The sequence below is a fragment of the Streptomyces sp. PH10-H1 genome, from assembly GCF_030063355.1.
Classification (GTDB): domain Bacteria; phylum Actinomycetota; class Actinomycetes; order Streptomycetales; family Streptomycetaceae; genus Actinacidiphila.
Genome location: NZ_JASISZ010000061.1, coordinates 1 through 50,508 on the forward strand (window position 1 = coordinate 1; position 50,508 = coordinate 50,508).

A 50,508-nucleotide genomic window follows, 5' to 3' on the forward strand; every position below is an offset into this window, starting at 1 on the left:
GCGCCGGCGCGGCGGACCTGCCGCCCGCCGAGGAGGGCGGCCTGATCCAGCTGGACGACGACCGGCTGCGGTTCCGCCATCCCCTGGTCCGTGCCGCCGTCTACCAACGCGCGCCGCTGGCCGACCGGCTGATTGTCCATCAGGCGCTGGCCGCCATTCTGGATTCCCCGCAGGACGCGGACCGCAGGGCCTGGCATCTGGCGTCCGCGGCGACCGGCCCCGACGAGGCGGCGGCTGCCGCCCTGGAGGACACCGCCGGGCGGGCCCGGGACCGCAGCGGCTATACGGCGGCCTCCCTCGCCTTCGAACGGGCCGCCCGGCTCAGCACCGACCCCGGGGCCAGGACCCGGCGGCTCGCCCTGGCGGCCGAGGCCGCCTCCGAGGCCGGCGAACTCGACTGCGCCCGGGACTTCGCCGAGCAGGCCGCGCGCCAGACCCATGACCCCGCGCTCCAGGCCCGGCTCAGCCACGTCCGGGCACTCGCCGAATTCCTGCGGGGCTCCTTCCCCACCGCGCACCGGCTGCTGATCGACGGCGCCGGGCACGCGGCCGCCACCGATCCCGAGCGCGCCGCGCGCATGCTCATGCAGGCCGCCCACACCGCCTGGTACCTGGGCGAGCAGGAGGTCGCGGACACGATGGAGCGGCTGGGCGCGCTTGAGCTGCCCGCGACGAGTTCCGTAGGCCCGGTGGCGCGGTTCATCACCGCCGCCCTCGGCCGTACCGGTGCCGCCGAGGGGCCGCCGGAACTGGCCGCGTCGGTCGCCGCCGCCCGCGCCGCCGGGGCCTGCGACCCGCGCGACCTGATGCTGCTGTGCGGCGCGGGCCTGGCGGTCGGCCAGGACGACGAGGCCCATGAGCTGGCCGCCGCGCTCGCCGCCGAGAGCCGTGACCGGGGCGGCATCGGCCGGCTGCCGACGTTGCTCTTCTTCATCGCCGAGGCCGAGGTGTTCGCGGGCCGGCACCGTGACGCGCTGGCCACCGCGGAGGAGGCGCTGCGCATCGCCGGGGACACCGGACAGCAGCAGTGGATCAGCCAGTTCAGCAGCGTGCTGGCGTATCTGGCGGCTGTCGAGGGGGACGAGGAGCACTGCCGGCGGTACACCGCCGACGCCCTCGCCGGGGCGGAGGGATCCGCGATGCCTCCCGGCGCCCCCTGGTCGTACTGGGCGCAGGGCATGCTCGACCTGGGCCTCGGCCGGGCGCAGTCGGCGCTGGACGGGCTGGAGCGGCTCACCCGTGAACCGCTGCGGCACCATTTCTGCGCCACCCGCAGCACACCCGATCTCGTCGAGGCGGCCGTACGGCTGGGTCTCGGCCCGCGCGCCGCCGAGCCGTTCGCCCGCTTCGAACGGTGGGCCGGCCGCTCCCGGCAGCCCTGGTCCGACGCGCTGGTGCTGCGCTGCCGGGCGCTGCTCGGCCCGGATGCCGAGGCCGAGGCGCACTTCACGGCCGCGCTGAAACTCCACGACGAACACCGCCGTCCGCTGGAACATGCCCGCACCGGGCTGCTGTACGGCGAATGGCTGCGGCGCGCCCGCCGCAAGAGCGAGGCACGAGGCCATCTGCGGTCGGCGCTCGATGTGTTCGAGCGGCTGGGCACCCGGCCCTGGGCGGACCGCGCGCGGTGCGAACTCGGTGCCACCGGCACGGTCGCCCCGCAGAGCCAGGAACCCGGCGTATTGGCGGAGTTGACGCCGCAGGAGCTGCACATCGCGCGGCTCGCCGCCCAGGGGATGTCCAACCGGGACATCGCGGCCCAGCTGTTCCTCAGCCCGCGCACCGTCGGCTACCACCTGTACAAGGCGTATCCCAAGCTCGGGATCGCCTCCCGCGGCGAACTCACCGCGCTTTTCGAGTGATCACCTGCGGACAGCGGCTCGCTGGGAGATGCTGAACGGATGAACGCACCTGATCAGGCTCTCCGGACAGCGGGCCGTGTGCTGCCCATTCATGTCGACGATGTTCCCACCACCGAGATCGGCCAAGGCATCACCCTGCGCGAACTGCCCGGCCCCTCCCCGCTCAGCTTCTGGGTCGTGGATTTCGAACCCGGCGCCCAGTGGCCCGGCATCGATGTCCATGAGACGGTCGGCGAAGGCTATTACGTGGCGGAGGGCGAGGTCATCGAAGGCGATCAGCGCCATGGGCCCGGCACCTATGTCGTACTCGAACCGGGTTCCAGCCACCAGCCGCGCACGGAGACCGGAGCCCGCGTGTTCGGCTACAACTACCCCGCTCCCTGAAAGAAACGGACGGCGGTGAAACGCGGAAGTGCCCGTCCGGCCCTGAAGGAATTCCGGGGAATTCCAGGACCGAACGGGCACTCCGGGTCTCGCGGGAATGCCGCCGCGATGGGTCAGACGCTGACGCCGTGGGCGCGCAGGTAGCCGAGCGGGTCGATGTCCGTGCCGTAGCCGGGGCCCGTGCGGATCTCGAAGTGCAAGTGCGGGCCGGTCACATTGCCGGTCGCGCCGGACAGTCCGAGCTGCGAGCCCGCGGAGACGGTCTGCCCCGCGGAGACGCTCAGCTGGGACAGGTGCGCGTACTGCGAGTACTTGCCGTCGCCGTGCTGGATGACGACCTCGTTGCCGTAGGCGCCGTCCCAGCCGGCCGACACGACGGTGCCGTTGGCGATCGCCTTCACCGAGGTGCCGGTCGACACGACGAAGTCCACACCGGTGTGGTACCCGCTGGACCAGTTCGAACCGGCCTGGTGGTACGGCGTGCCGATGGGGCCCGTGACCGGGAGGTTGTAGCCGGAGGAGGACGAGGTAGACGCGGAGGGCGCGGAGGAGGCGCTCTTCGCCGGGGCCTTTGCGGCGGAGGACGAGGCGGACGTGCCGCTCTTGGCCAGGGCCTTCTCGGCGGGCGCCGAGGACTTCGGCGCCGAGGACTTCGGAGCGGAGGACTTCGGAGCGGAGGACTTCGGAGCGGAGGACTTCGGAGCGGAGGACGCGGCCGCGGCCTTGCCGCCGAGCGCCAGGGTCTGGCCGGGGTAGATCAGGTCCGGGTTGCCGCCGACGGTCTTCTTGTTGTTGGCGTACAGCGTCTGCCAGCCACCGCTGACGCGGTGCACGTCGGCGATCTTCGACAGGGAGTCGCCGCCGACCACCTTGTAGGACTCATCGGCGGAGCTCTTGGCCGGCGCGGCCTTCGCGACGGGCGCGGCCGGCGCGGCGGTGTGCGAGGAGGCGTTCGTCGCGGCGATGCCGGCGACGTTCGCAGCGGCGGCATGGGTGTCGGCGGCGGAGGCGTTCGCGGCCATGGTCAGCGGCAGTGCGAGGGCGACGCCACCGGTACCGGCCGCGACGCAGATTCGGGTGAGCCGGTTCATGCTGCGAAGGCGGTGCTTTCCCTGTGCGGGCATGGGGGAATTCCTCTCCTACGCCGGCGAGGTGAGCTGTCGGGTTCGGGCTGGAGACGCCCGGTCGCGGCATGCGTCATGACTGGCGCATTGCACTGCGACTTCACCCCAAGCCGTCTCTGATCATCAGGACGGCACTTACCTGGGTCCCCCGCTCCTGCCGTAGAAGTTTGGTATTCATGACACCGGGCAGCGGCAGGACTAGGCGTTCCACCCGATGGGATCCTGCGAGTATTTGACCCGCAGGAAAGCGAAGCTAAACGAACTCCGTACGGCGGAGCAACATGCGGGTATGAGCCGCATATCACGCGGAAAGTCCGGCGCGCATTTCCGTGACCCTATGTCGACGGGCCCGGTCTCTGCGTATGCGATCACTTCACGCTGGGTGAGTCGGCACGGTGAAATTCGTGACAAATTGCGGACGGGGTGAACACACCGTCGACATTGCCCCAGCAGTGCGTATCGAACGCGTGAGCCGCCTCACTACCCAACCCGCGTGTGAGCGCCGTCACGTGCCGGCCGGTCCCGGTGCACGGACCGGAACCGACCGGTGCGAGTCACCGCGCCGCCGCTCCCGCGCCTACCCGGGCGCCTGTCCGGCGACCTGCCCCGGGCGGATCCGCGGATCGAGGACGCGGCTGAGCCGGTAGGCGGCGACCCGGAAGCCCACCGCCGGCCAGTGCCCCGCAGCCAGCGGCGAGGCGGAGTGCCAGCGCGCGCCGATGTGCCGGTACTCGTGGTCGTACGCCCAGGCCGCCGCGGTGGCCAGCAGGATCCGGCTGACGCCCTCGCCCCGCGCGGCCGGCTCGACATACGCCTCGGCCAGTTCCACGCAGGCGTCGGGGGTGACGGGGCCCGCCGCGGCCGGGGCGAGCAGGACCATGCCGATCTCCTCGCCCCCGCGGCCGGCGATCCAGGCCGCGCACCGTGGGTCGGAGAGCGCGTCGGAGTACCGGGTGCGCATCGCGGCCAGGGCGCCGTCGGGTTGCGGCAGGAACATCGCCGACTGCCGCTGGTAGCGGGCCGATTCGGCTGCCATCCGGCCGATCTGCTGCAGATCACCGGGTCCGGCCCGCCGGATGCTCAGCCCGTCCACCCCGCGCGGCTGCCGGCCGCGCGGCTTGACGGCCATCAGCCCGTACATCTCCTCGAACCCGAAGCCCAGTTGGCACCAGTCCATCGCGCCGGCATCGGACACCGGCAGTTCGACGTAGTGGACGAGCCGCCGCTGGGAGACCAGCCTGGCCGCCGCCTCGGTATAGAGAGCGCGCAGTGCCCCGTTGTCGCGCCGACCCGGCGCCAGCGCGTGCCCGCCGTGGCGGACCACCGCCGAACGGGGGTGACTGCGGAGCGCGGCGGGGGTGTCCTCGGCGAGGTCGAGCGGGGTGGCGGCGAGATAGCCCGCAGGTCTGCCGCCGCTGTCCCGGGCGAAGTACGCCTCGGCGTCGGGTTCCGCGAGAAGCTTCCCGAGCAGTTCCGCACCGGACGGAGCGGCGAGCGGCCTGCTCCTGCGGGGGTGGCCTGCCCAGCGGTCGTACAGGGCGGCGGCCTCGGGTATGTGCTCAGCGCTCATCGGCGCGATCGCGAAGGTCATGGTGGGGGGCGACGCTAGCCGTCCGCGTGGTGCGGCGGCAAGCGATGCCAGGCATGTCCGTTCCAGGCCGGATGCCGGGGGTCGTCGGCGTGCACGAGGACGTCCGCCGCCTCCGCAGGGCGGACCTCGTCGGAGTACCGGCCGAAGGCGGGCAGCGTCCACCGCTCGTCGTCCGGCGTGCGCCGCGCCAGCGCCGCCGGGGACAGCCGCAGATGGATCGTCAGGTCAAGGTCGAGCCCCTGGCCGAGCAGCAGCTGTCCGTCCAGCAGCAGGACTCCGCCGGGCGGCAGTTCGACGTAGCCGGCGCGGGTCGCGCGATCGGCGGCGGCGTCCCACAGCGAGGGCAGCACCCGGCCGCTGCCGCCGGGCGCCAGCGGGTCGAGGACCTCGCGGCGCAGCGCGCCGGCGTCCAGCCACAGGTCGTAGTACGCGTCGGAGTCCTCGCGGCCGTATTCGAAGCGCAGGGAGGCCGGGCGCCAGAAGTCCGCGGCGCGCACCCGCAGGACGCGGTGGCCGCGGGCGGGCAATTCCTCGGCCAGGGCGTCCGCCAGGGCCGCGGGCCGGGCGGCCGGGGCGCCGTCGACGGCCACCCGCAGCCACGGTCTCGCGGCCGTCGGGGTGCGGGCCGCCACCTGGTCGGCGAGGGTCCCGGCCAGCCGGGGCCAGGTGATCGGGGTCAGCCGCATACGCGGCATCGTCGCATACGCGGTGCGAAGCCCTGACCGTTGATCGGCGGGGAATTCGCCCGTTCGGGCGACATCACTGGCCCATTGGCCGGACGGCGGACATGACCACCGTCCGGCGCGGCAATGATCGCGCCGAGATCGCCCCGGAAGGGCTTCCGGAGCGACCATTCGGGGGGAATTTCCTACAAATCACCCATTTGCCACTTTCCACTACCCATTACTTTTTGTGAGCCTGGAAGAACTCATGGTGACCGTCCCCATCACCCAGGAGAAAGCCCAATGATCCTGTCCATCTCCGGCGTCGTTCTTCTCGGCGTCATCGCGTTCCTGTTCTTCCGCAAAGACGGGCTGAAGGTCTCCCACCTCCTCGTCTGCGCCCTCTTCGGCTTCTACCTCGCGGGCACCGGCATCGCCCCGAGCATCAAGGCGGGCGGAGCCAGCCTGGCGGGCCTGCTGGGCGGGATCAAGATCTAGCGGGGCCGTCTCCGACGGCAGCCCTCCACAGGGCCCGGGCCGCTTGACGGCGCTCCGGGCCCCACCTCGTCGCATCCGACCCGTCACGCCCGTCCCCACCCACTGGAGCATCCGTGGCCAGGCACCCCCTCCCCAGCATCCTCAGCAGCCGACCGTCGCTCGCGCGCAGCCGCGAACTCGCGCGAACCGCCGCCGACAGTGCCACCGACGTGCTCCATCCGCTCATCTCCATCACCCGGGGCATGCGCAAGCAGGCCTCCTGGGCCCACGGCTGGTGGGCCCGCACCCCCAAGGACCGGCGGGGCCCCGCGCTGCTGCTCGGCGCTGCCATGATCGTCGTCGTCGCGCTGATGCCGTACGGGCCGCTGCTGGCCCTGGGCGGGGTCCTGGCCTCCGCCGGCTGGATGGGCCGCGACCGCACCGCCCCCGCGCCGGCCGGTCCCAGCGAGGCCGAGACCGAGAAGCTCCAGGCGCTGTACGAGGCCCTGGCGCCGTATCTGTCCGACCCGGACGACCCGTGCCCGCTCTACGCACGCGACGGCAGCTGGGACAGCGCCTTCAGCGAGTACGCGTTCGAGGACGGCCGGCTGACCCGGCTGCACCTGCGTTACCCGGCGTACTTCACCGACGGCGAGGCCGAGTCGCGCGGCCGGGTCGAGCAGCTGCTGCACGCCAAGACCGGACGCGGCCGCGAGTACCGCTTCGACTGGGACGAGGAGGCGAACCACCTCACCCTCACCGCACTGGCGCCGCTGTCCACCGGCATCGTCGCCCAGCGCTTCGTCACCGCTCCCGGCGAGACCGTCCTGGGGTTCACCGACACCGAAGTCGTCCAGCGCACCGTGCCGGTCGCCGACGGCGACGGGACCCGTGACGCCCCGCCCGTCATCTGGCGGACCGGCCCGCGCTCCACCGAGCCGCATCTGCTGGCGCTGGGCCAGCCGGGCACCGGTACCACCGGCCTGCTGCGGTCGATCGCCCTGCAGGCGCTGTGCCACGGCGATGTCGTGATCGTGGACGGCAGCGGGAGCGGCGAGTACGCCTGCTTCATCGGACGCCCCGGCGTCCTGGCCGTCGAGAGCGGTCTCGCCGGGACGTGCGCGACGCTCGAATGGGCCGCGCACGAGACCGAGCGACGGCTCATCGCGGTCAACCGGGCCCGCCAGGCGGGGCATTCGGCGCCGGAGGACGCCCGCCGCCCGCTGTGGATCCTGGTCGACCGGCCCACCGCGCTGACCCAGCTCGCCCACGCCGAGGGCCGCCCCGACCCGCAGCTGCTCCTGGACGTGCCGCTGCGGCACGGGCGCATCGCCAATGTCGCCGTGGCCGTCGCCGACCAGCTCGACGCCGCCGAGGTACTGGCCCCGGCCGTCATCACCCACACCCGCGCCCGCGTCCTGCTCGGCGCCCTCGCCCCCGAGCACGCCCGGGCCGTCCTCGGCGCCTCCCAGTGCACCACCTCCGCCGCCCAGGTCCCCGCCGGCCGCGGCTACGCCCGCCTCGGCACCGGCCCGGTCCTCCGCCTCCAGGTCCCCGCCACCCCCGACCCCTACGACGACGAGACCAGCGACGCCCACCGCGAGGCCGTCCTCACCCTGCTGCCCCCCGTCGGCACACCCGCCGACGCCCTGGAACACGAGCCGGACCCGGAGCCCGACCCGGAGCCGACAACCGAACCCCTGATCCGCCCCACGGCGGACCTGGAGCGCTAGCGGCCGTTCGGCCGGTCAGGCTACGAAGAGGCCGGCTCCTTCGGCGTCGGCGCCGCCGCCGGAGCGGACGATGTGGGCGGCGGCGGCGAGCCGGGAGACCGCCTCCTTGGCGGTGCTGCCGCCGACGGTGAACGGCAGCCGTACGTAGGACTCGAAGGCGCCGTCGACGCCGAACCGCGGTCCGGACGGTACGCGGACGCCGAGCCGTTCGCCGGCCACCGCGAGGCGCGAGCCCGACACGTCGCCGGTGCGCACCCACATGGTCATGCCGCCGGACGGAACGGTGAACTCCCAGTCGGGGGTCTGCTCGCGCAGCGCCGCCACCAGGTCGTCGCGGTGTCCGGCGGCGCGTGCGCGGCGGGTGGCGACGGCCTGGTCCCAGCCGCCGCCACGCAGCAGCCAGGCGACGGCGAGCTGGTCCACCACGGGGGATCCGAGGTCCAGATAGGCGCGGGCGGACACGAGCCGGCGTACGACGTCGGGCGCGGCCCGTACCCAGCCGATCCGCAGGCCGGCCCAGATCGCCTTGCTGGCGGAGCCGACGGTGATCACCGTGCCGCCCCGGTCGAAGGCGGCCATGGGCCGCGGGATGGGGGTGTCCGCGTCGAGGACGAGTTCGGCCATCGTCTCGTCGGCGACGACGACGGAGCCGGTGGCACGGGCCGTCTCGACCAGGGCGCGGCGCTGGTCGTCGCCGACCAGCGTGCCGGTCGGGTTGTGGAAGTCCGGCATGACGTAGGCCATGCGGGGCGCGGCGTCGCGCAGCACCCGCTGCCAGGCGTCGATGTCCCAGCCGCCGAGGCCGTCGCGCATGGCCACCGGCACCAGCCGTGCGCCCGTCTCACGGAACAGTTCGAGCACGTTCGCGTAGCTCGGGGATTCCACCGCGACGCGTTCGCCGAGTCCGACGAGCCGGCGGGCGGCCGCGGCGATGGCGCCCATCGCGCCGGTGGTGACCATGATCTGTTCCGGCATGGTGGGGACGCCGCGGGCGGTGTAGCGGTCGGCGATCGCCTCGCGCAGCACCGGGAGCCCGGCGGGGAAGTCGCCGTGGGTGGCCGCGTAGGCCGGAAGTTCGGCCAGGGCTCCCTCCATGGCGCGGGTCAGCCACGGTTCGGGAGCGGGCAGGGCCGCGCAGCCGAGGTCGATGACGGTGCCCGCGGAGTCCGGCGGGAGCGGGTCGAGGATTCTGCTGGGCAGCGCGTGGCCCTCGGGGATGGCGGTCCAGCTGCCCGCGCCGCGGCGGGAGCGGGCGAATCCCTCGGCGCGCAGCGCCTCGTAGGCGGCGGCGACGGTGGTGCGGCTGACGCCCAGCGCGAGCGCGAGTTCCCGCTCGGCGGGCAGCCTGGCGGCGACCGGCACCCGGCCTTCGAGCACCAGCAGCCGTACGCCGTCGGCCAGTCCGCGGTAGGCCGGTACGCGACGGCCGCTGCCGCCGGAGGCCGGCCGGGGTTCGAGCAGCCTGGCGAGCGGCGCCGCTCCTACCGATGCAGTCCACTGCGACATCGAATTCAGTCCACCTTTCGCGGATTGGCGGTGGCGGTCACCCACATCCATGCCACAGAGTGCCACGTACATCACCGGCTTCACCAGGGGGGTCCCGTTGCATACCGGTCGCCGCATCGTCCATCTCTACGTCGGTCTGGTCCTGTACGGCGCCAGCGACGCGCTCCTGGTCAGCGCGGGTCTCGGCCTGGACCCCTGGGACGTCTTCCACCAGGGTCTTTCCGATCACGTCGGCCTGAGCATCGGCATGGTGTCGATCGCGGTGGGGGCCGCGGTCCTGCTGTTGTGGTGGCCACTGCGGCAGCGGCCGGGACTGGGCACCGTGTCGAATGTCTTCATCGTAGGACTGGCGATGGACGGCACCCTCCGGCTGATGCCGGAGATCCACAGCCTGGGCATCCGGATCCCGCTGCTGGTGGCGGCGGTCGTGCTCAACGGGGTGGCGACCGGCCTGTACATCACCGCGCGCTTCGGTCCGGGCCCGCGCGACGGGCTGATGACGGGGCTGCACCGCAGGTCGGGCCGGTCGATCCGGCTGGTGCGCACCGGCATCGAGGTGGCAGTGCTGGCCGTCGGCTTCCTGCTGGGCGGCAGTGTCGGGGTGGGAACGGTGCTGTACGCGCTGGCCATCGGACCGCTCGCCCAGTACTTCCTGCGGTTCTTCGAGATCGAGCGGCCCGGCGGGGGCACCGTCGCCGCGGGACCATCGGGATGGTCGTTGGCCGGAGCCGCGGCACCGCCCCGGCCGGGCCCCGGCGGGACTTCCGCCGCTCGCGTGCCGTGCGGCGAGGGGGCCGGCGAGGCCGTCGGAAATCGCATGCCGGACACAATTTAGGTATTGGGGGTCGCGGGCCGGTAGTGTACGCGGTTGTCCCGCTAGGTTGACCGTTACTGCGCGCTAAAGATATGGAAGCGCCGGGTGACATCTCACAGTAGATGTGACAAAACGGGCAATGGTGGGTACAAACAGGGGCGGCACGACGGGCGACGCATGTCCCTCAATGGGAATCTTCACCGCCGACCGGACGTTGACCGGATGACGACGACAGCGACACCTGTCCTGTGGGCGACAAAGCCCGGGAGGCACGATTCATGAGTGAGCGAGCTCTCCGCGGTACGCGACTCGGGGCCACTAGCTACGAGACCGACCGTGGTATCGATCTGGCACCTCGCCAGACCGTTGAGTACGCATGCCGTAACGGACATCGTTTTGAGATGCCGTTCTCGGTTGAGGCCGAAATTCCGTCGGAGTGGGAGTGCCGCGCATGCGGCACCATCGCACTTCTGGTGAACGGAGAGGGCCCGGAGAAGAAGGAAACCAAGCCCGCGCGCACGCACTGGGACATGCTCATGGAGCGGCGCACGCTCGAAGAGCTCGAGGAGGTGCTGGCTGAGAGGCTGGCCGTCCTGAGGTCCGGAGCGATGAACATCGCGGTGCATCCGCGCGACAACCGCAAGAGCGCCTGACCAACAGGCATCGGGCCCGTGGTGACACACGGGCCCGCCCAACACTTCTGCCCCGTGGCGGAGCGCTGATCAGCGCTCTGCCCCGGGGTTCTTGCGATCCGGGTCCACGACCTCGCCCTGGATGACCTCACCCGGGATGACCTTGCCGTCGGGACGGTGGATACGGATCTGCTCATTGGCGACCCGCGCCTGCTGGAACAGGTCGCCGATCGAACCGGAGTCGTACGTACCGCGGCGCGCCAGCGCGCGGTCCGCCACCTTGCGCAGCAGCACGCGGGTGGGCGGGAACAGACACAGCAGCCCGACCGCGTCGGACACGAAGCCCGGCAGCATCAGCAGCAGGCCGCCCAGCATCCCCAGCGCCGCCCCGGTGGCCTCGCTCCCGGGAGCGGCGACCCCCGGCACCCCGGGGGTGCCGGGCTGCATGGAGCCGGTCAGGCTGCGCCAGGCGCTGCGCCCGGCCCGCTTCACCACGAGCGCGCCGAGCACGAACCCCGCCACGAGCAGCAGCAGGACGGTGCCGCCGCTGGTGGCGCCGGCCACCACGGTCAGCAGCCAGATCTCCAGCACCGCGTAGGCCGCCACCGCCAGGGGAGCGAAGGTGCGGGCGCGCGAGCGCCGGGGCTGCGGGCGGAGCGGGGGCGGGGTGCTGGTAGTCATACGGTCAATTGTGCCTGGGCCCGCATAAAGCCACGATCACCGGTCATGGTCATGGCCATGGTCACCGGTCACGATCGCCGGCCGGGCTCAGCCGGTCTTGCGGCTGAACACCCGGCTCACGCGGGACCCCACGCCCCAGGCGGTGACCCGCCACAGCGCCTCGACCACGATGCTGCGGCTCATCTTGCTGTCGCCGCGCTCGCGTTCCACGAAGGTGATGGGGACCTCGACCACATGGAAGCCCGCCTTGACCGTGCGCCAGGCCAGGTCGACCTGGAAGCAGTACCCGGCGGAGGCGACCTCGTCCATCCCGAGCCCGGTCAGGGTCTCCTTGCGGAAGGCCCGGTAGCCGCCGGTGACATCGCGGATCGGCACGTCCAGCAGGAGCCGTGAGTACGTGCTGCCGCCGCGCGAGAGGAACTCCCGGGACTTGGGCCAGTTGACGACCCGGCCGCCGGGGATCCAGCGCGAGCCGAGAACCAGGTCCGCGCCCTTGAGGGCGGTGAGCAGCCGGGGCAGTTCCTCGGGCTGGTGCGAGCCGTCGGCGTCCATCTCGACGAGGACGCCGTGCCCCTGGTCGATGCCCCAGCGGAAGCCGGCCAGGTAGGCGGCGCCCAGGCCTTCCTTGCCCTGCCGGTGCAGCACGTGGACGTGTTCGTCCGAGGCGGCCAGTTCGTCGGCGATCTTGCCGGTGCCGTCCGGGCTGTTGTCGTCGGCGACCAGGATGTGCGCCTCGGGTACCGAGGACCGGACCCGGGCCACGATCGGTTTGATGTTCTCGGCTTCGTTGTAAGTCGGGATGATGACCAGAACCGTGCCGAGCGGACCGAAGTCCCGCTGCCCGCCCTCGTTCACTGCTGCTGCCCCTTCGTCTGCGTGGCTCCGCGCCTGCCGAGCGCGATGGCAAGAGCGCAGGACAGAAGCCCCACCATAGCGAGAGTCCACTCGGGAACCGTACCGACGCGGTCGGCGACGGTGAGCTCGTCACGCAGCGGGATCCGGGCGCTCAGGACATCCTGGGTGAATTCCTTCGTGCGCTGCTCTATGGTGCCGTCGGGCGCGACCACCGCGCTGATGCCGCTGGTCGCCGCGGTGACGATGGCACGGCCGTGCTCGATGGCCCGCAGCCGCGACATGGCGAGCTGCTGCTCGGGCTGGCCGGTGCGGCCGTACGTCGCGTTGTTGGTCTGGACGATGATCGCGCGGGCGCCCGCCGTGACGGTGTCGTGCACGATCTCGTCGTAGGCGACCTCGAAGCAGATGACGTCCCCGAGGGTGGCGGGGCCGATCTTGAGGACTCCGGTGCCCTTGCCCGGGTAGAAGTCGCGCGGGATCTGGTCGAGCCGGTGGATGACCTTGGCCAGCTCCGCGCGGAACGGCACGTACTCGCCGAACGGCACCGGGTGCTGCTTGGTGTACGAGGCGCCGGGTCCCGACACCGGGTCCCAGACGATGCCCTCGTTCTGTACATGCCGGGCGTCGGGACCGTCGACCAGGGCGCCGACCAGAACCGGGACACCGACGGCCCGGACAGCCCGGGTGATCCTGTCGTACGCCTGCGGGTTGCTGAACGGGTCGAGGTCGGAGGAGTTCTCCGGCCAGATCACCAGATCCGGCTTGGGCGTCCGCCCGGTCTTGATGTCCGCGATGTCCGCGGCCAGCTTCAGGGTGGCCGCGACGTGGTTGTCCAGGATCTGCATCGGACGGCCGAGGAAGTGCATACCGGGCTGCTGGACGTTGCCCTGCACGATGGCCACCCGGACGAAGTCGGTGGCCTGGGTGGGGACCGGCACCGCGTAGCCGGCGGCGATGACGGCGGCCGCCATCGCGGCGGTCCCGGCGACGGGCAGCAGGGTGCGGACGGTACGGGCGGCCCCGGCGCGCAGCCGCAGGGCGGCGAGCACGGCCGCGGCCAGCAGGGTGCCGGTCAGCGCGACGGCGAAGGTGACCAGCGGGGCCCCGCCGAGGGCCGCGAGCGGTGTGAACGGCGATCCGGTGTTGGCGAACGCCAGCCGCCCCCAGGGGAAGCCGCCGAAGGGCAGCCGGTCCCTGGCCAGTTCCTCGGCCACCCACAGGCACCCGCCCCACAGCGGCCAGCCCGGCAGCCGGGAGGTCAGCGCGAGGCCGGCCCCGAGCACGGCGACGAAGAGCGCTTCCAATACGGACAGCCCGAAGACCGCGTCGTAGCCGACGACCCGCAGCCACAGCAGCAGCCACAGGAAGAAGGGCAGCGCGAAGGCGAAGCCCAGCCAGGCGCCCTGCCGGGCGGTCCGGTCGCGCGTGAGGAGCGACAGACCGGCGACCGCGACGATCGACAGCGGCCACAGGTCGTAGGGCGGGAAGGCGGCGGCCAGCGCCAGTCCGCACAGCGCGGCGGCGCCGCTGCGGGGGGCGGCGCGCCGGACGGCCAGCGCCGCGCGCTGCCTCCGGCCGGGGCGGGCGGGCGCGGGCACCGCCTCGTGCTCCGGCACGGCCGGAACCACGGCCGGGTCCGATGCCGGGCCAGCGGCTGGGTCTCCGGCCGGGGCGGTGTCGGGTCGCGGGCGCACGTCGCGGCCTTCCTGCAGGTGGTGAGCTGGTGCAGTGACGGTACAACGTGCCCGCGCCGGCGCGGGTCGCGGGTGGCGGAGCGGGGGGCCTCCGGCCGGTCATGGGCGGTCCGGGCGCCGTCCGGTGCACGGGTCCCCGCCGGAGGCGGGGGAAGCGTCGCGGAGGCGGGGGAAGCGTCGCGGAGGCGGCCGAGGGCACCCGCATACGCGGGTGTGCCCTGTGCCCTGCGACGGAACCGACCCGCTGGACAGTCCCCTCGCGCGCGAAGCCAGGTCCTGGCACGCGCCGGTGCGTGAGGAAGACGGTGCGGCGCGGGCGTAGCGCCCAGTGCTGGCACGGGCCGGTGCGCGACGTGAGGAAGGCGGCGCGGCACGGCGCGGGCGCGGCGCCCGGCTCGAGCTCGGGCTGGTGCGGGAGGCCGGCGGTGCGGTGCGGGCATGGCGCCCGGTCCGGGCACGGCACCGGCCGGTGCGGGAGACGCCCGCTACGGAACGGGCCCGGAACGCCCTTCGGGCCGACCTGGGACCCGCTGGCTGCGAGTCGGCGCCAAGGCCGTTGTCTACTGGGCGTCCGGGCCCTTCCCGGGTCACACCTGCCGTCCGGCGGCACTCGCCGTGAAGCGAGCCGCTTTCCGTGCCGCTGACGCTGGACCTGGCTGCCAGTGGCGGCGTGCACGTGCGGCGCGACACCCCATGGCCCAGCGGCGGTCGACGGATTCGCGGAGGGTCCCCGGTCCGACGTCCTGTGGTGGACTCGGCCGAACCTACTCGCCTTCGACCGTTGGCTGTCAACAGTCACTTGACCTGCGATGATCCTTCAAATCAGCAGGTCAGTGCGGGGCCTGCGGAGTCTGCGCGACAGGCCGAGGGCACACCGTTCGGCCGCATGTGGCCGCTGTGGGTCACTCGTTCGGCCGTGCGTAGACCGTGCGCCCGGCCACCACGGTGCGCAGCGCCACCGGAAGGGCACGGTCCGGCGCGAGGTCCGGCAGTCCCGGCGTGCCCGAGCGCGGGTCGGTGGACCAGTTGGCGACGCGCTCGTCCGGGGCCTGAACCACCAGTTCACCGCCCTGCCAGAGCACGTAGTCGGCGGGCGCGCCCGGCACCAGGACGCCGGTGTCGTCCCGGCCGACCGCCCGCCAGCCGCCCCGGGTGTGGGCGTTGAAGGCGGCACGGGCCGAGATGCGGTGTTCAGGGGTGCGGTGGAAGGCGGCGGCGCGCACCGCGCCCCACGGGTCGAGCGGGGTGACGGGGCTGTCGGAGCCGAGGACGAGCGGCACTCCGGCTCGCACCATGGCCGCGAAGGAGTTGAGCGTACGGGCGCGTTCGGTACCGAGCCGCTGTGCGTACATGCCCTCCTCGCCGCCCCAGGCCGCGTCGAAGGCGGGCTGTACCGAGGCGATCAGACCGAGCGCGGCGAAGCCGGTGATCGCGTCGGGCGTCAGCATCTCGGCGTGTTCGACACGGTGGCGCAGCGCCCGGATCCGGTCCAGGCCGACGCGTTCCGCCGCGGCCCGCACGCCGTCGACGACGCAGGACACGGCGGCGTCGCCGATGGCGTGGAAGCCCGCCTGCACACCGGCTTCCGTACAGGCGGCCACATGGGCGGCGATGGCGTCGGTGCCGAGGAACGAGGTGCCGTTGTGCGGGGCGTCGGCGTAGGGGGCGTGCAGACAGGCAGTGCGGGAGCCGAGGGAGCCGTCGACGAAGAGATCGCCGCCCGCGCCGATGGCGCCCAGGTCCCGGATCCGGTCGAGGCCCGAGGCGTCCTTCACGGCCTCCGCCCAGTAGCCGAAGACCTGGGGACCGGATTCCGCCGCGGCGAGCGCCAGCAGGCCCGTGAGGTCGTCCTCGGAGGAGATGTCGGGGCCGGCGCACTCATGGACGGCGCTGATGCCCAGCGACACGGCATGGCGCAGCGCAGCACGCTGCGCCGCGAGCCGCTGCGCGGGGGTGACGGCGGCGTGCGCGGCGCGGCGTACCGCGTGGTGCGCGTCGCGGGTGAGCGAGCCCTCGGGGTGGTGGCCCGCCAGCTCGCGCACACCGGGGACCAGGTCCAGCAGCGCGGTGGTGACGACGGCGGAGTGCACATCGACGCGGGTGAGGTAGAGCGGACGGCCGCCCGCCGCCTCATCCAGCTCCTGGCGGGACGGCGCCCGCCGCTCGGGCCAACGCGACTCGTCCCAGCCGTGGCCGAGCAGCACCCGGTCGCCGGGGTGGGCACGGGCGAACGCGGCCGTGCGGGCGAGCGCGTCGGCGAGGGAGGCGGCGGCGGAGAGATCGAGCCCGGTGAGCGCCAGACCGGTCGCGGTGGTGTGGACATGGGCGTCGGTGAATGCCGGGGTGACGAGCGCGCCGTCGAGCCGGACCACTTCGTCGACGCCGTCCGCGAAGGAGTCGGCGGCGCCCTCGGACCCCACCCAGGCGACGGTGCCGCCCTCCACGACCATGGCCGTGGCGAAGGGGTCGGCGGGGCTGTAGACGGTTCCGCCGCGCAGCAGCACGGTGGTGGAGGGAGTGCGCTCGTTCATGAGGGACAGTCTCTCCCCTGGCCGGCGCCCTCAGATGCGCGGGGGCCTGGCCTCGTACGGAGTGGACAGTACGACGGTGGTGCGGGTGGAGACCCCGGCCAGGGTGCGGATCCGGGCGAGCAGGTGCTCCAGCTCGCCGGGGGTCGCGACGCGGACCTTGAGGATGTAGTTCTCCTCCCCCGCCACGCTGTGGCAGGCCTCGATCTCGGGGACCTCGGCAAGGCGTTCCGCGATGTCGTCCGGCGCGCTCGGGTCGAACGGCTTGATCGAGATGAACGCCGTCAGTGACAGTCCGACCGCTTCGGCGTCGACGATCGCCGCGTAGCCGCGGATCACCCCGCGCTGCTCCAGACGGCGCACCCGCTGGTGCACCGCCGAGGTGGACAGGCCGGTGGCCTTGCCCAGGTCGGTATAGCTCATGCGCCCATCGGCGACGAGAAGTTCCACGATTTGCTGGTCCAGCTCCTCCACGGCGGTCAACTTACTGCCCCCGGGGGCCTCCGGCACAGCGGGGAGGGGGCACGCGGGCGTGGGACGGCGTGCCGCCCGGGGGCGCACGCGCCTCGTCCGGCACCACATGTGACGAAGGCCACACCGTCTGCGCGGCGCAGCGGCGGCCGCCGTGGTTACCGGTGGCAACGGGCGGGAAGTGCTCGATATGGCCGTGGCCGTTGTGCCCGGCGGGCCCGTTCACGGGCGTTCATCCAAGGGGGATTCCACTATGCGCACCCATGTGCGGCACAGCCGCGGCGACAGTACGCAGCCCGCAGTCGAGGAGGATCACGAACGCGCTGACGCGTTCGACACCGCCGCGCCGGACGCCGAGGAGGCGTTCGACGAGGAGGGCGAGGAGGTCTACGACATCCTGCGGGTGCACTGCCCCGACTGCGCACGGCCGATCGCGCTGTTCGCCGGTGAGGAGCTGCTGCCGGAGCACGCCCTGTGCCCCACGCCGTGGAACCCGTTCGGCCTCACCGTCTGCCCCGGTTCCGGCCGCGCGCTGCGGGACGCGGAGCCGGTGGACGGCATGGAGTACTCCGCGGAGGACCTGGGCACGCTGCTGACTCTGCCCGCCGGACTCGACTGGCGCACCCAGCCGTTCTCGCACGCGGCCGGCCCCGAGTCGCGCCCGGTGCGGGTGCCGCGCCAGCGCGCGGCCTGACCCCGGCGGCGATCGCTCGGAGGCCGGTGCCGCATCCCCGGGGGGTGCGGCACCGGCGCCGCGTTACGGCCTGCTCTCCGGCCCCGCGAGGTGCCGGGCGATGACCATGCGCTGGATCTGATTGGTGCCTTCCACGATCTGCAGCACCTTGGCCTCGCGCATATAGCGCTCGACGGGGAAGTCCACGGTGTAGCCGTAACCGCCCAGGAGTTGCACGGCGTCAGTGGTCACCTGCATGGCGGCGTCCGTGCAGAAGAGCTTGGCCATGGCCGCCTGCCGGGAGAAGTCCCGGCCCGCGTCGCGCAGCCGGGCCGCGGCGAGATAGAGCGCCCGGCCCGCCTCGATCTTGGTGGCCATGTCGGCAAGCATGAACCGCAGCCCCTGGAAGTCCACGAGTGGTCGGCCGAACTGCCGCCGGGTCAGGGTGTAGGCCAGCGCCTCGTCGAGGGCGCCCTGGGCGACTCCGATCGCGCAGGCCGCGATGCCGAGCCGGCCCGAGTCGAGGGCGGACAACGCGATGGTGAAGCCCTGGCCCTCGTCGCCGATGCGGCGCGCGTCGGGGACGGTCACGCCGTCGAAGTGGACCTGGGCGGTGGGCGAGCCCTTCATGCCCATCTTCCGCTCGGGCTGCGCTGCCGAGAGGCCCGCGGAGTCCGCGGGGACCAGGAACGCCGTGATGCCGCGCGGGCCTTCTGCGCCGCTGCGGGCGAGCACGGTGTAGAAGTCGGCGACACCGCCGTGGGTGATCCACGCCTTGGTGCCGTCGATGGTCCAGGTGCCGTCGTCGAGGACCGCGCGGGTGTTCAGGGACGCGGCGTCGGAGCCCGCGGCGGGCTCGGACAGGGCGTACGCGCCGAGCAGCGCCCCGCCGAGCATGGCGGGCAGATGTTCGGCGCGCTGCTCCTTGGTGCCGAAGTGCGCCAGCGCGTGACAGGCGAGGGTGTGGACGCTCACCCCGAGGCCGACGGTGAGCCGGGCGGCCGCCAGCTCCTCAAGAACCTGGAGGTACACCTCGTAGGGCTGTCCCCCGCCGCCGTACTCCTCCGGGTAGGGCAGGCCGAGAAGTCCCGCCTCGCCGATGAGGGCGAAGGTGTCGCGGGGGAAGTGACCGGCGTCCTCCTCCTCCGCGGCCCGGGGAACGATCTCCCGCTGAGCCAGCTCGCGGGTGAGGGCGAGCAGGTCTCGGGCCTCCTCGGTGGGCAGTTGGCGGTCTACCGGCTGCGGGCCGTTGTGGGGCATGGCGGCACGCTCCTCCCTGTCAGGCGCGGCGGCGTCCGCCCAGGGTGTGGCGGTGCCGTACGTCTTGCGGTGCCCATGAAGCCGATGGTCTCCCGCCGGGTCTCGGCGCGGCTTGATCAGCGGCTGTGGCGCGATGGAGTATGCCTGATCGGGCGCCCGCCGTCACGGGGCGAGGGTCCGGACACCGCAAAGACAGGGGCCCCGGGGGGTCAGTTGCTCAGCAGCCAGCGCAGCCGGTCGTACGCCGTGGCGTGGTAGGCGACGAGCGCGGCGGCGTAGCCGAGGGCCACGAGAGGCACTCCCGCGGTGGCGAGGGCGGCGACCGCGGTACCGAAGACGGCGGCCTCCACAGCGAAGCGCACCGGGCCCGGAACGGGGACGGGCGCCTTGCCCGACCGCGACCCGATCGCCACCAGCCACGGCAGCGCCATCACCGCCGCGTCGAGGAAGCCGACGACAGTCAGGCGCTCATTGCGTCCGCGAGCGTCAGTGTATGCAGGTGTTCGGCCGGACCCGGGCGGGCGTAGTACCAGCCCTGGGCGGTGTCGCAGCCGAGCAGGCCCAGATGTTCGGCCTGGGTGCGGGTCTCCACGCCCTCGACGGTGACGGTGAGGCCGAGGGTGTGCGCGAGGGAGACGATCCCCTCGACGATCTTGAGGTCGACGGGATCGGCCGGATGCTGCCGGATGCCCCGGGTGAAGGCCCGGTCGAGCTTGAGGTTGCTGATGGGCAGCCAGCGCAGCGACGAGAGATTGGAGTAGCCGGTGCCGAAGTCGTCCAGGGCGATGTCCACGCCCAGGTCGACGAGCCGGCGCAGCGGCTTGAGGGCGTCTTCGTCGGCGCCGATGAGGGCGCTCTCGGTCACTTCAAGGCACAGGGCGGTGGGGTCGAGGCCGGTCTCGTCCAGCACCGCGGCGACCTCGTCGACCAGCCCCGGGTAGTGCAGCTGGCAGGGGGACAGATTGACGTTGACGCGGACCGGTAGGCCGTCGGCGCTCCGGCGCTGCCATTCGCGCGCCTGCCGGGCGGACTCCTGCAGCACCCAGCGGCCGAGCGGGACGATCTGGCCGGTGCTCTCCGCGAGCGGTATGAACTGGTCGGGCCCGAGGACGCCGTGCAGCGGATGGCACCACCTGACCAGGGCTTCCGCGCCCTGGACGCTGCCGTCGGCCAGCCGGATGAGGGGCTGGTACTCGATGAAGAACTCGCCGCGTTCCAGAGCGGTCGGCAGCCGGTTGGTCAGACCGTGCCGGATGATCGCACGGGCGTCGGAGTCCGGGTCGGCGACCTCGTAGCGGTTGCCGCCCGCGGCCTTGGCCCGGTACATGGTGATGTCGGCGCTGCGCAGCACATCGGCCGCGCCGCGGGTGCCGGTGGGGCCCTCGACGATGCCGATGCTGCCGTGGACGGGCAGCTCACGGCCGTCGAGGCGGACCGTGGTGGACAGCGCCTCCAGGATCCGGTCGGCCAGAGCGGTGACCTCGCCCTGCGTGGCGGGGTTGACGATCAGTGCCGCGAACTCGTCGCCGCCGATGCGGGCCACCAGCTGGCCGGGCGAGGTCACGCACGCCTGCAGCCGCTCGGCGACCGCCACCAGCAGCCGGTCCCCCACGGCGTGGCCGAGGCTGTCGTTGACCGCTTTGAAGCCGTCGAGGTCGAGATAGCACAGGCCGAGGCGGTCGGCGCCTGTCCCGGGCGCGACGGCCTGTTCGAGGCGCTCGAAGAACAGCGCCCGGTTCGGGAGCCCGGTGAGGGTGTCGTGGGTCGCCTCGTGGCGCAGCCGCTCGTTCAGCAGCCGGCTCTCGGTGATGTCCTCCATGAGCGCCAGCTGGTACTGCGGGACGCCGGCGGAATCCCTCAGCAGCGACACGGTCAGGTTGGTCCACAGCACCGTGCCGTCGGTGCGGTAGTACGGCTTCTCGATGCGGTACTCGTCGCGCTCGCCGCGGACCAGTTCCCCGTACAGTCCCCAGACCTCGGGCGCGTCGTCGGGGTGCACCCAGTCGCTGACGTTCCTGGTGCGGACGTGGTGCTCGCCGCCGAACATCCGGGTCAGCGCGTCGTTGACCTCCAGGACCCGGCCGTCCAGGTCGGCGATCCCGATGCCGACCGCGGCGCCCTCGAACACCGCCCGGAACCGGGCCTCGCTGGCCTGCAGCGCCTTCTCCGCCTCCGCCCGGGCGGCGATCGCCGCCCGCGAGATGGCCTCCTGCTCATAGCGGGTGCGTTCGACCAGCGCGGCGGCGAAACCGGCCGCGATGGCGTGCTGCAGCCGGGCGCAGCGCGCGCGGCTCTCATCGGCCGGCAGGGGCGGTCCCGGCGGGCAGTAGAGCACCAGGTACGCGTCGACCACCCGCAGGATGCTGGGCAGCGCCTCGGGGTCGGTGCAGTGCGCGGCGACGAGCGCGGCGCCGACCTCGAAGGCCGGGCGCGGGTCGAAAGGGGTGGCCTGGAGCGCCTCGTCGAGTGAGACGGCCAGCGGGACCAGGTACTCCTCGAACTCGGTTCGCGTCATCGAGGTCGCGGTGGCCGGGTAGATCGCGCGGCTCCAGATGGTCGCGAACCGCCGCAGACCGTCGGCCCGTACGTCCACCACGTCCTGCCCGGTGTCTCCGGTCTCCGCGGGCCGGAGCCGCCGCAGACCGTCGGCCCGTACGTCCTCCCCGGTGTCTCCGGTCCCCGCCGGCCGTGGGGTCACGCCTTGTGTCCCACACCGGCGAATCCCACGAAGGCCGCTGGGTCCTCCTCGTGGCCGGGCGGGGTGTCCGGGCGCCAGTCGGGCATCGACACGAGGCCGGGGGCGACGAGTTCGAACCCGTCGAAGAACTCGGCCACCTCGGCGCGCGAGCGCATGATCAGCGGGGAGCTGGCCTTGCGGTAGACACCCTGCACTCCGCCGCCCTGCTCGGTCGAGATGGGCCCGCCCTCGGTCGAGGCGTGGGTCAGGACCAGGATGCTGCCGGGGGCGAGCCTGTCCCGCAGTTCGGCCACGGCGGCGGCGGGGTCGTCCTCGTCGGCCAGGAAGTGCAGGACGGCGACGAGCAGCAGGGCCACCGGCTGGTCGAAGTCGAGCAGGCTGTCGGCCTCGGGGCTGGCGAGGATGGACTGCGGCTTGCGCAGGTCGGCGGCGGCGATCCGCGCCGTCGGGTTGCCTTCCAGTACCGCCCGGCTGTGCGCCACGGCCACCGGGTCGCTGTCGACGTACAGCACCCGGGCCCCGGGGCTGGCGGCCTGGGCGACCTCGTGGACGTTGCCGAAGGTGGGGATGCCGGAGCCGATGTCGAGGAACTGGGTGATGCCGCGGTCCACGGCGTAACGGACCGCTCTGCGCATGAAGGCACGGTTCGCCTGCATGATCTTCGGGAGGCCGGGAAAGAACTCCATCGCCTTGCGGGCCGCCTCGCGGTCCACCTCGAAGTTGTGCGATCCGCCCAGGTAGTAGTCGTAGATCCGCGACACACTCGGCACCGAGAGGTCAATTCCCTGGGGTGCCCAGGCAGGACGCTCCATCACGGTCTCCAGCTCATCAGATGATCTTGGCCCGGCCAAGATAGCGGCCGCCTCTCGACCCGAGGCTATCGATCACCCGATCGAAGCGGAATATCATCCGGAAATGTTCCGTCCGTTTTCGACGAAGAACACCCGGCATATGCACCTGCCAAAACGCGCAGCTGCGGACTCGCGCACATGTGCGGGTCCACCAGCCGCCGGCCGGTGGACCCGCACATCATCACCTACCGGCAGCCTGGCCCGGGCAGGTTTCCGCAAGGTGTCCGCGAGACGTCAACAGGCGCCCTCGTCCGCCCAGACACCCCATTGGCCCGTGGTGCCGGGCTCTTCGTTCTGGGTCCACCACTTGGCCTTCCACTTGTGGCCGTTGTGGGAGACCTCGTTGCCGTTGACGTAGACGGCCGAGCCGTCCCATGCGGCCACGGTGCACTGGCCGGGCGGCGTCGTCGTCGGAGGCGTGGTGGGCGGGGTGGTGGGAGGCGTGGCGCCCGCGAACTTCACCGAGAACTTGGCGAACTCCCAGGCGGTCTGCGGGACGCTGCTGCAGACGCCGGAGGTGGTGCCGTTGTCCGGCGGGGTGCACTGGCGGTCGCGGTTGAGCGACCAGAAGGTGAACCGGCCCATGCCGTGGCCGGTGGCGTAGTCCAGCACGGTCTGGAAGTCGGCCTGACGGAAGTACTCGCCGGTGTCGCTGCGGCCGTTCATGCCGGAGAAGCCCTCATGGGCGTAGGCGGTGGCGGAACTCCAGCCGAACGTCGACTGCAGGATCGTGTTGAAGTTGGTCAGCGCGCTGGTCTGCGCCGCCGCTCCGTTGAAGCCGCCGTCGAAGGGCATGATGGAGAAGTTGTTGGGCGTGAAGCCCTGTGCCTTGGCCTCGTTCAGCATCTGCTTGCCGAACCAGCCGGTGCCGTCGGCGGTGCCCGCCGTGGTCACCGAGACGTAGAGGCCGGGGTTGTTCTGCTGGAGGATCTTCGCGGCACCGATCTCATGGGCGATCGCGGTGGCGTTCTCGTACTCCGGCTCCTCGAGGTCGAAGTCGATCGCCTTGAGCTGGTACTTGGTGATGACCTGCTGGTACGCGGCGGCGGTCGCCGCCGAGTCGGAGCAGGCCTGGCCGAGCTTGGTGCCGCCGTAACCGCCGATGGAGACCGATACGTCGCCGCCCTTGGCGCGGATGCCGCTGATCACGGAGCCGACCGCGGTGTCGGAGGAGACGGGGCCCGTGCCGTCCCAGGTCGGGCTGCAGCCGCCGCCGTTGGGGGCGAGGATGAACGCGAGCTGGAACGCCTTGAGCCCGGTGGCGTCCATGATCTCGCCGGCGTTAGGGGGGTTGTTGTCCAGGGGCATCAAGTAGGGCGCCGCCGCGTACCAGTTGTTGCCCAGGGCGCCGGCCGTGGCATCGGCGCCGGAGGCCTGGCCGGTGCCGAGAGTGGCGGCGGCAGCGAGACCCGCTGCCGCGAGGGTGGCCGCGGCCACCCCGGAACAGAGTGCTTTGAGGCGCTTCACGTCGTACCTCCTGTGGGGGAAACGCAGCCAGAATCCAACCGTGACGCGAACCCGTCAAGGCTTTGGACTAGACCTAGGACTAAACCACTAGGGGCTCTCGACCAGCCATGCCGTCAGATTCCGAAGAGGATCGAGGCATTGTCGTGGCATACCGCCCGCAGCCAGTCGTCTCCCAGGCCCAGTCGCGCCAGGGATTCCAGGCCATGGGCGTACGCGTACGGGATGTTGGGGAAGTCGCTCCCCCACAGGATCCGGTCGCCGAGGTCCGCGAGCCGCGCGTACTCCCCCTGGGGCAACGGGCAGGCCTCTTCGGAGAAGTCGGTGAACGCCATCGTCGTGTCCAGCAGGACCCCGGGGTACCGGTCGGCCAGGTCGAGGAAGCCGGTGTACTCGGGCATCCCCATGTGCGCGATGACCAGCCGCAGCCGGGGATGCCTGGCCAGCACCCGGGCCACCGGCTCGGGGCCGGTGAACTTGCCTGGCACCGGCCCGGAACCGCAGTGGATCACCACCGGGATCCCCGCCTCGGCCAGCAGCCCCCAGACCGGCTCCAGCCAGGCGTCATTGGGGTCGTAGCCCCCCACCTGGACATGCGATTTGACGACCCGCGCGCCGCCTTCGACGGCCCCGCGCACATAGTCCGCGGCCTCCTCCTCGGGGAAGAACGTGGCCGTGCTCAGGCAGTCCGGCGTGCGGGCGGCGAAGTCCGCCGCCCAGCCGTTCAGCCAGGCGGCCATCCCCCGCTTGTGCGGGTAGACCATCGAGGTGAACGCTCTGACGCCGAACCCGCGCAGCACCGCCAGCCGTTCGTCCTCCTGGTGGCGGTAGGTGATCGGCCAGGGCCGGCCGACCAGCGGGCCGGCGGCGTCGAAGTACGCCCACACCTTGTCCAGCACGCGTTCCGGCATGAAGTGGGTATGCACATCGATCAGACCCGGAAGCCCCAGTCCGCGCCAGAACGCGGTCACCCGTGCCTCATCGGCGCTCGTCGCCACCATGCGCGGCCACCCCTCCATCCGGTCCGCCGGAGCCGCCAGGTCCATCAGGCCCTGTCGGGGCTGTCAGGTCTGCCGGGTCCGTTCGGGGAATGATCGCAGAGGGCCGTGGCCGGTCCGGATGCGGTCGCCGGCCGTTGCCTCCGGCCTCAGGCGGGTGCCCCGCTCTCCGCGGCGGACTTGAGGGCGCCGAGCCAGTCGACGAGCGACGCCTCGAGCCCGGCCCGCATCCCGACGGGGTCGGCCAGCACCGGCTCGCCGTCCCAGGATTCCTGGGTCCGCACCACCACGCCGTCGGCGGTCCGGTCGAAGGTCCACACGTGGATGCCGTCGATCCCGTGGGCGGGGCCGCCCCAGGCGATGCGGCTCATCGGCGTGACCTCGCCGATGGTGGAGGTGATCGAGAGACCGGCGGTCTCCCACTCGAAGACCCCGCCCGGCTCCAGCTCCGTCCGCAGTCGGGCGCCGGTGATGCCGGGGTTCCACCGCGGCCAGGCGTCGATGGCGGTGTGCAGCCGCCAGATCGTCTCCAGGGACGCGTCGATGGTGATGGTGAGGTCGGCGACGGCCGGGGCTTCGTGGTTGATGTCCATGGGGTTCTCCATTTCCGTCGGGTGTGCGGTGGTGACCGTCGTACGGCATCGAGTGCACGGGTTACGGTCAATCGCTTACGTTACACACAATAACAGTTGCTATGATGGATTACGCAACCCAGGAGAGGACACCTTCCGTGATGGCGGCAGCAGCGGGCCCCCGTGCCCGGTTCCGAGAGCAGACGCGTACCGAGATCAAGGACATCGCCTTGCGGCAGCTGGCCGCCGGCGGTACGGACGGCATCGCGCTCACCCGTATCGCCAAGGAGCTGGGCATGTCGGGACCGGCCCTCTACCGCTACTTCGCCAGCCGCGACGATCTGCTCAGCGTCCTGATCCGCGACGCCTACGACGATCTGGCGACGGCCATCGAGAACGCCGTCGCGGCCGGGCCCGGGTCCGGGTCACCCCGCGCCCGGCTCCACGCGCTGGCCGGCGCCTTCCGGGCCTGGGCCGTCGGGCAGCCGCACCGCTATCTGCTGATCGCGGGCACCCCGGTCCCCGGCTACACCGCCCCACCGGACACCCTGCTGCGGGCCCGAGCCGCGCTCGGCCCGTTCATGGAGGCGTTCGTCCACGGGCGGCCGAACGCGGAAATGCTGACCCTGGTGAGCCAGATGGACGCCTGGGCCAAGGCGGACACCGCGGTCGCAGACTGGGTCGCGGAGCACACGGGCCCCTGGGACCCGCCGGATTCGTCGGACTCCCACGACGGCGCGGCGACGGCTCTCGCCGGGGCCGTACTCACCTGGTCCCAGATGCACGGCGCGGTCAGCCTCGAAGTGTCGTCCCAGTTCAGCGGCATGGGCCACAGCCCTTCGACGCTGCTGCGCGCGTCACTCGACGCGCTGGCCGACGCCTTCGGCCTCCCCGCCGCCTAGGTCAGGTCGCAATTGTCGGGCAGGCGGCGGATCCTGACCCCATGGGAAACACCTATCGGGGCTGGGCAACAGTGATCGCCGACGGAACCGGTTCACCGGTCGAAGCCGATCTGTACGCGATCCAGGAGAAGGGCCGTCTGTCGGCCTGGCACGGCAGCATCCACACCGGCAGCGGCGGAAGCCCCTGGGCGGTGCGCGGCAAGACGGTGGATCTCCGACTGCCCAACGGGCGGCAGGGAGAGTGCGTCATCACCAAGGTGATTCCGGAGACGGGACGTGCCGAGGTCACCGGCAGCGGCCCCGTGCCGTTCGGATCGGAGCACGAGAGGTAGTCCGCGGGTAGTCCGACGCGAAGGGCACAGGGCCGGTTTTCATGGATCCGCTCAGCAGATGCCCAGGGCGGCCAGTGCGCGGCGCTGCCCGGGGCTCGGGCGTGCGGGCCAGTAGAGGTAGCAGACGCCGCCGGTGCCGCTGCTGACCTTGCCGGAGGCGTTGTAGCGCTTGGTCCGCAGCCAGATCGTCTCGAACTGCGCGCGCTTGTAGACGTTGCGCACGACGTCGTCGCTCGAGCTGGCCGGATCGTTGGCCACGACATCGCCCGCAGCGGTGAAGCCGGCGATGCACATCAAGTGGCCCGAGGTGCCGTATCCGGCCCCGTCGAGTTCGGAGGCGAGGAAGGACTGGGACGTTATCACCGGGATGCCGGCACGGATCAGTCGTTCGATGTCGTTGAGCGAGTGCAGCCGCGTGATGATGCCCTGCAGGTCACGGTAGGTAGCGGCGTAGGCGGCGTTGAACGGCCAGTTGCCGCAGCCCTTGTACTGGTAGTCGTACGTGAAGCGGGCCGCGTGGTCGACCTGGGGGTCGGCGTACGCGGGGTTCACCCAGGCGAGATCCGCGGCGGAGGGCTTGCGGCCCCAATACTCTATGACCATCTGGGACGAGGTCGGGCTGCACCAAGCCTCGCCGCCGTTGTCGTACTCCGGGTACTGGCCCTTGTGGATGTTCTGCGAGTAGCGCGGCACCGGCAGTTCGCTTCCGGCGCCCGCACCGGGGACCGAGGCCGGGACGGTGAAGCGGTCGGGGATGGTGGAGGCCATCGCGCCGAGCCGCCAGAGCGTCGGGGTGAGACGGCTGCCGGGCTTGCTGTAGAGGGTCGCCCGCAGCCGGTACGAGGCGAGCAGCGGTCCGGCCGCCGCGTCGTCGATGGAGAAGGTATCGGTCCAGATGCTGCTCTTCCCGTCCTTCTGGCCGTCGACGGAGGTGCGTTTGATGTCGCCGTCCCCGGAGGCCCAGCGGCCCATGACGTAGGCGGGGGTGGCGGTGCCGTCGGTGTAGGTGCCGAGCAGCTCGACCTGGAGCCAGGTACCGGCCGGGGTGCGGGCGTTCCAGGAGGCGATCAGCTCGCTCGCGGGGTACCGGAGGGTGTGCACCGGGGAGGTCCAGATGGCGGAATCCCAAGTGGAGACGGTGCCCGTGTGCGGGTCGGTGTAGACCAGCGTGCCGGTGGGGTCGTCGATCACCAGGCCGGGCCGCTCCCCCGGCACCGGCCGGGTGCCGTCGCGCGTGCCGCGCCGCCAGTCGGTGTACGACGTCCAGCCCGTGTAGTCCACCGGCGCGGTGTCGGCCGGTGTGCCGTGGGCCGGCGCGCCCGGCCCGGTGGCTCTCTGAGCGCCGGTCCTCCCGGCGGCTCGCGGCGCGGCGACCGCCCCGGTGGCGGGAGCGGCCGCGGTGGCGGCCACCGCGGCGAGCACGGCGGCCAGGACGGTACGCCGCGGAGCAGGTTTGGTCATGGCGGTGTTCCCCTCGCTGTGAACGACGCAGTGTTCCAGCCGCATCGGCAGGTGCGCGACAGGTGCGCGACAGGTGCGCCTTACTATCGCCGCTCCCCCGGCACTTCTGCCAGGGTTTCCGACGCGCGTCACCGGCCAACATTGGATCAGACCACTGACGCTCCGTCGGAAGAACGTCCAGGTCCCGCCTGGGGCCTCTCCTGTCCCCCGGTCGGCGGACAGTCTCTAAGCATGAGCGCCCACCGGCACGTCGCCTATCGTCAACCGGGGTGTCCCTTCGAGGATTTCCCCGATGCGCCCGGCCTGGCCGTCCAGCTCCCCCAGCTGCGGGACGGTGAGCGGTCGCAACGTCTCCACCGTGATGTCGAGTCGCCGGCCGGAGCGGCGCTGGTGCCAGACTCCGGCGACGGTCCCGTCGACGAGCAGCACGGGATGGTTGCCGGCCTGGCCTCCGGGGGTCAGCGCGCGTTCTGCGGCCCGGCCGGGGTAGAGCCGTTCGCGCGGCTGGCAGGCCACCACGTAAGCGTCGAAGTACGGCAGCAGTCGTACGCCCCGGGGCTCGGCGGCCGGGAACACGGTGTCCCCCGCCACCACCCAGGCGGTGGCGCCGTCGAAATCAACCTGCTGGAGCTCCCCGGCCAGGGAGTCGAACAGCTCGGCGGCCCAACGGCCGGGTGCCGCCAGCCACTTCGCGAAGGTCGCGGGCGTGGCCGCCCGTACGCGTACAGATAGGCGCGGACGAGAGCGGCGAGCGCGGGGGGTCCGTCGTCGGGCCGCAGCGCCGGCAGCCAGCGGCGGGGGCTGGTGTATGTGACCTTGCGGCCCCGGTTGGGGCCGAAGCACAGCGCGCCCCGTATCCCCGCCGTCGCCAGGGCCTGGCGCCAGCGCGGCCACATCCCCTGGAAGGCGGGCATGACGAGGTCCCCGGCCCAGGGCCCGGTCCTGGGCCGGGGACCTCCTCGCTCAGCTCGTCGATGGTCAGTTCCGCGTCCGCGAGCGCCTCATCGACGGCCCCGATGACCTCCTCGGTCTGCGCTGACGTCAACCGCACGTCCTGGGGGAAGGCGTTCCGTTCGCCGGGGACCGCGGACAGCGCACCGGTCCACATCGGCAGATCGCCGGCGGCAGCGGATGAACGGTGCCGCGCGGACCGAAGGTCTTGACCAGACTGCGCCCGGTCCACAGCGCGTCCCTGATGTCGCCCCGTGTACCACCATCGATCCGCAGCCCGATGGACAGCTCGGCGGCGGACAGCACTTGGGCGTGCGCGCCGCACATGGCACCGGCGATCCCGGCAGGCCCCGCGTCCTTCGAGGGGGCGGCCAGCGCCTGCCGCTCCAGCCGGCGGGCGCTGGCCTCGGCCCAGGTCACCCGCGGAAGTTGTGTCGGCAGTCGGTGCATCGGACGGATCTCCTTCGGTTGCCACCAGCCCCGATCGCGAATCCGGCGACGAGTACGCGAAAGCCGCGCACCGCGCCGCGCTATCCCGGCAGGACCACGAGGTCACGGCCCGTCAGGTTCAGCCGCTCGCCGCCGTCCGCGGTGCATACCGCGATGTCCTCGATACGGGCGCCGAACCGGTCGGGGAGGTAGATGCCGGGTTCGATCGAGAAGGCCATGCCCGGCTCCAGCGGGCGGTCACTGCCCGACACGATGTACGGCTCCTCGTGGGTTTCCAGGCCGATGCCGTGTCCGGTGCGGTGGATGAAGTGCTCGCCGTAGCCGGCGTCGGCGATGATGTCGCGTCCGACCGCGTCCAGCGCCTCGGCGGTGATCCCGGGTCGCACGGCCTCGACCTGGGCGTGCTGGGCGCGCTGCAGCACGTCGTACAGCTCCCGGAAGTCCGGGTGCGGCTCTCCGACGGCGTAGGTGCGGGTCGAGTCGGAGCAGTAGCCGTCCTCGGTGGTGCCGCCGATGTCGACGACGACGGGATCGCCGGTGCGGATGACCCGGTCGGAGACCTCGTGGTGCGGGCTCGCGCTGTTGGGTCCTGAGCCGACGATGACGAAGTCGACGGTCGTGTGGCCCGCGGCGATGATGGCGTCCGCGATGTCGCGGGCGACCTCGCGCTCGGTGCGGCCGGGCCGCAGCCACTCCCCGATCCTGCGGTGCACCCGGTCGATCGCGGCCCCGGCCCTGCGCAGCGCCGTCACCTCGGCCGGGCTCTTGCGGATCCGCAGCTCCTGCAGCACCTCTCCGGCCAGCACGGCCTGCACCCGTGGCAGCGCGGCGGTGAAGGCGAGCAGCTTCTCGGCCCACATGTGGTTGTCGACGGCGATCCGGCCGGTGTCGCGCGGCAGCCTGCCGGCGATCAGCTCATAGACGTTGTCGGTCTCGGCGAAGCCGGTGACGCCGATACCGAGCGCGCCGACGGGTGAGGCCAGCGCGGCCGGCTTCTCCAAGGCGGGGACGACGAGGAATGCCTCCCCGTCGGCGGGCACCACCAGGCAGGTGAGGCGCTCCATCGGCACCGCGTGATAGCCGGTGAGATAGCGCAGATCGGCGCCCGGCGAGATCAGCAGGGCGTCGAGACCCGCTTCGGCGGCGGCCTTGCGGGCGAGTTCGAGCCGCTCGGCCGGATACAGCCCGGCGGAGGAGACGGAAGCACTGGCAGCGGAGCTGGCGGAGGAGTCGGTCACGTGTCTCACCGTAGACGCTCCTGGCACGCCGCGGAGGGCACCTGGCAGGACACGTCCTGCCGCGGACGCGCCGTATCCTGGGCCCGATGGATGATCACGCCGCCCCCGTCCCCCGCGACCCGCTCGCGTGGTTCGCCGCGCATCTGCGCGGGCTGCCGCCGTCGTGCGGCCCGGTGCGGGTCGTCGCGGTGGACGGGCACGCCGGCTCGGGCAAGACCACGTTCGCCGCCCGGCTGGCCGGCGCGCTCGGCGGGGCGCCCGTCGTCCACCTGGACGATCTGGCCACCCATGACGAACTGTTCGCGTGGACCGGGCGGCTGCAGGCACAGGTCCTGGAGCCGCTGACGGCCGGCCGGGCGGCCCGGCATCGCGTCTACGACTGGACGGCCCGGCGCTTCGAGGGCGTACGCGAGGTGCCGCCGGCGCCCGTCGTCCTGCTGGAGGGCGTCGGCAGCGGACGCCGGGAGCTGCGGCCGCTGCTGTCCCATCTGCTGTGGCTCGAAGTGCCCCGCGATAGGGCCAGAAGCCGCGGGCAGCTGCGGGACGGGCCGGGGATGGACGCGTTCTGGGACTCCTGGATGCGGGCGCAGGACGCGCACTTCGCGTTGGATCCCTCACAGCCGTTCGCCGATCACGTGGTGCTGCAGCGACCAGGGGGATATGAGGTGCTCCCGGGGCTCGGGAGTCGGGCCTGAACGCCTCATTCCCTCACGGAAAGTGACCGGCTGCCGTCGGTGCGCTGCCACTTCCGGACGACCCCGAGGGAGCGCTCGGGAGCGGCTTGACCCGGGGGGTGTGCAGGAATTACGTTCTCAATACGCGGTCAGTGCGGACCGCGCCCATGATCCGAAACCCCCGGTCGTTCCCCCGTGACCGGGGGTTTCGCTGTGCCCCGGCCGACCCATCGGCCCCTCGCGCACCATTTCCCTCACCCACCGTCACCACGTGCAGCCCGTGCGTCGAAGGGCGCACCCCCGTGGACAGCGCCGCACTGCCCTACGGTGCGCCGGTCATCGCAGGTACGATGCGAACGGGGTGCGGTCGCAGGTGGGGGCACGGCCCTCCTGCACCAACTCCCGTCCCGGTCCTCAGGGTTGGGACGGAGTACAGCAGCAAGCCGCGGGGGAACGGTTGGTGGGGACCTGATGGACTTCGGCACAGATCGCCCGGGCGCCCCCGCCGGCCTCGCCTGGCTGCGCGCCGTCGACGCCTACACAGTGGGGGCGTACGCACAGGCCGAGGAGGAGTTCCGGGCGGCGGTCCGGCTCGATCCGGGCATGGCGGACGCCTGGCTGGGCCTGCACGCGCTGCGCGCGGACACCTCGACCGCGCTGCTGCAGATGTACCGCCACCGGGACCGGTTCGGCGAGGAGCGCAGGGCGCACCGCCGTTCGATCAACTCCTGGTACTGGCTCGGCTGGTGGGTGCAGCCGGTGCTGGAGTCCGACCGCGATCTGCTGCTCGCCCACGCCTCGCACTGGCTGGACGGCCGGCATGTCGCCGAACTCGACCGCGCGCTGGCCGAATGCCCTCCGGTGGACGCCGACCGGCAGGTCCGTTTCCTCCACGCCTGCCGGGCCTATCTGGTCAAGGACTGGGAGCAGCTGGTCCGCAATACCGAGCCGCTGCTGGGCGATCCGGTGCTCGGCATCGAGGCGGGCCTGTTCGGCGGGATGGCCCGTGTCCGGCTGGAGCTGTGCGGGCAGGCGGAGCCGCTGCTGGCCGCCGCGCTCATGCGCTGCCGCAGCGAGCAGCCGCAGCGCAAGGAGCTGCGCTACTGGCTGGCCCGTGCCTACGAGGGGACGGGCCGCACCGCGGCGGCGCTGCCGCTGTACCGGGCCGTGCACCGGGTGGATCCCTCCTTCATGGACACCGCCGCCCGGCTGGCGGCGATCAACGAGTCGGACGGCCTCGACGAGGGCGCCGATCTGGCGGCCGTCTCGCTGGCCGGGCTCGGCCAGGCCTCCCCCGACGTCCTGGACAGCCCGGACTCCGCCCTGCTGACCGGCGAGCCGCTGGACGGCCGCGGACCCGGAACCGAGCTCGACGAGCCCGCGCTGACCCTCGGCCCGCCCGACGACGACGTACGGGAGAAGGCCGCCGTCCCGTCCATGGCCCTGCCGCCGCAGCCGGCGATGGCCGCGCCCGACCCGCTGCTTCTGGGCCAGGCACTCGCCGAACTCGACCGCATGGTCGGCCTGGAACCGGTGAAACGGCAGGTACGGGCGCTCTCCGCGCAGCTGCGGATGGCCCGGCTGCGGGCAAGCCAGGGGCTGCCCGTGCAGCCCCCCAAGCGCCACTTCGTGTTCTCCGGCCCCTCCGGCACCGGCAAGACCACCGTGGCCCGGATACTCGGCCGGGTCTTCTACGCGCTGGGGCTGCTCGGCGGCGATCATCTCGTCGAGGCCCAGCGGTCCGACCTGGTGGGCGAGTTCCTCGGCCAGACCGCGGTCAAGGCCAATGAGCTGATCGACTCCGCGCTCGGCGGGGTGCTCTTCGTGGACGAGGCGTACGCCCTGTCCAACTCCGGCTACTCCAAGGGCGACGCCTACGGCGACGAGGCGCTCCAGGTGCTCCTCAAGCGCGCCGAGGACAACCGCGACCGCCTGGTGGTGATCCTCGCCGGCTACCCCGAGGGCATGGACCGGCTGCTGGCCGTGAACCCCGGGCTCAGCTCCCGTTTCACCACCCGGGTCGACTTCCCCAGCTACCGCCCCCTGGAGCTGACCCGGATCGGCGAGGTCCTCGCCGCCGACAACGGCGACCACTGGGACGAGGAGGCCCTGGAGGAACTGCGGGCCATCAGCGCCCATGTCGTCGACCAGGGCTGGATAGACGAGCTGGGCAACGGCCGGCTGCTGCGCACCCTGTATGAGAAGAGCTGCGCCTACCGCGATCTGCGGCTGTCGGACTACCCCGGCGCGCCCAGCCGCGACGATCTGTCCACCCTGCGGCTCCCCGACCTGATGCAGGCGTACGGCGAGGTGCTGTCCGGACGCGGCCCGGGGGTGCCGCCGGGCGAACCGGCCGAGTAGCCGTCCCCGGCCGGCCGGCTCCGGCGGTTCATCAAGCCCGGCGGTTCAGGCCCGAGGTTCAGGCCCGTCCGGCGATCGTCGGCAGGGCGCGGTGCGCCGGGTCGCGGACCTCCCCGACGAGCATCTCCAGGACGTCCTCCAGGGCGACCAGCCCGATCGGGTGCCCGTCGGCGTCCGCCACGGCCGCGAGGTGGGACGCCGCCCGCCGCATCTGGGTCAGCGCGTCGTCCAGCGGCAGGTCCGCGCGCAGCGTCGCCATCGGGCGCCAGAGCCGCTGCGGCACCGGACGGCCCCCGTCCTCCACGTCGAGTACGTCCTTGACGTGCAGATAGCCCAGGTAGGCGCCGTCGGGGCCGACGACGGGGAACCGTGAGTACCCGGTGTGCACGGTCAGTTCCTCGACCTGGCGCGGGGTCACCGACGGGTCCACCGCGATCAGCTCGGCGGGGCGCAGCAGCACCTCGGTGACCGGGCGGGTGCCCAGTTCCAGGGCGTCCTCGAGACGTTCCTGCTCGTCGTGGTCGAGCAGCCCGGCCCGCCGGGCGTCCTCGACGAGGACGGTCAGCTCCTCGCTGGTGAAGACCGAGTCGACCTCGTCCTTCGGCTCGACCCGGAACAGCTTCAGGATCAGCCGCGCGCAGCTGCCCAGCACCGTGATCACCGGCCGGAACACCCGGGCGAAGGCCACGAGTCCGGGGCTGAGCCACAGTGCGGTCTTCTCCGGGGCGGCCATCGCCAGGTTCTTCGGCACCATCTCGCCGATCACCAGGTGCAGGAAGACCACCACCGCGAGCGCCAGAACGTACCCGACGGGGTGAACGAGTCCCCCGGGCATCCGGACGGCCTCGAAGACCGGTTCCAGCAGATGCGCGATGGTCGGCTCGGCGACCGCGCCCAGGGTGAGCGAGCACACGGTGATGCCGAACTGGGCGGCCGCCATCATGCGCGGCAGGTTCTCCAGCCCGTACAGGACGGTACGGGCCCGCCGGTGCTCCGCGGCGAGGGGTTCGATCTGGCTGCGGCGCACCGAGACCAGCGCGAACTCCGCGCCGACGAAGAAGCCGTTGGCGAGCACCAGCAGGACGGCGAACAGCAGTTGGAGGACGCTCACCGGGCCGCCTCCTGGTCGTCGGCGGTACCGGTGCGCACGATCCGCACCCGTTCCGCCCGGTGGTGGGAGACGTCCCGCACCCGCAGCTCCCAGCCGGGCAGCTGCGCGGTGTCACCGGGTTCCGGGATGCGTGCCAGCAGGTCGGCGACAAGGCCGGCGACCGTTTCGTACGGGCCCTCCGGGGCCTGCAGCCCGATCCGGGCGAGGATGTCGACCCGGCAGCCGCCGTCGGCGTCCCAGGCCGGCAGGCCGTCCTCGGCGGGCGCCTGCGCCAGTTCCGGCAGGTCCGCGGCGTCGTGCTCGTCGCGCACCTCGCCGACGAGTTCCTCCACGATGTCCTCCAGGGTCACCACGCCGGCCGTGCCGCCGTACTCGTCGACGACCACGGCGATCGGCTGCTGGCTGCGCAGCAGCTGCAGCAGCTGCCGCCCCGCCAGCGTCTCCGGGACCAGCAGCGGCGAGACCGCTATCCGGCCCACCGGGGTGCGGTCGCGCAGATGGGCGGAGACGGCGAGGGCGTCCTTGAGGTGCACCATGCCGATGATGTCGTCGAGGCGCTCGCGGTAGACGGGGAAGCGCGACAGGCCGGTGGCCCGGGTGAGGTTGAGGACGTCGGTGGCGGTGGCGGTGTCCTCCAGCGCGCTGACCCGTACCCGTGGCGTCATCACGTTCGCCGCCGTCAGGTCGCCGAGCGACAGGGTGCGCACGAACAGGTCGGCGGTGTCCTGCTCCAGGGTGCCGGCCTGCGCCGAGTGCCGGGCGAGCGAGACCAGTTCGCTGGGGGTGCGGGCCGAGGCCAGCTCGTCGGCGGGCTCGACGCCGAGCATCCGCACCAGGCGGTTGGCGGCCCGGTTGAGCACCTCGATGACGGGCCGGAAGACCGTCGAGAACACCCGCTGCGGTCCGGCCACGAACCGGGCCACCTGCAGGGGGCGGGAGACCGCCCAGTTCTTGGGGACGAGCTCGCCGACGACCATCTGCACGGCCGAGGCGAGCATCATGCCGACGACGACGCCGACCCCGGGGGCCGCGCCCTCCGGCAGGCCCGCGGAGGTGAGCGGGCCGGTGAGCAGCTGGGCCAGCGCGGGCTCGGCGAGCATGCCGACCACCAGCGAGGTGATCGTGATGCCGAGCTGGGTGCCCGAGAGCTGGAAGGACAGCTTCCGCAGCGCGGCCACGACGCTCCGGGCCCGGCGGTCGCCCTCGGCGGCGGCGCGTTCCGCGGCCGGCCGGTCGACGGTCACCAGGCCGAACTCGGCCGCGACGAAGAAGCCGTTCGCGAGGATCAGGACGAATGCCGCACACAGCAGCAACCAGGAGGTGCTCATGCCGCCGCTCCGGGAATTCCGGGAACTCCGTGGGAGGGAGGGGCGGCGCAGGTACTACCAGACGATTTGGACATCGTCGTTTGGGTGTCACTCCTTGGGTCGGTGGGGCCCCGCGGGCAGCCTCGGAAAGCACTGCCCGACTCCAGAGTAATCAAGAGCGGGGCTCGGTCGGCAGGCCTATCGCGCGCCGGGCTGCCCCGTACCACGGGCTTCGGCGAGCGCCCGCAACTGGCGGGCGGCGCGGACCGCCTGGTTCCGGCCGCCGCCGGGCTGGATGCCCATGGCGGCAAGGCTGGTGCCGTCGGTGAGGTCGAGATACACCCAGGGGTCACCGGACCGCAGATTGACCTTGACGACCTCGGCCCACTGCAGACGGCGCGTGCCGACCAGGTTGACGACGGTGATCCCGTCGGCGTCCGCGACCACCTTGAGCCGGCTGAGCCGCGCCAGTACGGCGAAGATCAGCACTCCGGTGACGATCATGGTGGCCCGGTCGCCCGGGCCCCAAGGCGCCGCCCCGTCGCTGGGCATCATCACGGCGATCACCGTGAGCACGGCGAGCAGGCCCGTCCCTACCGAGAGCAGCACCGCCCGGGTGCGGACCGGCCGGAAGGTGACGGGGAGCTCGGGCAGGGCGGTGGGACCGGACGGGCCCGGGTCTGAGGGGCCGGGGTCGGACGGGCCCGGCTCTGACGGTCCGGCACCGTCGGGATCGCCGGCGGGGCCGGGTTTGCCGGACATCACAGGCGGGCGGCGTGGATGCCGGTCGTGAGGATCGCGCGGGCGCCGAGCTCGTACAGCTCGTCCATGATCCGCTGGGCGTCGCGGCTGGGGACCATCGCGCGGACGGCCACCCAGCCCTCGTGGTGCAGCGGCGAGACGGTGGGCGACTCCAGGCCGGGGGTGAGGGCCACGGCCCGCTCGACCTGCTCCACGCGGATGTCGTAGTCCATCATCACGTAGCGTCGCGCGACCAGGACGCCCTGCAGCCGGCGGAGGAACTGGGCGACCTGCGCGCCGTCGGGGTCCTCGCCGTCCGCGCCGGTGCGGCGGATGACGACGGCCTCGGACTCCATGATCGGCTCGCCGAAGACCTCGAGACCCGCGTTGCGCAGCGAGGTCCCGGTCTCCACGACATCCGCGATGACCTGGGCGACCCCCAGCTGGATCGCGGTCTCGACGGCGCCGTCCAGGTGCACGACGGAGGCGGCGATGCCGTGGTCGGCGAGGTGCTTCTCGACGACGCCCTCGTAGGAGGTGGCGACCGTCATGCCCCCGAGGTCCTTCACCGACTCCGCCGTGCCGGGCTCGGCGGCGTAGCGGAAGGTGGAGCGGGCGAAGCCGAGCTGCAGGATCTCCTCGGCGTCCGCACCCGAGTCCAGCAGCAGGTCCCGGCCGGTGATGCCGATGTCGAGCCGGCCGGAACTGACGTAGATCGCGATGTCGCGCGGCCGCAGATAGAAGAACTCCACCTGGTTGTCGGCGTCGACGAGGACGAGCTCCTTGGACTCCTTGCGCTGCCGGTAGCCGGCCTCATGGAGGATCGCCGACGCAGGCCCGGAGAGTGAACCCTTGTTCGGAACGGCGATGCGCAGCATGAGGACAGCTTCCTTTGCGTTTCGGGGTGTTCGGGGTGCGGGGTGTTCGGGATGCGGGGCGGAACGGCGGTGCGGGTGACGGCTCAGAGATGAGCGTAGACGTCGTCCAGGGAGATCCCGCGGGCGACCATCATCACCTGCAGGTGGTACAGCAACTGGGAGATCTCCTCAGCGGTGCGGTCGGCGCCCTCGTACTCGGCTGCCATCCACACCTCGGCGGCCTCTTCGACCACCTTCTTGCCGATCGCGTGCACGCCGTTGCCCACCAGTTCGGCGGTGCGGGAGGTGCTGGGGTCGCCGGTGGCGGCCTTGTGCTGGAGCTCGGAGAAGAGCTCCTCGAATGTCTTCTTGGCCATGGTGCTCACACCCTACGCGGAAGTGCCGTCCGCTCAGCGCCAGGGTTCGGATACTGAACGCAGGATGGTCGCGGTGGCCACGGCGGCGGTGACCGCTTCGTGCCCCTTGTCCTCGTTCGACCCGGGCAGACCGGCCCGGTCCAGCGCCTGCTCCTCGGTGTCACAGGTCAGTACGCCGAAGCCGATGGGCACCCCGGTGTCCACGGTGACCTGGGTGAGGCCGGCCGTGACGCCCTGGCTGACGTACTCGAAGTGCGGGGTGCCGCCGCGGATGATCACGCCGAGGGCGACGATCGCGTCGTAGCCGCGGCCGGCCAGCACCTTGGCGACGACCGGCAGCTCGAAGCTGCCGGGCACCCGCAGGACGGTCGGCTCGTCGATGCCCAGCTCGGCCAGCGCGCGCAGCGCGCCGTCGACCAGGCCGTCCATGACCTGAACGTGCCACTGGGCCGCGATCACTGCCACGCGCAGGTCACCGCAGTTCTTCACGGTCAGCTCGGGGGCGCCCTTACCGCTCACGTCTCTCCTCAGTTCCGGTGTTCGTCGTACGAGATGCCTCGTACGGTGCTCGTCGTTCGTCGTGCGGGGGTCGTACGGGGGGGTGCGTCGTGCAGGGGTGCGTCGTCGGCTACTGGTTGCCGCAGGCGCTGGTCACGACCGGGTCGAGCCACGGCAGGTCGTGGCCCATCCGGTCCCGCTTGGTGCGCAGATACCGCAGATTGTGCTCCCCGGCCGCGATCGCCATCGGCTCCCGGCCGATGACACGCAGGCCGTGCCGGGTCAGCGCGTCGACCTTCTCCGGATTGTTCGTCAGCAGCCGCACCGACCGCACACCGAGGTCGGTGAGCATCTGCGCGGCGGCGCCGTAGTCGCGGGCGTCGGCGGGCAGGCCCAGTTCCAGGTTCGCGTCGAGGGTGTCGCGGCCGCGTTCCTGGAGCTCGTACGCGCGCAGCTTCGACAGCAGGCCGATGCCGCGGCCCTCGTGGCCCCGCAGATAGAGGACGACGCCCCGGCCCTCGGATGCCACTCTTTCGAGCGATGCCTGGAGCTGCGGTCCGCAGTCGCACCGCTGCGACCCGAAGACGTCTCCGGTGAGGCATTCGGAGTGCACCCGCACCAGAACGTTCTCGCCGTCGGCGAGCGCGCCCGCCGCGTCCAGGTCCCCGGCGATGAGCGCGATGTGCTCGATGCCGTCGGTGGTGCTGCGGTAGCCGTACGCCCGGAAGTCGCCGAAGGCGGTGGGCAGCCCGGTCGCGGCCTCGCGGCGCACGGTGGGCTCGGACGCGCGGCGGTACGCGATCAGGTCCTCGATCGAGATGATCGACAGACCGTGCTTGCGGGCGAACGGCACCAGCTCGGGGAGCCGGGCCATGGTGCCGTCCTCACGGGCGATCTCCACGATGGCCGCGGCCGGGCGCAGCCCCGCCAGCCGCGCCAGATCGACTCCGGCCTCGGTGTGGCCGTTGCGGACCAAGACGCCGCCGGGGCGGGCGCGCAGCGGGAAGACATGGCCGGGGCGCACGAAGTCGCCCGCGACCGAGGAGGGGTCGGCGAGCATCCGGATGGTGGTGGCCCGGTCGGCGGCGGAGATGCCGGTGGTGACGCCGTGCGCGGCGCTCGCGTCGACCGAGACGGTGAACGCGGTCTTCATCGACTCGGTGTTGGCGTCGACCATCTGCGGCAGTTCCAGCCGGTCGAGCTCCGGGACCTCCATCGGTACGCAGATCAGTCCGCGACACTCGGTCATCATGAAGGCCACGAGCTCGGGGGTGGCCTTCTCCGCGGCGATGATGAGATCGCCCTCGTTCTCACGGTCCTCGTCGTCGACCACGACGACGGGACGGCCGGCAGCGATATCGGCGATGGCGCGCTCGACCGGGTCGAGGGCGAGATCACCGTCGTCGGCGGCGTACCAGGTCTGCAGCGCGGTCATGCTGTTGCTCCATCCGGGACGGTTCCGCTCGGCGCCCTGTCCGTCCGGGTCTGCAGCCACCAGGCGCGCATACCGAAGACGACCAGCACGAAGTAGATGACATAGACCAGGCCGGAGAAGGCCAGGCCGTTGTTGAAGGCGAGCGGGACGCCGACCACGTCGACAGCGAGCCAGGCGAACCAGAACTCCACCCAGCCGCGGGCCTGGGCGACCATCGCGGTCAGCGTGCCGACGAATATGTACGCGTCGGGCCACGGGTCCCAGGACAGCTTCGGATAGGCGGTGAAGAGCATGGCCAGGGCGACGGTGCCCGCGGCGGTGCCGGCCACCAGCCAGGCCCGCTCCGCCCAGCCGGCGAACCGGATGGCCAGATCGCCGCTCGTGCCCCGGCCGCGCCGCCACTGGGTCCAGCCCCACACCGCGACCGTGACGACGACGACCTGCTTGCCGATGCCGCCGCTGAGGTGGGCGGACGCATAGGCCGCGACCAGCACGAGGCCGGAGAGCAGCTGCACGGGCCAGGTCAGCAGGGAGCGGCGCCAGCCGAGCGCCAGGGCTCCCAGGCCGAGCAGGTTCCCGGCCATGTCCGACCACATGATGTGCTGGTCGAACACGGTGAACGCCTCGCTGTTGAGCCAGCCGAGGGCACTCATGCCGTGGTCTCCGTCCGGTTCGCGCCGAGCAGCCGCTCGACGTACTTGGCGAGTACGTCCACCTCGAGATTCACCGGGTCGCCGGGCTGCTTGAAGCCGAGCGTGGTGAGGGCGAGGGTGGTCGGGATGAGGCTGATCGTGAAGTAGTCGGGGCCCGCGTCGACGACGGTAAGGCTGATGCCGTCGACCGTGATCGAGCCCTTCTCGACGACGTAGCGGGTCAGGTCGGCCGGGAGGGAGACCTTGACGATCTCCCAGTGCTCGGCCGGCTTGCGCTCGACGATGGTGCCGGTGCCGTCCACATGGCCCTGGACGAGGTGGCCGCCGAGGCGTCCGCCGAGTGCCATCGGGCGCTCCAGGTTGACCCGGGAGCCGGCGGCCAGCACGCCGAGGCTGGAGCGGCTGAGCGTCTCGGCCATCACATCGGCGGTGAACTCACCGTCCCCGAAGTCCACGACGGTCAGACACACGCCGTTGACGGCGATCGAGTCGCCGTGCTTGGCGCCTTCGGTGACCACGGGGCCGCGGACGCGGAAGCGGGAGGCATCAGCCAGCTCCTCTACTGCGGTGATCTCGCCCAGTTCTTCGACGATTCCGGTGAACACTTCAGTTCTCCTCGGCGTGGGGATAATCGGCGTGGGGATAAGCGGTGATGCGCAGGTCGGGCCCGATGCGGACCGTCTCGGTCACATCGAGCCGCAACGCTTGCGTGATGGTGGTGATTCCGGCGTCGGCCAGTGCGGCGGGTCCGGCGCCGAGCAGGACGGGGGCGAGATAGCCCACGACCTTGTCGACGGCGCCGGCGGCCACGAAGGCCCCGGCCAGGGTCGGGCCGCCCTCCAGCAGCACCGAGCGGACACCGCGCTCGTACAGGGCGGCGAGCAGGGCGGGGATGTCCAGCCCGGGACCCGCGGCGGCACGGGGCACCCGGACGGTCTCGGCGAGGCCGTCCAGATGCGCGGTGCCGGCGTCCGGGGCGACGGCGATCAGGGTGGGCGCGGCGCCGTCCAGCACCCGCGCGCCGGGCTTGACGGTCGCCGCGGTGTCGACGAGGACCCGTAGCGGCTGGGTGGCGCCGTCCTGGCCGCGCACCGCGAGGTGCGGGTCGTCGGCGCGCAGGGTGCCGGAGCCGGCCACGACGGCGTCCGCCTCGGCGCGCAGCCGGTGGACGTCGGCGCGCGACTCCGCGGAACTGATCCAGCGGCTGGTGCCGTCGGAGGCGGCGATCCGGCCGTCGAGAGTGGCGGCGTACTTCCACACCACGAAGGGACGGCGGCGGGCGAGGGAGGTGAGCCACACCTCGTTGCCGCGTTCGGCCTCGGCGGCGAGCAGCCCGCCCGTGACGTCGATCCCGGCGGCGCGCAGGGTGCCCGCGCCGCCGGTGGCGTCGGGGTCCGGGTCGGCCACCGCGTAGACGACGCGGGCGATTCCGGCCTCGATGAGGGCCTGGGAGCAGGGGCCGGTACGGCCGGTGTGGTTGCAGGGTTCGAGGGTGACCAGTGCGGTGCCGCCCCTGGCCAGGTCGCCTGCCGCGCGCAGGGCGTGGACCTCGGCGTGCGGGCCGCCGGCGCGCTGGTGCCAGCCCTCGCCGACGGTGCGGCCTCCGGCGTCCAGGATGACGCAGCCGACGACCGGGTTGGGGCTGGTGGAGCCGAGACCGCGGGCGGCGAGCGCAATGGCTCGGCGCATCGCCGTGCTGTCGGCCGGAATTGCTGTGGCCACCGGGTCCTCCTGCCTCTTCGGGCACGGACTCCGGGGCTGTCACGAAGACAGGAACGGACAACTGCACCAAGAGACGCCGAGGCCGGGAAACGGTTCGCCCGAAGGACGAGCCGACAGCAGCGGCGCACCGGTGATTGCCCGCCGCGCACTGCCTCCCATCCGGACTTTCACCGTCGGTCCAGGAATTTCACCTGGTCAACCGGCCGCTGGAGGCGGACGGGTCGCGGACTGTAACCGCCGGTTCGGAATTACACCGACCCCGGAGTGCGCAAACGTCACTGATACAGGCTCCAGTCTGCCACGTCTGATCACAGCACCGGTAGAGAGGTGACTGTGGCCTGGCTCACGCGGGGTTGCGCATGATGTCAAGGGGGCCTTGACCTCCCGAGCAGGGGGCCGGCCGGGACCGGGCGGTCCGGGTGCCCTCGACCGGCCGGGTACGGGCGGTCCGGGTGCGCTCAGGGCGCGGGAGCGAACAGGACCTCCTGCGCGGCGTCCATGGCGGACAGCACCGCACCGCGCAGCACCGCGCTGCCGGCGACGGTCCCCGCCCGGACGTCGGTGCTCAGCGGTGACATCAAGGAGAGCCGGTCGGCGACCCTGCCGGCCAGCGCCTCGCCGCCCGCCCGGCCGACCTCGCCGGCCAGCACCACGCAGCCGGGGTCGAGTACCGCGCAGACCGCCGCGGCCCCGATGGCGATCCGGTCCGCGAGCGCGTCAAGGAACGCCTCGCTGCGCTCCCCCGGCCCGGGCCCGCGCGCCCAGCGGACGGCGGCCTCGGCCGTGGCGGCACCGTCGCCGGTGTTGTCTGCGCCGCCAGTGCCGTCCGTGCCGTTGATGCCGTCCGTGCCGTTGATGCCGTCGGCGCCGTCGGCGCCCGGAAAGCCGTGCTGTCGCGCCAGCGCGCAGACGGCGGCGGAGCCGGCCAGGGAGTGGAACCCGCCGTCGCAGTCGCTCACCGAGGGGAGCCGCGGCGTGCCGGGCACCGGCAGGAAGCCGATCTCGCCCGTGCCGCCCGAGGCGCCGCGCCGCAACTGTCCGTCGAGGACGACGGCCGCCCCGACGCCCGCGCCGAGCCAGAGCAGAACGAAGGTGTGCTGGTCACGGGCGGCGCCGGCGCGCTGCTCGGCGATCGCGGCCAGGTTGCACTCGTTCTCCAGCAGGACCGGGATCCCGAGCCGTCCGCGCACCTCGGTGACGAGGTCGCCGTGCCAGGCGGGCAGCGCGCCGGTGGCGCGGAGCTGCCCGGTGGCGGGGTCGACGAGCCCGGGAGCGCCGAAGGCGACGGTGTGCAGGGATTTGGCACCCGCCTGGCGCGCGGTGCGTTCCAGCAGGGCGATCCCGCGCCGCGTCACCTGGTCCGGGGCGTCGGACGGGCCGACGGGCATGGCCGCGGAGCCGACGGTGCGGCCGAGCAGATCGGCGACGGTGATGCCGATGCCGTAAGTGCGGACGTCCACCCCGGCGATGTACGCGCGGTCGGCGACGATGGCGTAGAGCCGGGCATTGGGGCCGCGGCGATCCTCCCCCGAGGTGCCGACGACCTGGATCAGGCCGGAGTCCTGGAGGCGTTCGACGAGGTCGGCGACGCTGGGCCGGGACAGGCCCGTGAGGGATTTCAACTGGGCTGCGGTCAGCGGCCCTTCGCTCTGCAGGAGCCCCAGCGCGAGGCGGTCGTTGATGACACGGGCCGTGCGCGGCGACGCGGTGGGGCCGGGGGGCGTGGGACCGGTGTGGGCGCGGGTGGCGGTCATGCCGGGATCCTTCCAGACACGGGGTACCGGGACGGCATCCGGAAAGCCATTTCTATCAGGCAGGCTTCCTGATAGCTTACGCGCCATGACGAGCGCAGCGATGCAGAAGACCGAACCGGGGCTCCGCCGGGCCCATGTGGCCATCGCGGCGGTCTTCGCCGTCCATGGCTCGGTCACCGGGAACTTCGCCACCCGTATCCCCTGGATCAAGGATCAGCTGGATCTCAGCGCAGGACAGCTCGGACTCGCCCTGGTCTTCCCCGCGCTCGGCGCGTCGCTGGCGATGCCGCTGGCCGGCCGCATCATGCACCGCTTCGGCTCGCGCGCCGCGCTGCGCGGCCTGCTGGCCCTGTGGTGCGCGGCGCTGGCCCTGCCCGCCGCGGCGCCCGGCCTGCCCTGGCTGTGCTTCGCGCTCTTGCTCTTCGGCGCCTCGGCCGGGATGGCCGATGTGGCGATGAACGCCCTGGGCGTCGACGTCGAACAGCGCAAGGGAAACTCGATCATGTCGGGGCTGCACGGCATGTGGAGCGCGGGCACCCTGGCAGGCTCGGCGATCGGCGTGGCAGCCGCGCATGCGAACGTCGACGCCCGGCTGCATCTGGCGGTGGTGGCCCTGGTGCTGATCCCGCTCGGTTTCGCCGCCTGCGCGGGCGCCCCCGACCTCCGTCCCGAACTGGAGGCGGAGGCGCCGCCGCGCTTCTCCCTGCCGCCGCGCGCCGCCCTGATCATCGGGGCGATAGGTTTCTGCGCGGTCTTCGCGGAGGGCGCGAGCATGGACTGGTGCGCGGTCTATCTCCGCGATGTCACCGGGGCCTCGGCCGGCGTCGCCGCCGCCAGTTACACGGCCTTCGCCTGCACCATGGCCGCGACCCGGCTCGCCGGGGACGCGGTGGTACGACGGCTCGGCCCGGTGCGGACCGTGCGGGCCGGCGGCGTACTCGCCGTCCTGGGCGGACTGCTGGTGGTCGCCGCCGACGCGCAGCCACTGGCCATCACCGGTTTCGCGCTGCTCGGTGTGGGCATCGCGGTGGTGGTCCCGCTGTGCTTCGCCGCGGCCGGGCACGCCGGTCCGGTGCCCAGCCAGGCGATCGCGGGCGTCGCGACCGTGACGTACACCTCGGGTCTCGTCGCGCCGGCCGCCATCGGGGCGATCGCCAACGCCAGTTCCCTGACGGTGTCGTTCGGACTCGTGACGCTGCTCGCGGCGGGACTGGTGGTGGGCGCGGGGGTGCTGCGCCCGGCCGCCGGGCGGGCGCGGTCCGGCCCGCCCGGCGTATGAGCGTCCCGCTCAGCCGGTGATCGAGTCCAGCTGCTCGGCCGCCGGGCGCAGCGCCCACAGGTCGCCGCCGGGCGGGGCTTCCAGGGCCGGTACCGCCGCGCGGGCCCTGGCGTCCCCGGCGTCGGCGGCGGCATGGACGATGTCACTCGCCGCGTAGGCGTGGAAGTCCAGTTCCGGGTGCGGCCAGGGGGACTCGCCGGTCGCGGCGGGCAGCAGATAGTCGACCGCCTCGAACAGCCCCGCGCCACCGGGTCCCTTGTGGGCCCACAGATCGACGCCGACGTGGCGGCCGATCGCGGCGAGCCGGGTGAACGCCACCAGGTTGAAGGTGGAGTAGTGCCAGCTGCGGGTGCGGGAGATCTCACCGGGCTGGCCGCCGTCGGCCGCGATCTGCGCGTCGATCCGCCCGGCGCGGGCATTGAGCACGGTCTTCCTGGCGAGATCCGCGTGGCCGGTGGCCAGTTGGAGCGCGGACAGCTGCATGTCGAAGAAGGTGCCGTGGTTGTTCGACGCCGCTGCCTCCTCCTTGCCGAAGCCGCCGCCGAGCCAGCCGCGGAAGCCGTCGTACCAGGCGAGCATTCCGCCGTGGTCGCTCGTGGACCAGCCGGGGGCTCCCGTGTCGAGGATCGCGGTGGCGTCGAGGACGCTGGTGAAGCCCTGGGAGAAGTCGATGATGCCGATCGCCCGGCCGTCGTACTTGCAGGGGATGATCTGCGCGTGGTCCAGGTTCGGGTTCATCCGGGTCGCCGGATCGGTGAACCAGGTACGCAGGATCTCGGCCGCGTGCCGTGAGTAGGCCGGGTCGCCGGTATAGTACCAGGCGAGGCTGAGGGTGTAGGCGGACGCGAACACCTCCCCGCGCTCCTCGTGGTCGGTGAGCGCGTCGACCTCGGGATTGCGCCGGCCGTCCTTCTGCACGTACGGGCAGCCCATCGGGTTGTCCGCAGTCTTCGGCTTGCTCGCCCACCAGTACGGGGCCTGGCTGAGGTAGTCGTGCTTGTCCCCGCCGGGCGGTGTGCGGTCCTTGGCGGTGACGGTCCACGGGCCCTTGGCCAGCCAGCCGTCTGCCTGCGCCTTCAGCGCGGCGACGGCGCGGAGCACGGCGGGGTCGCCGTTCGACAGACGCGCTTTGGCCTGCCGCAGCTGCTCGCCGTCCAGGACTACAGTCTTTGGGGCTTTCGGGGCTTTCGGGGCCTTCGGGGCCTTGGCGGCCTTCGGTGGCTTCGGGGCACTCCGGGCGTTCGTCCGCGTCGGCGTGTGCACCGGCGCGGCGGACACCGGTGACGCCATCGGCACGAGCAGGGCGGCGAGTCCGGCCGCGCCGGCGAGCAGCGCTCCCCAGCCTGTACGTCTTCCGCTCATCAAGCTCCAATCACGTACATGAATAGTGTTCAGGATGACGACCGTGTGAGCGTAGGACACCTGCTTACGCCCTGACAACGCTTCACGCACGATTCACGGACCCATGGACCCGGCGTGAGCGAGTCCGAGATCCGGTGACCCCTTTGGCCTCAGCGGTATCGCACTCGGTACGATCGTGATCACCGGCGGATATCGTGCACTACGGGCGCCGGCACTGGCGTGATCACCGAACGGCCGTTCGGTGATTGATCATCCGGGTCTCCTGGAATGATCCGATCAGCGCACATATCATCGGCCCGACGGGGATCCGCGCGCCCGGCCATTGCGCTATATTTCCCCTCCTCGGTGCCCGGCGGACGACTCCCCCATCGGATCGCCATTCCCCCCACGCTTACCGCGGCCATTACCAAGGAGGCGACCATGACCGAGAAATGGGTCAGCGTCATCATCCCGGTCTACAACGCTGTCGATTATCTTAATGAATGCCTGGAATCCATCGTCGGTCAGACCATTGGATTCGACCGCATCGAGGTCGTGGCCGTCGATGACGGCTCCACGGACGGCAGCGGCGAGCTGCTAGACACCTGGGCGGCGCAACACCCCAATATCCGGATCATCCACCAGGAGAACTCCGGCGCTCCCGGCGGTCCGCGCAACCGTGGCCTGGAGGTCGCCACCGGCGAGTTCCTCTTCTTCGCGGACCCGGACGACTATCTGGGCACGGAAGCGCTGGAGCGCATGCTCGCGGCGGCCCGCCGCGATGATTCCGATGTCGTACTCGGACGCGCCCGCGGAGTCGGCCGCTCCGCCGCGGAGGGACCGTTCCGCCACAATGTCGAACGGGGCGACATCTACAGCACCAAAGCGGTATGGAGTCTGACGGCCCATAAGATGTTCCGCCGCTCGCTGGTGACCGACAACGGATTGCGCTTCGCGGAGGGCGTGCGGCTGGGCGAGGAACAGATCTTCGTCGTCCCCGCCTATTTCGCCGCCAAGGCCATCTCCGTCGTCGCGGACTACGACTGCTACTACCTCGTGCTGCGCGAGGGGTTCCCGCATCTCACCCAGCAGGGACCCGACCCCGAGGTCTTCTACTCCAATATCCGCAAGGTCCTGGAAAAGGTGATCGAGAACACCGAGCCCGGCGCCCGGCGCAACAGCCTGCTGCTGCGCTGGGGCCAGGTGGAAATTCTCGGAAAATTCGGCCGCAACTTCCCGCGCTGGCCCGAGAACCAGCAGAAGGCCTATGTCCGGCTGGCCGGCGAACTCCTCGCGGACTTCATCCCGGAGGAGGTCCTCGCCCCGCTCTCCCCCCTCGACCAGGCCCGGGGCCGGCTGCTGCGCCTCGGTCTGCTGGACGAGCTGGTGGCGCTCGCCCGGTTCGAGCAGTCCGACTGGGCGGACCTCACCGATGTGGCCTGGCTGCCCGACAACCGGCGCTTCACGGCCGCCCTGCGCACCCGGCTGCGGGCCTCCAGCCGCCCGGCGGAACTGGAGCACCACTTCGTGCTCCAGCGGGTGAGCGACGGATACGAAGTCGTCGTGCCCACCGGAAGACCGGGCGGGGACGAGACCGCGCTCACCTTCCAGACCGTCGTCGATGTGCGCCGGCTCGGCACCGAGGTCCGCCGGCCGGGATCGTGGAAAATACTGCTGCGCCTGTCGTACGGCGAGCGGAACGAGGACTTCCCGGTCCGCTTCCCCGGCACGCGGCTTCCGGCGGGGGCGGCGGGACGTAAGACGTTCGTCTCCGGCGCGCGGCCGATGCTGGTCTGGATCTCCCGCGACCCGGAGAGCGCCGCGGAGCTGATCGTCACCAACTGGCGCGGCCTCGCCGGAGCCCTCAAACGCAGGATCCGCAAGCGCCTGACCCAGTAGGCCGGGCGGAGACCGACGGGGGCGGGCTCGGTCAGCCGCGGCCGCTCGGTGTGAGGTCCTGCAGACCGACCACCCGCAGCAGCCGCAGCCGCTCGTAGGAATCGCTGCCGGGCCGCGCCGAGTACACGATCAGCCGCTGGTCGTGCTCGGCGCTCAGCAGCACCTCGCAGTCCAGTTCCAGCAGTCCCACCACGGGATGCTGGAACCGCTTGACCGCGGAGCGCCGGACCGCCACCTCGTGGGCGTCCCACAGCCGGGCGAACTCCTCGCTGGACGCGCGCAGTTCCGCCACCAGGGCGGCCGGCCGCGGATCGGCCGGCCGGGCCGCCAGCACGGCCCGCAGATTCGCCACCTGGCTGCGGGCGAGCCCGGCCCGGTCCTCGGCCGGGAACAGTTCGCGCGCCGCCGGGTCGGTGAACATCCGGCGGACGATGTTGCGCTGCTCCGGCGGGCCGGAGAAGACATCGCCGACCAGCGCGGCGGCCATCGTGTTCTGCGCGAGTACGTCGCCGAAGTCGCTCATCACCTGCGCGGGGGTGTCGTGCAGCCGGTCCAGGACCAGCAGCAGCGCGGGCCGGACGTGTCCCGAAGCGGCGTGGTCGCGCGGTGGCTCCTCTCCCGCCAGATGGAACAGATGATCGCGCTCGTCGTCCGTCAGCCGCAGCGCACGGGCCAGCGCGGCCAGCATCTGCCGGGACGGCCGCGGACCGCGGGCCTGCTCCAGGCGCGCGTAGTAGTCGACGGACATCCCCGCCAGCTGTGCGACCTCCTCACGGCGCAGACCGGGAGTGCGGCGTCGGGCACCCTCGGCGAGCCCCACATCGGCGGGACTGAGGCGCTCGCGGCCGCGGCGCAGGAAGTCGGCGAGTTCGGTTCTGTCCACACCTCCAGCATGCGGCCGCGGCCGGGCCGTATCCAGGGACTGCTGGTCCCTGGATCGACGGGTCTCTCCCGCCGCACGCCGACCGGCACCACGCTGAGGACACAGCGGAACACGACCTGATGAATGAAGGGCACGACATGCTGACTTTGGTGACAGGCGCGACGGGCGAGGTCGGACGGCGGTTCGTCCCGCGGCTGCTGCAGTGGACGGCGCCGGGCGACGGCGTAAGGGTGCTGGTCCGGGACGAGGCGCGCGGCGTGGCGGCCGCCCGGCTCGGGGCGCAGGTGGCGGTCGGCGAGCTGCGCGACCCGGAAGCGGTACGCAAGGCACTGGCCGGGGTGGACGCGGTGGTGAACATCGCCGCGGCGTTCCGGGGCGTGCCCGACGAGGAGGCGTGGACGGTCAACCGCGACGCGGCAGTGGACCTGGGCCGGGCCGCGGTCGAGGCGGGCGCCGGCCGGTTCGTCCAGGTCAGCACGAACCTGGTGTACGGCGCCGGGCGCGGGCGCCCCGCGGTGGAGGACGACGAGCCGCTGCCCGACACCGCGATGTGGGGCGCATACCCCGCCTCGAAGGCCGAGGCCGAGCGCGGTCTCCTGGAACTGCACCGTGAGCACGGGCTCGATGTGCGGATCGGCCGGCTCGCCTTCGTCTACGGGGAGGGTGACGCACACCTGGCGCAGTCCCTGCGGTGGGCAGGCGGCTGGGCCGGGCACAAGCGGCTGCCGATGGTGCACCACGCGGATGTCGCC

General features: G+C 72.2%; 45 protein-coding genes, 1 pseudogene and 2 riboswitches. Of the genes and pseudogenes, 14 read left to right on the forward strand and 32 right to left on the reverse strand.

From position 1 onward, the window contains the following. Both QMK24_RS29680 and QMK24_RS29685 read left to right on the forward strand, forming a co-directional pair. A partial coding sequence (locus tag QMK24_RS29680; RefSeq protein WP_283469904.1) for a LuxR family transcriptional regulator occupies positions 1-1,862 on the forward strand: 1,862 nt, incomplete at its 5' end. Between the two features lie 39 nt (positions 1,863-1,901). Continuing rightward, complete coding sequence (locus QMK24_RS29685) at positions 1,902-2,246, forward strand: cupin domain-containing protein (protein ID WP_283469905.1); 345 nt, start codon at positions 1,902-1,904, stop codon at positions 2,244-2,246. A 113-nt stretch (positions 2,247-2,359) separates the two neighbouring features. On the opposite strand, the gene QMK24_RS29690 is transcribed toward QMK24_RS29685, so the two are convergent. The 3 genes from QMK24_RS29690 to QMK24_RS29700 form a co-directional block, all read right to left on the reverse strand. After that, on the reverse strand, positions 2,360-3,370 hold the full coding sequence (locus QMK24_RS29690) for a M23 family metallopeptidase (protein WP_283469906.1): 1,011 nt from the start codon (positions 3,368-3,370) through the stop codon (positions 2,360-2,362). 5 nt (positions 3,371-3,375) lie between these two features. Continuing rightward, positions 3,376-3,553, reverse strand: a riboswitch (cyclic di-AMP (ydaO/yuaA leader). A gap of 394 nt (positions 3,554-3,947) precedes the next feature. Further along, positions 3,948-4,940 carry a GNAT family N-acetyltransferase gene (locus QMK24_RS29695; RefSeq protein WP_283469907.1) on the reverse strand — a complete coding sequence of 331 codons (993 nt, stop codon included), beginning with the start codon at positions 4,938-4,940 and terminating at the stop codon, positions 3,948-3,950. A gap of 35 nt (positions 4,941-4,975) precedes the next feature. Beyond that, entirely contained in the window at positions 4,976-5,647 is a 672-nt protein-coding gene (locus QMK24_RS29700; protein ID WP_283469908.1) for a nucleoside/nucleotide kinase family protein, read from the reverse strand. Positions 5,648-5,926: 279 nt separating this feature from the next. On the opposite strand from QMK24_RS29700, the gene QMK24_RS29705 reads away from it, so the two are divergent. After that, positions 5,927-6,121, forward strand: coding sequence for a hypothetical protein (locus tag QMK24_RS29705; protein ID WP_283469909.1), 195 nt, complete (start codon positions 5,927-5,929; stop codon positions 6,119-6,121). 113 nt (positions 6,122-6,234) lie between these two features. After that, entirely contained in the window at positions 6,235-7,833 is a 1,599-nt protein-coding gene (locus QMK24_RS29710; protein ID WP_283469910.1) for a hypothetical protein, read from the forward strand. A gap of 15 nt (positions 7,834-7,848) precedes the next feature. On the opposite strand, the gene yczR is transcribed toward QMK24_RS29710, so the two are convergent. Beyond that, on the reverse strand, positions 7,849-9,339 hold the full coding sequence (gene yczR, locus QMK24_RS29715; RefSeq protein ID WP_283469911.1) for a MocR-like transcription factor YczR: 1,491 nt from the start codon (positions 9,337-9,339) through the stop codon (positions 7,849-7,851). 49 nt (positions 9,340-9,388) lie between these two features. Between yczR and yczE the strand changes: the two genes are divergently transcribed. Continuing rightward, entirely contained in the window at positions 9,389-10,174 is a 786-nt protein-coding gene (gene yczE, locus QMK24_RS29720) for a membrane protein YczE (protein WP_283469912.1), read from the forward strand. A gap of 257 nt (positions 10,175-10,431) precedes the next feature. Further along, a complete protein-coding gene (locus QMK24_RS29725) occupies positions 10,432-10,806 on the forward strand; it encodes an RNA polymerase-binding protein RbpA (protein ID WP_283469913.1) in 375 nt (124 codons plus the stop codon). A gap of 69 nt (positions 10,807-10,875) precedes the next feature. Here the strand turns inward: QMK24_RS29725 and fxsA are convergent, their stop codons facing one another. The 5 genes from fxsA to QMK24_RS29750 form a co-directional block, all read right to left on the reverse strand. Then, positions 10,876-11,466, reverse strand: coding sequence for an FxsA family membrane protein (gene fxsA / locus QMK24_RS29730; protein WP_283469914.1), 591 nt, complete (start codon positions 11,464-11,466; stop codon positions 10,876-10,878). An 87-nt stretch (positions 11,467-11,553) separates the two neighbouring features. Next, positions 11,554-12,321, reverse strand: coding sequence for a polyprenol monophosphomannose synthase (locus QMK24_RS29735; RefSeq protein ID WP_283469915.1), 768 nt, complete (start codon positions 12,319-12,321; stop codon positions 11,554-11,556). Continuing rightward, a complete protein-coding gene (gene lnt, locus QMK24_RS29740; RefSeq protein WP_283469917.1) occupies positions 12,318-13,937 on the reverse strand; it encodes an apolipoprotein N-acyltransferase in 1,620 nt (539 codons plus the stop codon). The genes QMK24_RS29735 and lnt overlap by 4 nt, the downstream gene beginning before the upstream one ends. A 980-nt stretch (positions 13,938-14,917) precedes the next feature. After that, positions 14,918-16,546 carry an amidohydrolase gene (locus QMK24_RS29745; protein ID WP_283469918.1) on the reverse strand — a complete coding sequence of 543 codons (1,629 nt, stop codon included), beginning with the start codon at positions 16,544-16,546 and terminating at the stop codon, positions 14,918-14,920. Positions 16,547-16,576: 30 nt separating this feature from the next. Continuing rightward, complete coding sequence (locus tag QMK24_RS29750; RefSeq protein ID WP_138353046.1) at positions 16,577-17,017, reverse strand: Lrp/AsnC family transcriptional regulator; 441 nt, start codon at positions 17,015-17,017, stop codon at positions 16,577-16,579. A 250-nt stretch (positions 17,018-17,267) separates the two neighbouring features. Between QMK24_RS29750 and QMK24_RS29755 the strand changes: the two genes are divergently transcribed. Beyond that, positions 17,268-17,708, forward strand: a complete 441-nt coding sequence (locus QMK24_RS29755; protein ID WP_283469919.1) for a hypothetical protein — start codon at positions 17,268-17,270, stop codon at positions 17,706-17,708. Between the two features lie 63 nt (positions 17,709-17,771). On the opposite strand, the gene QMK24_RS29760 is transcribed toward QMK24_RS29755, so the two are convergent. From QMK24_RS29760 to QMK24_RS29790, 7 genes are all read right to left on the reverse strand, one after another. Beyond that, positions 17,772-18,947 carry an acyl-CoA dehydrogenase family protein gene (locus QMK24_RS29760; RefSeq protein WP_283469920.1) on the reverse strand — a complete coding sequence of 392 codons (1,176 nt, stop codon included), beginning with the start codon at positions 18,945-18,947 and terminating at the stop codon, positions 17,772-17,774. A 209-nt stretch (positions 18,948-19,156) separates the two neighbouring features. Continuing rightward, the gene (locus QMK24_RS41965) at positions 19,157-19,378 is read right to left on the reverse strand and encodes a DUF2568 domain-containing protein (protein WP_283469921.1); all 222 of its coding nucleotides are present in this window, start codon (positions 19,376-19,378) and stop codon (positions 19,157-19,159) included. 29 nt (positions 19,379-19,407) lie between these two features. Beyond that, complete coding sequence (locus QMK24_RS29770) at positions 19,408-21,543, reverse strand: putative bifunctional diguanylate cyclase/phosphodiesterase (protein ID WP_283469950.1); 2,136 nt, start codon at positions 21,541-21,543, stop codon at positions 19,408-19,410. 98 nt (positions 21,544-21,641) lie between these two features. Next, entirely contained in the window at positions 21,642-22,457 is an 816-nt protein-coding gene (locus tag QMK24_RS29775) for an SAM-dependent methyltransferase (protein WP_283469922.1), read from the reverse strand. Between the two features lie 273 nt (positions 22,458-22,730). Beyond that, the gene (locus tag QMK24_RS29780) at positions 22,731-23,963 is read right to left on the reverse strand and encodes a chitinase (RefSeq protein ID WP_283469923.1); all 1,233 of its coding nucleotides are present in this window, start codon (positions 23,961-23,963) and stop codon (positions 22,731-22,733) included. Between the two features lie 113 nt (positions 23,964-24,076). Next, positions 24,077-24,961, reverse strand: coding sequence for an amidohydrolase family protein (locus QMK24_RS29785; protein ID WP_283469924.1), 885 nt, complete (start codon positions 24,959-24,961; stop codon positions 24,077-24,079). A gap of 146 nt (positions 24,962-25,107) precedes the next feature. Further along, a complete protein-coding gene (locus tag QMK24_RS29790; protein ID WP_283469925.1) occupies positions 25,108-25,551 on the reverse strand; it encodes an SRPBCC family protein in 444 nt (147 codons plus the stop codon). A gap of 137 nt (positions 25,552-25,688) precedes the next feature. Between QMK24_RS29790 and QMK24_RS29795 the strand changes: the two genes are divergently transcribed. Then, complete coding sequence (locus QMK24_RS29795) at positions 25,689-26,432, forward strand: TetR/AcrR family transcriptional regulator (RefSeq protein WP_502962544.1); 744 nt, start codon at positions 25,689-25,691, stop codon at positions 26,430-26,432. Positions 26,433-26,473: 41 nt separating this feature from the next. Continuing rightward, positions 26,474-26,764: a hypothetical protein gene (locus QMK24_RS29800; protein ID WP_283469927.1), complete on the forward strand. Its 291-nt coding sequence runs from the start codon at positions 26,474-26,476 to the stop codon at positions 26,762-26,764. Positions 26,765-26,815: 51 nt separating this feature from the next. On the opposite strand, the gene QMK24_RS29805 is transcribed toward QMK24_RS29800, so the two are convergent. From QMK24_RS29805 to QMK24_RS29825, 3 genes and pseudogenes are all read right to left on the reverse strand, one after another. After that, the gene (locus tag QMK24_RS29805) at positions 26,816-28,225 is read right to left on the reverse strand and encodes a C39 family peptidase (protein WP_283469928.1); all 1,410 of its coding nucleotides are present in this window, start codon (positions 28,223-28,225) and stop codon (positions 26,816-26,818) included. A 225-nt stretch (positions 28,226-28,450) separates the two neighbouring features. Further along, positions 28,451-29,626 (reverse strand): annotated as a pseudogene (locus QMK24_RS41970) (winged helix DNA-binding domain-containing protein). 80 nt (positions 29,627-29,706) lie between these two features. Beyond that, a complete protein-coding gene (locus QMK24_RS29825) occupies positions 29,707-30,864 on the reverse strand; it encodes a M24 family metallopeptidase (protein ID WP_283469930.1) in 1,158 nt (385 codons plus the stop codon). An 86-nt stretch (positions 30,865-30,950) separates the two neighbouring features. Here QMK24_RS29825 and QMK24_RS29830 point away from each other — a divergent pair, with 86 nt between their 5' ends. After that, on the forward strand, positions 30,951-31,559 hold the full coding sequence (locus QMK24_RS29830) for a uridine kinase family protein (protein WP_283469931.1): 609 nt from the start codon (positions 30,951-30,953) through the stop codon (positions 31,557-31,559). A gap of 450 nt (positions 31,560-32,009) precedes the next feature. Further along, the gene (locus QMK24_RS29835) at positions 32,010-33,899 is read left to right on the forward strand and encodes an AAA family ATPase (RefSeq protein WP_283469932.1); all 1,890 of its coding nucleotides are present in this window, start codon (positions 32,010-32,012) and stop codon (positions 33,897-33,899) included. Positions 33,900-33,957: 58 nt separating this feature from the next. On the opposite strand, the gene QMK24_RS29840 is transcribed toward QMK24_RS29835, so the two are convergent. From QMK24_RS29840 to QMK24_RS29890, 11 genes are all read right to left on the reverse strand, one after another. Further along, a complete protein-coding gene (locus tag QMK24_RS29840) occupies positions 33,958-35,010 on the reverse strand; it encodes a hemolysin family protein (protein ID WP_283469933.1) in 1,053 nt (350 codons plus the stop codon). Beyond that, positions 35,007-36,338 (reverse strand): hemolysin family protein, encoded by a 1,332-nt coding sequence (locus QMK24_RS29845; RefSeq protein ID WP_283469934.1) that lies wholly within the window; start codon positions 36,336-36,338, stop codon positions 35,007-35,009. The genes QMK24_RS29840 and QMK24_RS29845 overlap by 4 nt, the downstream gene beginning before the upstream one ends. 177 nt (positions 36,339-36,515) lie before the next feature. Further along, positions 36,516-37,079, reverse strand: coding sequence for a PH domain-containing protein (locus QMK24_RS29850; protein WP_283469935.1), 564 nt, complete (start codon positions 37,077-37,079; stop codon positions 36,516-36,518). Further along, positions 37,079-37,936, reverse strand: coding sequence for an ATP phosphoribosyltransferase (hisG, locus tag QMK24_RS29855; protein ID WP_283469936.1), 858 nt, complete (start codon positions 37,934-37,936; stop codon positions 37,079-37,081). Before hisG ends, QMK24_RS29850 begins: the two co-directional genes overlap by 1 nt. An 83-nt stretch (positions 37,937-38,019) precedes the next feature. Further along, positions 38,020-38,292, reverse strand: a complete 273-nt coding sequence (locus QMK24_RS29860; RefSeq protein WP_283469937.1) for a phosphoribosyl-ATP diphosphatase — start codon at positions 38,290-38,292, stop codon at positions 38,020-38,022. 33 nt (positions 38,293-38,325) lie between these two features. Beyond that, complete coding sequence (gene ribH, locus QMK24_RS29865) at positions 38,326-38,811, reverse strand: 6,7-dimethyl-8-ribityllumazine synthase (RefSeq protein ID WP_283469939.1); 486 nt, start codon at positions 38,809-38,811, stop codon at positions 38,326-38,328. A 109-nt stretch (positions 38,812-38,920) separates the two neighbouring features. Beyond that, positions 38,921-40,225 (reverse strand): bifunctional 3,4-dihydroxy-2-butanone-4-phosphate synthase/GTP cyclohydrolase II, encoded by a 1,305-nt coding sequence (locus QMK24_RS29870; protein WP_283469940.1) that lies wholly within the window; start codon positions 40,223-40,225, stop codon positions 38,921-38,923. Next, entirely contained in the window at positions 40,222-40,878 is a 657-nt protein-coding gene (locus QMK24_RS29875; protein WP_283469941.1) for a nicotinamide mononucleotide transporter family protein, read from the reverse strand. Before QMK24_RS29875 ends, QMK24_RS29870 begins: the two co-directional genes overlap by 4 nt. Beyond that, a complete protein-coding gene (locus tag QMK24_RS29880) occupies positions 40,875-41,483 on the reverse strand; it encodes a riboflavin synthase (RefSeq protein WP_283469942.1) in 609 nt (202 codons plus the stop codon). The genes QMK24_RS29875 and QMK24_RS29880 overlap by 4 nt, the downstream gene beginning before the upstream one ends. Before the next feature lies 1 nt (position 41,484). Continuing rightward, the gene (gene ribD, locus QMK24_RS29885; RefSeq protein ID WP_502962547.1) at positions 41,485-42,567 is read right to left on the reverse strand and encodes a bifunctional diaminohydroxyphosphoribosylaminopyrimidine deaminase/5-amino-6-(5-phosphoribosylamino)uracil reductase RibD; all 1,083 of its coding nucleotides are present in this window, start codon (positions 42,565-42,567) and stop codon (positions 41,485-41,487) included. Between the two features lie 174 nt (positions 42,568-42,741). Beyond that, a riboswitch (FMN riboswitch) is annotated at positions 42,742-42,872 on the reverse strand. Between the two features lie 186 nt (positions 42,873-43,058). After that, positions 43,059-44,354, reverse strand: a complete 1,296-nt coding sequence (locus tag QMK24_RS29890; protein WP_283469944.1) for an ROK family transcriptional regulator — start codon at positions 44,352-44,354, stop codon at positions 43,059-43,061. 85 nt (positions 44,355-44,439) lie between these two features. Here QMK24_RS29890 and QMK24_RS29895 point away from each other — a divergent pair, with 85 nt between their 5' ends. Beyond that, entirely contained in the window at positions 44,440-45,633 is a 1,194-nt protein-coding gene (locus QMK24_RS29895) for an MFS transporter (protein WP_283469945.1), read from the forward strand. 9 nt (positions 45,634-45,642) lie between these two features. On the opposite strand, the gene QMK24_RS29900 is transcribed toward QMK24_RS29895, so the two are convergent. Continuing rightward, a complete protein-coding gene (locus QMK24_RS29900) occupies positions 45,643-46,995 on the reverse strand; it encodes an alginate lyase family protein (RefSeq protein WP_283469946.1) in 1,353 nt (450 codons plus the stop codon). Between the two features lie 420 nt (positions 46,996-47,415). On the opposite strand from QMK24_RS29900, the gene QMK24_RS29905 reads away from it, so the two are divergent. Beyond that, the gene (locus QMK24_RS29905; RefSeq protein WP_283469947.1) at positions 47,416-48,873 is read left to right on the forward strand and encodes a glycosyltransferase family 2 protein; all 1,458 of its coding nucleotides are present in this window, start codon (positions 47,416-47,418) and stop codon (positions 48,871-48,873) included. A 31-nt stretch (positions 48,874-48,904) separates the two neighbouring features. Here QMK24_RS29905 and QMK24_RS29910 read toward each other — a convergent pair whose 3' ends face one another. Then, complete coding sequence (locus tag QMK24_RS29910; RefSeq protein ID WP_283469948.1) at positions 48,905-49,756, reverse strand: helix-turn-helix transcriptional regulator; 852 nt, start codon at positions 49,754-49,756, stop codon at positions 48,905-48,907. A 137-nt stretch (positions 49,757-49,893) separates the two neighbouring features. Here QMK24_RS29910 and QMK24_RS29915 point away from each other — a divergent pair. Beyond that, the coding region (locus tag QMK24_RS29915; protein ID WP_283469949.1) for an NAD-dependent epimerase/dehydratase family protein at positions 49,894-50,508 on the forward strand (615 nt) is incomplete at its 3' end.

Bases quoted from the DNA above. Each gene is read 5' to 3' on its own strand.
- QMK24_RS29685 (WP_283469905.1), top strand. From the start codon at position 1,902: ATGAACGCACCTGATCAGGCTCTCCGGACAGCGGGCCGTGTGCTGCCC.
- QMK24_RS29690 (WP_283469906.1), bottom strand. From the start codon at position 3,370: ATGCCCGCACAGGGAAAGCACCGCCTTCGCAGCATGAACCGGCTCACC.
- QMK24_RS29695 (WP_283469907.1), bottom strand. From the start codon at position 4,940: ATGAGCGCTGAGCACATACCCGAGGCCGCCGCCCTGTACGACCGCTGG.
- QMK24_RS29700 (WP_283469908.1), bottom strand. From the start codon at position 5,647: ATGCGGCTGACCCCGATCACCTGGCCCCGGCTGGCCGGGACCCTCGCC.
- QMK24_RS29705 (WP_283469909.1), top strand. From the start codon at position 5,927: ATGATCCTGTCCATCTCCGGCGTCGTTCTTCTCGGCGTCATCGCGTTC.
- yczR (WP_283469911.1), bottom strand. From the start codon at position 9,339: ATGTCGCAGTGGACTGCATCGGTAGGAGCGGCGCCGCTCGCCAGGCTG.
- yczE (WP_283469912.1), top strand. From the start codon at position 9,389: ATGCCACAGAGTGCCACGTACATCACCGGCTTCACCAGGGGGGTCCCG.
- QMK24_RS29725 (WP_283469913.1), top strand. From the start codon at position 10,432: ATGAGTGAGCGAGCTCTCCGCGGTACGCGACTCGGGGCCACTAGCTAC.
- fxsA (WP_283469914.1), bottom strand. From the start codon at position 11,466: ATGACTACCAGCACCCCGCCCCCGCTCCGCCCGCAGCCCCGGCGCTCG.
- QMK24_RS29745 (WP_283469918.1), bottom strand. From the start codon at position 16,546: ATGAACGAGCGCACTCCCTCCACCACCGTGCTGCTGCGCGGCGGAACC.
- QMK24_RS29755 (WP_283469919.1), top strand. From the start codon at position 17,268: ATGCGCACCCATGTGCGGCACAGCCGCGGCGACAGTACGCAGCCCGCA.
- QMK24_RS29760 (WP_283469920.1), bottom strand. From the start codon at position 18,947: ATGCCCCACAACGGCCCGCAGCCGGTAGACCGCCAACTGCCCACCGAG.
- QMK24_RS41965 (WP_283469921.1), bottom strand. From the start codon at position 19,378: ATGGCGCTGCCGTGGCTGGTGGCGATCGGGTCGCGGTCGGGCAAGGCG.
- QMK24_RS29775 (WP_283469922.1), bottom strand. From the start codon at position 22,457: ATGGAGCGTCCTGCCTGGGCACCCCAGGGAATTGACCTCTCGGTGCCG.
- QMK24_RS29785 (WP_283469924.1), bottom strand. From the start codon at position 24,961: ATGGTGGCGACGAGCGCCGATGAGGCACGGGTGACCGCGTTCTGGCGC.
- QMK24_RS29790 (WP_283469925.1), bottom strand. From the start codon at position 25,551: ATGGACATCAACCACGAAGCCCCGGCCGTCGCCGACCTCACCATCACC.
- QMK24_RS29800 (WP_283469927.1), top strand. From the start codon at position 26,474: ATGGGAAACACCTATCGGGGCTGGGCAACAGTGATCGCCGACGGAACC.
- QMK24_RS29805 (WP_283469928.1), bottom strand. From the start codon at position 28,225: ATGACCAAACCTGCTCCGCGGCGTACCGTCCTGGCCGCCGTGCTCGCC.
- QMK24_RS29830 (WP_283469931.1), top strand. From the start codon at position 30,951: ATGGATGATCACGCCGCCCCCGTCCCCCGCGACCCGCTCGCGTGGTTC.
- QMK24_RS29835 (WP_283469932.1), top strand. From the start codon at position 32,010: ATGGACTTCGGCACAGATCGCCCGGGCGCCCCCGCCGGCCTCGCCTGG.
- QMK24_RS29845 (WP_283469934.1), bottom strand. From the start codon at position 36,338: ATGAGCACCTCCTGGTTGCTGCTGTGTGCGGCATTCGTCCTGATCCTC.
- QMK24_RS29850 (WP_283469935.1), bottom strand. From the start codon at position 37,079: ATGTCCGGCAAACCCGGCCCCGCCGGCGATCCCGACGGTGCCGGACCG.
- hisG (WP_283469936.1), bottom strand. From the start codon at position 37,936: ATGCTGCGCATCGCCGTTCCGAACAAGGGTTCACTCTCCGGGCCTGCG.
- QMK24_RS29860 (WP_283469937.1), bottom strand. From the start codon at position 38,292: ATGGCCAAGAAGACATTCGAGGAGCTCTTCTCCGAGCTCCAGCACAAG.
- QMK24_RS29870 (WP_283469940.1), bottom strand. From the start codon at position 40,225: ATGACCGCGCTGCAGACCTGGTACGCCGCCGACGACGGTGATCTCGCC.
- QMK24_RS29875 (WP_283469941.1), bottom strand. From the start codon at position 40,878: ATGAGTGCCCTCGGCTGGCTCAACAGCGAGGCGTTCACCGTGTTCGAC.
- ribD (WP_502962547.1), bottom strand. From the start codon at position 42,567: ATGCGCCGAGCCATTGCGCTCGCCGCCCGCGGTCTCGGCTCCACCAGC.
- QMK24_RS29890 (WP_283469944.1), bottom strand. From the start codon at position 44,354: ATGACCGCCACCCGCGCCCACACCGGTCCCACGCCCCCCGGCCCCACC.
- QMK24_RS29895 (WP_283469945.1), top strand. From the start codon at position 44,440: ATGACGAGCGCAGCGATGCAGAAGACCGAACCGGGGCTCCGCCGGGCC.
- QMK24_RS29900 (WP_283469946.1), bottom strand. From the start codon at position 46,995: ATGAGCGGAAGACGTACAGGCTGGGGAGCGCTGCTCGCCGGCGCGGCC.
- QMK24_RS29905 (WP_283469947.1), top strand. From the start codon at position 47,416: ATGACCGAGAAATGGGTCAGCGTCATCATCCCGGTCTACAACGCTGTC.